54 protein-coding genes and 1 tRNA gene (2 of these 55 cut by a window edge) are annotated in these 57,671 nt (G+C 30.4%); 35 read left to right on the top strand and 20 right to left on the bottom strand.

Going from position 1 to position 57,671, the window contains the following annotated elements; translation table 11 throughout:
* A protein-coding gene (locus BM072_RS03935; RefSeq protein ID WP_092906761.1) for a Crp/Fnr family transcriptional regulator crosses the window boundary here: on the top strand, window positions 1–475 show its 3' portion. It extends 233 nt beyond the left edge of the window; the window shows 475 of its 708 coding nt (coding positions 234–708); its start codon lies off the left edge, out of view; its stop codon occupies window positions 473–475.
* Between the two features lie 48 nt (window positions 476–523).
* Here BM072_RS03935 and BM072_RS03930 read toward each other — a convergent pair whose 3' ends face one another.
* Both BM072_RS03930 and hflX read right to left on the bottom strand, forming a co-directional pair.
* Window positions 524–1,234, bottom strand: a complete 711-nt coding sequence (locus BM072_RS03930) for a DNA alkylation repair protein (RefSeq protein ID WP_092906759.1) — start codon at window positions 1,232–1,234, stop codon at window positions 524–526.
* Between the two features lie 66 nt (window positions 1,235–1,300).
* Window positions 1,301–2,539 carry a GTPase HflX gene (hflX, locus tag BM072_RS03925; protein WP_092906757.1) on the bottom strand — a complete coding sequence of 413 codons (1,239 nt, stop codon included), beginning with the start codon at window positions 2,537–2,539 and terminating at the stop codon, window positions 1,301–1,303.
* A gap of 153 nt (window positions 2,540–2,692) precedes the next feature.
* Here hflX and BM072_RS03920 point away from each other — a divergent pair, with 153 nt between their 5' ends.
* From BM072_RS03920 to hisIE, 11 genes are all read left to right on the top strand, one after another.
* The gene (locus tag BM072_RS03920) at window positions 2,693–3,568 is read left to right on the top strand and encodes a T9SS type A sorting domain-containing protein (RefSeq protein WP_092906755.1); all 876 of its coding nucleotides are present in this window, start codon (window positions 2,693–2,695) and stop codon (window positions 3,566–3,568) included.
* Between the two features lie 239 nt (window positions 3,569–3,807).
* Window positions 3,808–4,665, top strand: coding sequence for an ATP phosphoribosyltransferase (gene hisG, locus BM072_RS03915; protein ID WP_092906753.1), 858 nt, complete (start codon window positions 3,808–3,810; stop codon window positions 4,663–4,665).
* 2 nt (window positions 4,666–4,667) lie between these two features.
* Window positions 4,668–5,969: a histidinol dehydrogenase gene (gene hisD / locus BM072_RS03910; RefSeq protein ID WP_092906751.1), complete on the top strand. Its 1,302-nt coding sequence runs from the start codon at window positions 4,668–4,670 to the stop codon at window positions 5,967–5,969.
* Between the two features lie 55 nt (window positions 5,970–6,024).
* Window positions 6,025–7,083 carry a histidinol-phosphate transaminase gene (gene hisC / locus BM072_RS03905; RefSeq protein ID WP_092906749.1) on the top strand — a complete coding sequence of 353 codons (1,059 nt, stop codon included), beginning with the start codon at window positions 6,025–6,027 and terminating at the stop codon, window positions 7,081–7,083.
* A gap of 64 nt (window positions 7,084–7,147) precedes the next feature.
* Complete coding sequence (locus tag BM072_RS03900; RefSeq protein WP_092906747.1) at window positions 7,148–7,510, top strand: four helix bundle protein; 363 nt, start codon at window positions 7,148–7,150, stop codon at window positions 7,508–7,510.
* A gap of 34 nt (window positions 7,511–7,544) precedes the next feature.
* A complete protein-coding gene (hisB, locus tag BM072_RS03895; RefSeq protein ID WP_092906889.1) occupies window positions 7,545–8,678 on the top strand; it encodes a bifunctional histidinol-phosphatase/imidazoleglycerol-phosphate dehydratase HisB in 1,134 nt (377 codons plus the stop codon).
* Window positions 8,679–8,760: 82 nt separating this feature from the next.
* Entirely contained in the window at window positions 8,761–9,339 is a 579-nt protein-coding gene (gene hisH / locus BM072_RS03890; RefSeq protein WP_092906745.1) for an imidazole glycerol phosphate synthase subunit HisH, read from the top strand.
* Between the two features lie 16 nt (window positions 9,340–9,355).
* On the top strand, window positions 9,356–12,475 hold the full coding sequence (locus BM072_RS03885) for a S41 family peptidase (RefSeq protein ID WP_092906743.1): 3,120 nt from the start codon (window positions 9,356–9,358) through the stop codon (window positions 12,473–12,475).
* Between the two features lie 77 nt (window positions 12,476–12,552).
* Complete coding sequence (hisA, locus tag BM072_RS03880) at window positions 12,553–13,266, top strand: 1-(5-phosphoribosyl)-5-[(5-phosphoribosylamino)methylideneamino]imidazole-4-carboxamide isomerase (protein ID WP_092906741.1); 714 nt, start codon at window positions 12,553–12,555, stop codon at window positions 13,264–13,266.
* A 214-nt stretch (window positions 13,267–13,480) separates the two neighbouring features.
* On the top strand, window positions 13,481–14,248 hold the full coding sequence (gene hisF, locus BM072_RS03875; protein WP_092906739.1) for an imidazole glycerol phosphate synthase subunit HisF: 768 nt from the start codon (window positions 13,481–13,483) through the stop codon (window positions 14,246–14,248).
* Window positions 14,232–14,840: a bifunctional phosphoribosyl-AMP cyclohydrolase/phosphoribosyl-ATP diphosphatase HisIE gene (gene hisIE, locus BM072_RS03870; protein ID WP_092906737.1), complete on the top strand. Its 609-nt coding sequence runs from the start codon at window positions 14,232–14,234 to the stop codon at window positions 14,838–14,840. Before hisF ends, hisIE begins: the two co-directional genes overlap by 17 nt.
* A gap of 26 nt (window positions 14,841–14,866) precedes the next feature.
* Here the strand turns inward: hisIE and BM072_RS03865 are convergent, their stop codons facing one another.
* Entirely contained in the window at window positions 14,867–15,478 is a 612-nt protein-coding gene (locus tag BM072_RS03865) for a DUF417 family protein (RefSeq protein ID WP_092906735.1), read from the bottom strand.
* A gap of 78 nt (window positions 15,479–15,556) precedes the next feature.
* Entirely contained in the window at window positions 15,557–16,381 is an 825-nt protein-coding gene (locus BM072_RS03860) for a helix-turn-helix domain-containing protein (protein WP_092906733.1), read from the bottom strand.
* A gap of 352 nt (window positions 16,382–16,733) precedes the next feature.
* On the opposite strand from BM072_RS03860, the gene BM072_RS03855 reads away from it, so the two are divergent.
* From BM072_RS03855 to BM072_RS03830, 6 genes are all read left to right on the top strand, one after another.
* Window positions 16,734–18,209 (top strand): ankyrin repeat domain-containing protein, encoded by a 1,476-nt coding sequence (locus BM072_RS03855; protein ID WP_092906731.1) that lies wholly within the window; start codon window positions 16,734–16,736, stop codon window positions 18,207–18,209.
* Window positions 18,210–18,245: 36 nt separating this feature from the next.
* A complete protein-coding gene (locus BM072_RS03850; RefSeq protein ID WP_092906729.1) occupies window positions 18,246–18,731 on the top strand; it encodes a DUF2271 domain-containing protein in 486 nt (161 codons plus the stop codon).
* A 16-nt stretch (window positions 18,732–18,747) separates the two neighbouring features.
* On the top strand, window positions 18,748–20,946 hold the full coding sequence (locus tag BM072_RS03845) for a PepSY domain-containing protein (RefSeq protein WP_092906727.1): 2,199 nt from the start codon (window positions 18,748–18,750) through the stop codon (window positions 20,944–20,946).
* An 11-nt stretch (window positions 20,947–20,957) separates the two neighbouring features.
* The gene (locus tag BM072_RS03840; protein WP_245752049.1) at window positions 20,958–21,965 is read left to right on the top strand and encodes an FAD:protein FMN transferase; all 1,008 of its coding nucleotides are present in this window, start codon (window positions 20,958–20,960) and stop codon (window positions 21,963–21,965) included.
* Between the two features lie 65 nt (window positions 21,966–22,030).
* Complete coding sequence (locus BM072_RS03835; RefSeq protein WP_092906725.1) at window positions 22,031–22,369, top strand: hypothetical protein; 339 nt, start codon at window positions 22,031–22,033, stop codon at window positions 22,367–22,369.
* A gap of 94 nt (window positions 22,370–22,463) precedes the next feature.
* Window positions 22,464–23,090: a class I SAM-dependent methyltransferase gene (locus BM072_RS03830; protein ID WP_092906723.1), complete on the top strand. Its 627-nt coding sequence runs from the start codon at window positions 22,464–22,466 to the stop codon at window positions 23,088–23,090.
* Here BM072_RS03830 and BM072_RS03825 read toward each other — a convergent pair.
* Genes BM072_RS03825 through BM072_RS03810 form a run of 4 tightly spaced genes read right to left on the bottom strand, consistent with a single transcriptional unit; the run spans window position 23,074 to window position 28,349 of the window.
* Window positions 23,074–24,666, bottom strand: a complete 1,593-nt coding sequence (locus tag BM072_RS03825; protein WP_092906721.1) for a S41 family peptidase — start codon at window positions 24,664–24,666, stop codon at window positions 23,074–23,076. The genes BM072_RS03830 and BM072_RS03825 overlap by 17 nt on opposite strands.
* Window positions 24,666–26,291 carry a S41 family peptidase gene (locus tag BM072_RS03820; RefSeq protein WP_092906719.1) on the bottom strand — a complete coding sequence of 542 codons (1,626 nt, stop codon included), beginning with the start codon at window positions 26,289–26,291 and terminating at the stop codon, window positions 24,666–24,668. The genes BM072_RS03825 and BM072_RS03820 overlap by 1 nt, the downstream gene beginning before the upstream one ends.
* A 56-nt stretch (window positions 26,292–26,347) precedes the next feature.
* The gene (locus tag BM072_RS03815; protein WP_177190251.1) at window positions 26,348–26,947 is read right to left on the bottom strand and encodes an HD domain-containing protein; all 600 of its coding nucleotides are present in this window, start codon (window positions 26,945–26,947) and stop codon (window positions 26,348–26,350) included.
* On the bottom strand, window positions 26,940–28,349 hold the full coding sequence (locus tag BM072_RS03810; RefSeq protein WP_092906714.1) for a bifunctional metallophosphatase/5'-nucleotidase: 1,410 nt from the start codon (window positions 28,347–28,349) through the stop codon (window positions 26,940–26,942). Before BM072_RS03810 ends, BM072_RS03815 begins: the two co-directional genes overlap by 8 nt.
* Window positions 28,350–28,517: 168 nt before the next feature.
* Here BM072_RS03810 and BM072_RS03805 point away from each other — a divergent pair, with 168 nt between their 5' ends.
* From BM072_RS03805 to BM072_RS03765, 9 genes are all read left to right on the top strand, one after another.
* Window positions 28,518–29,045 carry a 30S ribosomal protein S16 gene (locus BM072_RS03805; protein WP_092906712.1) on the top strand — a complete coding sequence of 176 codons (528 nt, stop codon included), beginning with the start codon at window positions 28,518–28,520 and terminating at the stop codon, window positions 29,043–29,045.
* Window positions 29,046–29,068: 23 nt separating this feature from the next.
* A complete protein-coding gene (rimM, locus tag BM072_RS03800) occupies window positions 29,069–29,593 on the top strand; it encodes a ribosome maturation factor RimM (RefSeq protein WP_092906711.1) in 525 nt (174 codons plus the stop codon).
* A gap of 151 nt (window positions 29,594–29,744) precedes the next feature.
* Window positions 29,745–31,427, top strand: a complete 1,683-nt coding sequence (locus BM072_RS03795) for a glutamine--tRNA ligase/YqeY domain fusion protein (protein WP_092906709.1) — start codon at window positions 29,745–29,747, stop codon at window positions 31,425–31,427.
* A gap of 79 nt (window positions 31,428–31,506) precedes the next feature.
* Window positions 31,507–32,601 (top strand): acyltransferase family protein, encoded by a 1,095-nt coding sequence (locus BM072_RS03790; RefSeq protein WP_092906707.1) that lies wholly within the window; start codon window positions 31,507–31,509, stop codon window positions 32,599–32,601.
* Window positions 32,602–32,637: 36 nt separating this feature from the next.
* Window positions 32,638–33,531 carry a DUF4886 domain-containing protein gene (locus BM072_RS03785; protein WP_177190250.1) on the top strand — a complete coding sequence of 298 codons (894 nt, stop codon included), beginning with the start codon at window positions 32,638–32,640 and terminating at the stop codon, window positions 33,529–33,531.
* Window positions 33,532–33,611: 80 nt separating this feature from the next.
* A complete protein-coding gene (locus tag BM072_RS03780) occupies window positions 33,612–34,073 on the top strand; it encodes a hypothetical protein (protein WP_092906703.1) in 462 nt (153 codons plus the stop codon).
* On the top strand, window positions 34,051–34,752 hold the full coding sequence (gene radC / locus BM072_RS03775; RefSeq protein ID WP_092906701.1) for a RadC family protein: 702 nt from the start codon (window positions 34,051–34,053) through the stop codon (window positions 34,750–34,752). Before BM072_RS03780 ends, radC begins: the two co-directional genes overlap by 23 nt.
* Window positions 34,753–34,789: 37 nt before the next feature.
* The gene (locus BM072_RS03770) at window positions 34,790–36,022 is read left to right on the top strand and encodes a polysaccharide deacetylase family protein (protein WP_125113497.1); all 1,233 of its coding nucleotides are present in this window, start codon (window positions 34,790–34,792) and stop codon (window positions 36,020–36,022) included.
* Window positions 36,015–36,887, top strand: a complete 873-nt coding sequence (locus BM072_RS03765) for a hypothetical protein (protein WP_092906697.1) — start codon at window positions 36,015–36,017, stop codon at window positions 36,885–36,887. Before BM072_RS03770 ends, BM072_RS03765 begins: the two co-directional genes overlap by 8 nt.
* Window positions 36,888–37,216: 329 nt before the next feature.
* Here the strand turns inward: BM072_RS03765 and BM072_RS03760 are convergent, their stop codons facing one another.
* From BM072_RS03760 to BM072_RS03745, 4 genes are all read right to left on the bottom strand, one after another.
* The gene (locus BM072_RS03760) at window positions 37,217–38,347 is read right to left on the bottom strand and encodes an MATE family efflux transporter (RefSeq protein WP_143080472.1); all 1,131 of its coding nucleotides are present in this window, start codon (window positions 38,345–38,347) and stop codon (window positions 37,217–37,219) included.
* Window positions 38,348–38,460: 113 nt separating this feature from the next.
* Window positions 38,461–39,588: a glycosyltransferase gene (locus BM072_RS03755; RefSeq protein ID WP_092906693.1), complete on the bottom strand. Its 1,128-nt coding sequence runs from the start codon at window positions 39,586–39,588 to the stop codon at window positions 38,461–38,463.
* A complete protein-coding gene (gene asnB / locus BM072_RS03750) occupies window positions 39,572–41,446 on the bottom strand; it encodes an asparagine synthase (glutamine-hydrolyzing) (RefSeq protein ID WP_092906691.1) in 1,875 nt (624 codons plus the stop codon). Before asnB ends, BM072_RS03755 begins: the two co-directional genes overlap by 17 nt.
* A 7-nt stretch (window positions 41,447–41,453) precedes the next feature.
* Window positions 41,454–42,704, bottom strand: coding sequence for a lipopolysaccharide biosynthesis protein (locus tag BM072_RS03745; RefSeq protein WP_092906689.1), 1,251 nt, complete (start codon window positions 42,702–42,704; stop codon window positions 41,454–41,456).
* 51 nt (window positions 42,705–42,755) lie between these two features.
* Here BM072_RS03745 and BM072_RS15550 point away from each other — a divergent pair, with 51 nt between their 5' ends.
* From BM072_RS15550 to BM072_RS03725, 5 genes are all read left to right on the top strand, one after another.
* Window positions 42,756–43,154: an HAD family hydrolase gene (locus BM072_RS15550; RefSeq protein WP_245752047.1), complete on the top strand. Its 399-nt coding sequence runs from the start codon at window positions 42,756–42,758 to the stop codon at window positions 43,152–43,154.
* Window positions 43,127–43,450 carry an HAD family hydrolase gene (locus BM072_RS15545; protein ID WP_338061005.1) on the top strand — a complete coding sequence of 108 codons (324 nt, stop codon included), beginning with the start codon at window positions 43,127–43,129 and terminating at the stop codon, window positions 43,448–43,450. Before BM072_RS15550 ends, BM072_RS15545 begins: the two co-directional genes overlap by 28 nt.
* Before the next feature lie 73 nt (window positions 43,451–43,523).
* Window positions 43,524–43,970: a lipocalin-like domain-containing protein gene (locus tag BM072_RS03735; protein ID WP_092906687.1), complete on the top strand. Its 447-nt coding sequence runs from the start codon at window positions 43,524–43,526 to the stop codon at window positions 43,968–43,970.
* A gap of 272 nt (window positions 43,971–44,242) precedes the next feature.
* Complete coding sequence (locus BM072_RS03730) at window positions 44,243–44,839, top strand: LURP-one-related family protein (RefSeq protein ID WP_092906685.1); 597 nt, start codon at window positions 44,243–44,245, stop codon at window positions 44,837–44,839.
* A gap of 85 nt (window positions 44,840–44,924) precedes the next feature.
* Window positions 44,925–44,998: transfer RNA gene (locus BM072_RS03725), tRNA-Arg, on the top strand.
* 37 nt (window positions 44,999–45,035) lie between these two features.
* On the opposite strand, the gene BM072_RS03720 is transcribed toward BM072_RS03725, so the two are convergent.
* The 4 genes from BM072_RS03720 to hisS all read right to left on the bottom strand — a co-directional run bounded on the left by BM072_RS03720 (window position 45,036) and on the right by hisS (window position 48,139).
* On the bottom strand, window positions 45,036–45,488 hold the full coding sequence (locus BM072_RS03720; protein ID WP_092906683.1) for a hypothetical protein: 453 nt from the start codon (window positions 45,486–45,488) through the stop codon (window positions 45,036–45,038).
* Between the two features lie 6 nt (window positions 45,489–45,494).
* Window positions 45,495–45,716, bottom strand: coding sequence for a hypothetical protein (locus BM072_RS03715; RefSeq protein WP_092906681.1), 222 nt, complete (start codon window positions 45,714–45,716; stop codon window positions 45,495–45,497).
* Window positions 45,717–45,797: 81 nt separating this feature from the next.
* Window positions 45,798–46,718: a PfkB family carbohydrate kinase gene (locus BM072_RS03710; RefSeq protein WP_092906679.1), complete on the bottom strand. Its 921-nt coding sequence runs from the start codon at window positions 46,716–46,718 to the stop codon at window positions 45,798–45,800.
* A gap of 50 nt (window positions 46,719–46,768) precedes the next feature.
* Window positions 46,769–48,139: a histidine--tRNA ligase gene (hisS, locus tag BM072_RS03705; RefSeq protein WP_092906677.1), complete on the bottom strand. Its 1,371-nt coding sequence runs from the start codon at window positions 48,137–48,139 to the stop codon at window positions 46,769–46,771.
* 251 nt (window positions 48,140–48,390) lie between these two features.
* Between hisS and recF the strand changes: the two genes are divergently transcribed.
* The 3 genes from recF to BM072_RS03690 are packed head-to-tail and all read left to right on the top strand — an operon-like array spanning window position 48,391 to window position 50,738.
* On the top strand, window positions 48,391–49,470 hold the full coding sequence (recF, locus tag BM072_RS03700; protein WP_092906675.1) for a DNA replication/repair protein RecF: 1,080 nt from the start codon (window positions 48,391–48,393) through the stop codon (window positions 49,468–49,470).
* The gene (locus tag BM072_RS03695; protein ID WP_092906673.1) at window positions 49,467–49,769 is read left to right on the top strand and encodes a DciA family protein; all 303 of its coding nucleotides are present in this window, start codon (window positions 49,467–49,469) and stop codon (window positions 49,767–49,769) included. Before recF ends, BM072_RS03695 begins: the two co-directional genes overlap by 4 nt.
* Before the next feature lie 3 nt (window positions 49,770–49,772).
* Window positions 49,773–50,738: a YheT family hydrolase gene (locus tag BM072_RS03690; RefSeq protein ID WP_092906671.1), complete on the top strand. Its 966-nt coding sequence runs from the start codon at window positions 49,773–49,775 to the stop codon at window positions 50,736–50,738.
* 49 nt (window positions 50,739–50,787) lie between these two features.
* Here BM072_RS03690 and BM072_RS03685 read toward each other — a convergent pair whose 3' ends face one another.
* The 4 genes from BM072_RS03685 to BM072_RS03670 all read right to left on the bottom strand — a co-directional run.
* Window positions 50,788–52,242, bottom strand: coding sequence for a RagB/SusD family nutrient uptake outer membrane protein (locus BM072_RS03685; protein ID WP_092906669.1), 1,455 nt, complete (start codon window positions 52,240–52,242; stop codon window positions 50,788–50,790).
* A 4-nt stretch (window positions 52,243–52,246) separates the two neighbouring features.
* A complete protein-coding gene (locus BM072_RS03680) occupies window positions 52,247–55,339 on the bottom strand; it encodes a SusC/RagA family TonB-linked outer membrane protein (RefSeq protein ID WP_092906667.1) in 3,093 nt (1,030 codons plus the stop codon).
* A gap of 448 nt (window positions 55,340–55,787) precedes the next feature.
* Complete coding sequence (locus BM072_RS03675; RefSeq protein WP_092906665.1) at window positions 55,788–57,185, bottom strand: DUF5689 domain-containing protein; 1,398 nt, start codon at window positions 57,183–57,185, stop codon at window positions 55,788–55,790.
* Window positions 57,186–57,211: 26 nt separating this feature from the next.
* Window positions 57,212–57,671: the 3' end of a peptidase associated domain and porin domain-containing protein gene (locus BM072_RS03670; protein ID WP_092906663.1), read on the bottom strand. The gene runs 2,348 nt beyond the window's last position; the window shows 460 of its 2,808 coding nt (coding positions 2,349–2,808); the start codon falls outside the window, past its right edge — the gene reads right to left on this strand; the stop codon is at window positions 57,212–57,214.

Raw genomic sequence — 57,671 nt, 5'->3', positions numbered from 1 at the left:
TCTACGTTTCATAAACGAAGGAGATATCATTGGTTATCGATCTATTTTGAGTCAAGAAGTTTTTGGTGCATCTGCTACTGCAATGACGCCAATTGAAATTTACTATATTCCAGAAAAATTCTTTTTAAAATTATTAGAAGTTAATCCAAAATTAGCCTTTAATGTTTTACAACGAATTGCAAAAGATTTAGGTGAATACGCACGTACAATTACTTATTTAGCACAAAAAACAGTAAGAGAACGTTTGGCCGAAGTTTTACTTTTATTAGAAGGAAAATTAGGTACAGATAAAGATGGTTTTATCAACATCTCGCTAACACGAGAAGAAATGGCCAATTTAATAGGAACTGCGACAGAATCTGCAATCCGATTAATTTCTGAATTCAAAACCGATGAATTAATCGAAGTTGAAGGTCGTAAAATTAAAGTTTTAGATCATCAGAAATTAACTAAATTAGGTCACGTTATTTTATAAAAATTTACTTTTATATCGTTTAAAAAGTCGCTTATTAAGCGACTTTTTTTATTTTAATTTCATGTAATAATCTTTTAATGTAGGATCTATTTTTTCTACGGCATAACGCAAAGATGTTCGTGGTAATTTGGTTGCAAATTCATCCAAAAAATTAATCAACTTTTCTTCATCGCGCTTTCCCATTTCGCGCAACATCCAACCATTTGCTTTGTGCATTAAATCGTGCGGATGATTTATATTCATCACGACAATTTCTGGAACAATATCGAGTGTTTTATTTTTTATATAACAATAAGTCGAAACAATTGCGATTCGTTTTTCCCATAAATCATCCGATTTTGCCAAATCATACAATAAATTCTCTTGTTTGTGATGAAAACAATAATGTCCTAAAATTTTGTAACAACTTGTATCAACCAAATCCCAATTGTTAATTCGAGCAGTTTGACTTAAATAAAAATCAATAAATTGTTTTCTTTCTTTATCATTTTTAGATTTTTCGTATTTCAAAACTAACATTAATAAAGCTGTTAAGCGATATTCGTGAATATCGAAACTCAACAAATCTTTAATTTCTTCCAACGAAACTTTTTGATAAAATTCTTTCGCAACCAAACGCTGATTAGGAACCGTAATTCCTAGAAAAATATCGCCTTCGCCATATTCTCCTTTTCCAGTTTTGAAATAACGCGAAAGTATTTTAGATTTATCTTTATCCGATAAATCTGCAAGTGTCGATTTTATATCATTTAAAACCATAAATTCAAAAAAAATTATAATTTGAATGTACAAAAAAAGAGCTCAATAAATTGAACTCTTTTTACTTTATTCTTCGTCTTGAGAATCATCTTCTTCTTCAACTTCCTCTTCATAATATTGAAATAAGAAATTATTGTACGGAAAACGTTTCATGTGAATTTCTTTCACTTTTTCGTAAAGTGCTTTTCGTAATTCTTCTAAATTATCATTTTCTGTTGCTGAAATAAATAATGTTTCATATTCATTTTTCGACATCCAAGTACGTTTCCAATCTTCTAACGAATAATTTTCGAATTTCATTTCAGATAAATCGTCTTCAGCTTTCTCAATATATGAGAAATTATCAATTTTATTAAAAACCATAATTGTTGGTTTATCTTTTGAATCGATTTCAGCTAAAATTTCGTTTACAGAATTTACGTGATCTTCGAAACTTTCGTGAGAAATATCAACTACATGAATCAATAAATCTGCTTCGCGAACCTCGTCTAATGTAGACTTAAATGACTCAATCAATTGAGTTGGTAATTTGCGTATAAACCCTACTGTATCTGTTAATAAAAATGGTAAATTACCAATTACAACTTTGCGAACTGTTGTGTCTAATGTTGCAAATAATTTGTCTTCTGCAAAAACATCCGACTTCGACAAAACATTCATCAACGTAGATTTACCAACGTTTGTGTAACCAACTAAAGCCACACGAACCAATGCACCACGATTTTTACGTTGTGTTGCCATTTGTCTGTCAACCGTTTTCAGTTTATCTTTTAACAACGTAATACGATCACGAATGATACGTCTATCCGTTTCTATCTCTGTTTCTCCAGGACCACGCATACCAATACCACCACGCTGACGCTCTAAGTGAGTCCACATACGCGTTAATCGAGGTAATAAATATTGATATTGTGCCAATTCTACTTGCGTACGCGCATAAGAAGTTTGTGCACGTTGTGCAAAAATATCTAATATTAACTGTGTACGATCAATTACTTTACGCTCTACAACTTTTTCGATATTTTTTAATTGAGATGGTGATAATTCATCATCAAAAATTAATGTATCAATATTATTTGCTACAACATATTCTAAAATTTCGTTCAGTTTTCCACTCCCAACAAAAAATTTGGGATCTGGTTTGTCAACTTTCTGAGTGAAACGAGTCGCAACTTCAGCACCAGCTGTGTAAGTTAAGAACTCTAATTCATCCATATATTCAGTCAGTTTTTCTTCAGATTGCTTTTGTGTAACCAATCCAATTAAAACTACTTTTTCGTATTGTGTTTCTTTTTTTTCTAACATCTATTTAATAGATTTTTTACAAAATTACTCTAAATTAAAGATATATTTATTATCTGCAAGGATTATACCTAACTCAAATATAATATTGTTTTATTTTTTATCTCAAAAAAAAAATTCATTTTTGCTTCTTAAATATTTAAAAATTAAAACAATATGAAAAAACATTTACTAGTTGGCTTATTAAGCATTTTATCGATTAACACTATTGCACAAAGCAAAAAAATATCTTTCGAAACTTCCGAAGGTTTTACATTAGGAAGTATGAATGGGCAACAAAATTGGTACAATTGGGGATATGTTACTTCAAGTACTTCTAATGTCGTAAAAACATTAGCTTCTGAAGGTGTAAATTCTGTTTATGTACAAACAAATACCGCTGCTGAAGGTGATTGGGGAGGAATTTTATATGAATTACCGACACTTTCTAAATTCACACTTTCTGCAGATGTTTATTTAGAAGATACCGACAATTCGGATTATGACATGTTATCTTTATACAATTCGGATTTTGATTATCTAGGTGGATTTTATTTTGATTACACTGGCGCTATTTCAATTGGAGCAGATGCAGATTTTGAAGAAGTTGGCACTTGGACACCTAAAAAATGGTATAATATTAAATCTGAAATTGATTTAACAACAAAAACAATTAAGTACTATTTAGACAATAAATTGGTGCGCACAATGAATACTACAGCTACAGAAATTGTTGAATTTGATTTTGAACTTGATAATTATGGTTCTGGTTTTTATGTAGATAATGTATATGTTACAAATAATGAAAACATGGCTACTACAGATCTTTCAGACAATCAATTCACTGTTTACCCAAACCCTACTTCTGATATTTTAAATATTCGTACAACTAAAAAAGTAGATTCAATTGAGGTATATAATTTAGTTGGAAAATCTGTTTTAAAATCAGATAAACAACAATCAATCAATGTAGAACATTTAAATACAGGAACCTATATTATCAAAATAAAAACAGGAGATAAAATCCTTTCTAAGAAATTTATCAAAAAATAATTACTTATTTTTTAATTTGTTTCAAAAATCATTTATACATTTGACACAACAAATAAAGAAAATGTTTACAAATCAATTACATCATCATCACCATCATACTTGCACTCAAGCGAGCAGATAGTGATATGTAATTAATTTATCAAAATATCTAATCCCGTTTGAGTAAATCAATCGGGATTTTTTTATGCTTTCATAACGCACTTTCCGCATCGATTTACTCAAAATTAATAAAAACTAAAATGAGTAAATTAAAAATAGCCATTCAAAAAAGTGGAAGACTAAGTGAAAAATCACTTGATTTATTAAAAGATTGTGGGATTAAAATCTCTACAAGTAACCGAAAATTAAGAACCGAATCTTCTAATTTCCCTATCGAAGTTTTGTTTCTTCGCGACGACGATATTCCGCAATATGTAGAACAAGGTGTTGCTGACATAGGAATTTTAGGCGAAAACGAAGTTTGGGAAAAAAATAAAGACGTAACAAGTATTCGTCAATTAGGTTTTGCCGGATGCAAAATGTGTTTAGCCATTCCAAAAGACGAAATCTACACAGATTTAACTTATTTCGAAGGCAAAAAAATAGCCACTTCATATCCAACAATACTAAGAAATTTCTTCCAAGAAAATAACATCAATGTAAAGATTGAAGAAATCGGCGGAAGCGTAGAAATCGCACCAAGTATTGGTTTAGCAAACGCCATTTTCGATATCGTTTCTACTGGTTCAACTTTACTAACAAATGGTTTAAAACAAGTTGAAACAGTCGTAGAATCTCAAGCAGTTTTAATCGGAAATCAAAATTTAGACGCAGAAAAACAAGCGATTTTAGATCGTTTATTATTCCGAATCGAAGCTGTCAAACAATCTTCAGAAAACAAATACATTTTACTAAATGCGCCAAACGATAAATTAGACGAAATCATCACTTTATTACCAGGCATGAAATCGCCAACTGTGCTTCCATTGGCCGAAAAAGGCTGGTCATCAGTTCATACCGTAATCAAGGAAGATACTTTTTGGGATATTATCGAACAATTAAAAGCTTTTGGTGCTGAAGGAATTTTGGTCTTAGAAATTGAAAAAATGATTTTATAATTATGAAAACTTATATCAATCCACCACTTTCTGATTGGACGGAATTAACCAAGCGACCAACAAAAGAAGCGCAAGATTTACAAGCACTTGTTTTGGATGTTTTTAATGAAATTCAAACAAATAAAGATCAAGCTTTAATCGATTTTACGGAGAAATTCGATCAAGTTAAAATTGAAAAATTAGCCGTTTCTGTTGATGAAATTGAAGAGGCTAAATCGTTAATTTCGGAAGATTTAAAACAAGCGATTCAATTAGCAGCTTCTAATATTGAGAAGTTTCACACGGCTCAACGTGAAGAAATTAATGTTATTGAAACCACAAAAGGTGTTAATTGTTGGAGAGAATCCCGCGGAATCGAAAACGTAGGAATCTATATTCCTGGCGGAACGGCGCCATTATTTTCTACGACTTTAATGTTAGGAATTCCTGCGAATTTAGCGAGTTGCAAAAACATTATTTTGTGCACGCCGCCTAACAAAAAAGGTAAAATTCATCCTGCGATTTTATATACAGCGAATTTAATTGGAATTGAAAAAATATATAAAGTTGGCGGAATTCAAGCGATTGGCGCGTTAACTTTTGGTACAGAAACAATTCAGAAAGTTGATAAAATATTTGGCCCAGGAAATCAATATGTAACGGCAGCAAAGCAAGTGGCTCAAAATTTTGGCGTTGCGATTGATATGCCCGCTGGTCCAAGTGAAGTTTTGGTGATTGCCGATGAAACTTCTGTTCCTAAATATGTGGCTGCCGATTTATTGTCGCAAGCCGAGCACGGAAGCGATTCTCAAGTGATTTTGTTGACGAATAATGAGCAAACTTTGAACGAAACAATTATTGAATTAGAATCTCAATTAGCTGTTTTGCCACGCGCAGAATTTGCAGCAAAAGCTTTAGAAAATTCAAGAGGAATTGTATTAAATTCAATTGATGAATGTCTTTCTTTTTCTAATATTTACGCACCCGAACATTTAATTTTTGCTTGTGAAAGCGCAGAAAATTATATTCCGAAAATCATCAATGCAGGTTCTGTTTTCTTAGGAAATTATTCGTGCGAAAGCGCTGGAGATTACGCTTCAGGAACCAATCACACGTTGCCAACAAATGGGTATGCGAAAAATTATTCGGGAGTTTCTTTCGATAGTTTTATCAAGAAAATTACGTTCCAAAAATTATCAGCGGAAGGAATTCAAAATATTGGTCCAGCAATCGAATTAATGGCCGAAGCCGAGGAATTATTTGCGCACAAAAATGCAGTATCACTAAGATTGTTAGATTTAAGAAATAAGATTTCACAGTCATAAAATAACATTCAAAAAATCTTACATCTTAATATCCTATATCTTACAACTATTAAAAATGAAAAACTTTAATTTAAATAAAATTATTCGTCCCAATATTTTGGCCATGAAAGCCTATTCATCGGCTCGAGACGAATTTAAAGACGCTTCTAAAGATTTGATTTTTTTAGATGCCAACGAAAATCCTTACAACAATGGATTGAATCGTTATCCTGATCCACAACAACGTGATTTGAAACAAATTTTAAGTCAAATTAAAAATATTTCGACTGAAAACATGGTGTTAGGAAATGGAAGCGACGAAGTTTTAGATTTGATTTTTAGAGCATTTTGCGAACCCAATCAAGACAATGTTATTTCAATTTCGCCATCGTACGGAATGTATTCGGTTTTAGCGAATTTAAATGCTGTTGAATATCGAAAATCATTATTGAATATTACCGATTTTCAACCAAATTTAGATGATATTTTTTCTAAAGTTGATGCCAATACAAAGATGATTTTCTTGTGTTCGCCAAATAATCCGACAGGAGAAATTATCAAACGAAATACACTAACAGAAATTGTTGAAAATTTTGATGGCTTAGTAGTTATCGATGAAGCTTATATTGATTTTTGTGATGAAAAATCTTGGATTTATGAATTAGAAAATTACCCTAACATTATTGTTACTCAAACCTTGTCTAAAGCAGTTGGTTTGGCTGGAATTCGATTAGGAATTTTATACGCAAGGAAAGAAATTATTTCGGTTTTAAACAAAATTAAACCTCCTTATAATGTCAATCAATTAACACAAAATAAAGCGATTGAAATTCTTAAAGATTATGAGAAAATCAACGCAATAATGCAAGTTTTAATCGAGCAAAAAGCCGTTTTAAAACAAGCTTTAGAAAATTGTTCTTTTGTTGAAAAAATCTATCCAAGTGATGCTAATTTCATACTAATAAAAGTAGATAACGCCAATAAACGATACGACGAATTTCTAGAAAAAGGAATCATTATCAGAAACCGAACGAATGATGATTTATGCGAAAATTGCCTAAGAATAACAGTTGGAACGGAAGAAGAAAACAGTAAATTAATAGAAACTTTGACAGACTTAAGTCGTAAGATTTAAGACATAAGAACTGAAAAATAATTCATTAAATTTAAAATATCTTATCATCTTAAAATTATAAATTATGGCAACTTTTAAAGATCTTATTGTTTGGCAAAAATCACATTTTTTGGTTTTAAATATTTATAAAATAACGACTGATTTTCCTCGTGAAGAAATTTATGGTTTAACCAGTCAGATGCGAAGAGCAGCGGTTTCTATTTCTGCAAATATTGTGGAAGGAAAAAAGAAGAAAACTATTCCGCATCAACTCAGTTTTATCAATATTGCTGAAGGCTCTTTAGAAGAAGTAAAATATTTTTTAATATTAAGTAAAGATTTGAATTATATCACAGAAAATAATTATTATGAATTGATGAAAGACGCAGAAGAAATAGGCAAACTTTTGAATGGTTATGAAAAATTTATTCGAAGTCAAAAGCCTTAAATCTTTACATCTTATAACTTACATCTTAAACAACATGAAAAAAATACTATTTATAGATCGCGACGGAACCTTAATTTTAGAGCCTGCCGATTATCAAGTGGACAGTTTCGAGAAGTTAGAATTCTATCCGGAAGCTTTCACCTATATGGCGAAAATTGCCAAAGAGTTGGATTATGAATTGGTAATGGTAACCAATCAAGATGGTTTGGGAACGGACGCGCATCCAGAAGAATTATTCTGGCCAATTCAAAATTTTATTATAAAAGCTTTCGAAAATGAAGGTGTAAAATTCGAAGATATTTACATCGATAAAACTTTTGCGCGCGAAAATGCTCCAACACGTAAGCCAGAAACGGGTTTGTTAACAAAATACATCAATAATTCGGATTATGATTTAGCAAATTCTTATGTGATTGGCGATCGAATTACCGATATTAAATTGGCTCAAAACCTAGGCTCGAAAGGAATTTTTATTGCAAATGATGAAGCTTTGGGTGCAGAAGAAATTTCGGATAATAAAGATTTAAATGATGCAATTTCGCTGAAAACAACGTCTTGGAAAGCTATTTATGAATTCTTGAAATTAGAAAATCGTTCGGCTTCAATCGAAAGAAATACCAACGAAACTAAAATCAAGATTGACTTAAATTTGGACGGAACTGGAAAGTCTGATATTTCAACTGGAATTCACTTTTTCGATCACATGTTAGATCAAATTGCGCGTCACGGACAAATGGATTTGATAATCAAAGTTGATGGCGATTTAGAAGTTGATGAACACCACACAATTGAAGATACGGCGATCGCTTTGGGCGAAGTTTTTGCGCAAGCTTTGGGGAATAAATTAGGCATCGAGCGTTACGGATTTACCTTGCCAATGGACGATTGTTTGGCGCAAGCTGCGATTGATTTTGGTGGAAGAAATTGGCTGGTTTGGGACGCTGATTTTAAGCGTGAAATGATTGGTCAAATGCCAACCGAAATGTTTTATCACTTCTTCAAATCTTTTACAGACGGCGCAAAAGCCAACTTAAATATCAAGGCCGAAGGAACAAACGAGCACCACAAAATAGAATCGATTTTTAAAGCATTTGCGAAAGCTATAAAAGTGGCCGTAAAACGTGATCCAAACAAAATGATTTTACCAAGCACAAAAGGAATGTTGTAGACTTAAGTTCTTAGTTATAAGTTCTCAGGATTTTATTCTGCATGAGCCTAAAAACTAAGAACAATGAACTAAAAACTAAAAAATGATTGCAATAATAAAATACAACGCAGGAAACGTAAAATCGGTTTACAATGCGGTAACTCGTTTAGGTTTTGAAGCCGTTATTACAGACGATTTCGAAACCTTACAAAATGCAGATAAAGTTATTTTTCCAGGAGTTGGCGAAGCAAGTTCTGCGATGGCTTATTTGAAGGAAAAAGGTTTGGATAAAATCATTAAAAACTTAAAACAACCAACCTTAGGAATTTGTTTGGGTCAACAATTGATGTGCGCACATTCGGAGGAAGGAAATGTAGATTGTTTGGATATTTTTCCGATTCAAGTTAAATTATTTCCTTCGACAGAAATTGTTCCACACATGGGCTGGAACACTATTTTTGATTTGAAAACTGATTTATTTAATGACGTTAAAGAAAATTCAGACATCTATTATGTGCACAGTTTTTATTGCGAATTATCCGAATACACGATTGCAAAAACCGATTATATTTTAGAATATTCAGCCGCTTTAAACAAAAATAATTTTTACGCTACGCAATTTCACCCCGAGAAATCAGCTGGAATTGGAGAACAAATTCTTAAAAACTTCCTAAGTTTATAGAAATTAATACTCACACATGAAAAAAATAATTTTTACTTTACTTAGTGCGTTTACAATTAGTCAAATTTCTGCGCAAGAAAAAGTTTACTTTACCTCTACACCTTCTTTAAGTCCTGACGGAAAAACAGCTTATTTTAGCTATGATGGAGATATTTGGAAAGTGAACTCTACGGACGGAAATGCAGATCGTATTACGGCATTAGAAGGTGAAGAAATTAATCCTCGCATTTCTCCGGATGGAAAATGGTTAGCCTTCAGTTCAAATCAATATGGTAATTACGATATTTATCTTTTACCTGTTGATGGAGGACAAATTAAACAATTAACATTTCATCAAGCGAAAGACGAAATGGAAAATTGGAGTTGGGATAGCAAAACTATTTATTACACATCTAATCAAAACAATAATTTTGGAAGTTTTAAAATTGATATCAACGGTAAAACTCCACAACCATTATTTACAAATTATTTTAACACAACAAATGGTTTAGTAGAAACACCTAAGGGCGAATATATTTTCACAAATTCTACTGAAAGTGCCAACCAAACTGCACGTAAACGTTACAAAGGAGAAAATAATCCAGATTTATTAGCTTATAATCCATCAACTAAAACTTTTAAACAGTATACCGATTATAAAGGAAAAGATTTTAATCCAAGTGTCGATAAAAATGGAATTATTTATTTTATTTCAGATGAAAACAATGGAGAATATAATCTTTACAAGATTGAAAATGGTAAAAAAGAAGCATTAACTCAATTTGAAACTTCTATCAAAAAACCATTTGTTTCTGCAAACGGATCTAAAGTAATTTTCGAGAAAGATTATCAATTATTTATTTATGATATCGCCACGAAATCTACAAATCCCGTTTTAGTCAATGTAAATACCAACAAATCTTTATCGAAAGAGCAAAGTTTTGAAGTAGAAAATAACATTTCTTATTTTGATGTTTCGCTCGATGGTAAAAAAATGGCATTTATTAGCCGAGGAATAATTTTTGTTTCTGATAATGAAGGTAAATTTATCAATCAAATCACAAATGGGAACGAACGTGTTTTAGAAGTAAAATGGCTAAAAGACAATAAAAATTTAGTGTATAATCAAACCTATAACGGATATCAAAATTGGTTTAAAATTTCGGCAGATGGAAAAGGAAAAAGTGAACAATTAACTTCTGATGCAAAAAATAACCGTGATATTACGATCAATAATGATTTTACGCAAGCCGTTTATTTAAGTGGACGTGATGAAGTTCGCTTATTGGATTTAAAATCTCTAAAATCGTCGACAATTGTAAAAGATGAAATTTGGGCTTTTCAGAATTCGAAACCATCTTTTTCTCCAAATGGAGAATATGTTTTATTTTCGGCTAAACGAAATTTTGAGTTAGATATTTTTGTTCATCATATCAAAAAAAATCAAACCGTAAATCTTACCAATACAGGTATTACAGAGGAATCACCGCAATGGTCTGCTAATGGTAAATTTATTTATTTTGCAAGCGATCGTACAAATCCATCGTATCCGTTGGGTATGCAAAAATCAAATATTTATCGCGTTGCATTAGATTGGTTTGATCAACCTTATAAATCTGAGAAATTTGATAATCTTTTTGTAGAAGATAAAAAGGTAGAAAAACAAGAAAAGAAAGAAGATAAGAAAACGTTTAACGAATTAACTGTGAATCCAGAAGGTTTTTTAGAACGCATAGAATTAGTTACAGATCGTTTTGGATATCAAACAAATCCTTTTGTTTTTGAGGATGATAAAAAAGAATATTTATTCTATAACAGTAACCAAGATGCAGGTAAATTTCAATTATTTCGTAAAACATATACAGATTTTGAAAATGTAAAAACGGAAAAAATATTTGATAAAGAAGTTGATTATATTATCAAGAATGATAAAAACTTATATGCTTTAATCGATAATTCTGTTTATAAATTTGGGGTTAATTCTACCAATCCAGAAAAAGTAAATTTAAAATATTCATTCAATAAAAACTTAGCTTCAGAATTTAATCAAATGTACGATGAAGCTTGGGCTGGAGTTGAAGAAAATTTTTATGATGAAAATTTTCATGGCATTGATTGGAAAGCTAAAAAGCAACAATACGCAGCATATTTGCCTTATGTTAATAGCCGAAATGATTTGCGCGTTTTGTTAAATGATCTTTTAGGAGAATTAAATTCTTCACATTTAGGATTCACGTCAACTGGAAAAGAAGAAAATAAACAATTAAACTATTTCACGAACGAAACTGGCATTATTTTCAAAAATGATCAGCCATATGTTGTAGATAAAATTACCCGTAAATCTCCAGCTTTTCTAAAAAATGTAAACATAAAATCTGGCGATGAATTAATTGCAGTAAATGGTCAAAAAATAAATCAACAAAATAATCGTGAATCTTATTTTACAACTCCTAAAAAAGTAGAAGAATTAACGTTAGAGTTTAACCGAAACGGAAAAACAATTACTACAAAACTTCATCCAATTTCTAATAACGAACAAAAAAGCTTGTTGTATGACGAATGGATTTTCGAAAACAAACAGCGCGTTAATCAATTAAGCTCAAACCGAATTGCATATTCGTACATGAAAAACATGTCAACAAACGAGTTAGATGTTTTTCTATTAGACATGGTTGAGCAAGAAAACCGAAAAGATGGAGTTATTTTAGATTTACGTTTTAATACCGGCGGAAATGTTCATGATAAAGTTTTAAACTTTTTAGCGCAACGCCCTTATCTAAAATGGAAATACCGTGAAGGTCAATTAACTGTTCAACCCAATTTTGCACCAGCTGCAAAACCAATTGTTTTATTAATTAACGAATATTCTTTGAGTGATGCAGAAATGACTGCAGAAGGTTTCAAAGCATTAAAATTAGGAAAAATTATAGGACAAGAAACTTATCGTTGGATCATTTTTACATCAGGAAAAGGACTTGTCGATGGCTCATTTTATAGACTTCCATCTTGGGGAACATATAGTTTAGATGGTAAAAATTTAGAAAAAACAGGAGTTGCTCCAGATATTTACATTAAAAATACATTTATGGATCGATTAGAAAATAAAGATCCACAATTAGAAAGAGCTATTCAAGAAATAATGAAGGAATTAAAATAAAATTCTGATTGAGGATTTACGATTAATGAATAAAAATCTAAATCGTAAATCCAAAATCATAAATCCAAAATCTAACTATGAGAATCATCCCAGCAATAGATATTATCGACGGAAAATGCGTCAGATTATCACAAGGCGATTACAACACCAAAAAAATATACAACGAAAATCCGTTGGAAGTTGCCAAAGAATTTGAAGATTATGGTATCGAATATTTGCACTTGGTCGATTTAGATGGTGCAAAATCGAAGCAAATTATCAATTACAAAACCTTAGAATTAATCACGTCAAAAACCAATTTGAAAGTCGATTTTGGTGGTGGAATTAAATCTCAAGACGATATCAGAATTGCTTTTGAATGTGGCGCGAATCAAATTACGGGTGGAAGTATCGCGGTTCAAAATCCGACTTTATTTCAAGAGTGGATTAACCAATACGGAAGCGAAAAAATCATTTTAGGAGCCGATGCCAAAGACCGAAAAATTGCAACACACGGTTGGTTAGAAACTTCGGAATTGGACGTTATTGATTTTATTCAAGAATATAAAACCAAAGGAATTGACTATGTTATCTGTACCGATATCGCGAAAGATGGTATGCTACAAGGCACTTCAAACGAATTATATCAAGAAATTTTAGCTTCAGCCGATGTTAAATTAATTGCATCAGGCGGCGTTACTTCTATCGATGATTTAATTAAGGTGAAAGAACTAGGTTGCGAAGGTGCAATTCTTGGAAAAGCGATTTATGAAGGACGAATTGATCTAAAAGTTCTAAGTCATCTGTTTTAAGTTCTAAGGATTTATTCGTGAATTTTAAAAACATAGCTTATCTGCTATTGAAAAATATAGTAATTTTTTGTCATTCAGAATGCAGCAAAGCGGAATGAAGAATCTCTTTGATAATATACGTTTATGAGTGTTTTATTTTTAGATTTCTCCTTCGTCGAAATGACAATATATATTAATTATTATTGAAAATGGATATACATAAAAACATAATCACTTGTTAAAAAAACGAATCATTCCGTGTCTTGATATCAAAGATGGAAGAACGGTAAAAGGTGTTAATTTCGAAGGATTACGCGATGCGGGAGATCCGGTTGAATTAGCTAAAAAATATGTAGAAGAAGGCGCTGACGAGTTGGTGTTTTTAGATATTACAGCCACTTTAGAAAAGCGAAAAACCTTGGCTGAAATGGTGGAAAAAATTGCTTCGGCGATTAATATTCCGTTTACAGTTGGTGGCGGAATCAATTCTGTGGAAGATGCTTCTGCGGTGATAAAAGCTGGTGCTGATAAGGTTTCGGTGAATTCTTCAGCGGTTAAAAACCCTCAATTAATTGCAGATTTGGCGGCGCAGTTTGGGTCGCAATGTGTGGTTGTCGCTGTTGATACGCGAAATATTAACGGAACTCAAAAAGTATTTGTGAGCGGTGGAAAAATTGAAACCGAGTGGGAAACTTTAGCTTGGGTAAAGAAAGTAGAAGAATTGGGCGCGGGCGAAATTCTATTGACATCGATGGATGGAGACGGAACAAAAGCGGGTTTCAAAATTGATATTACAAAAGCAGTTTCAGATGCCATAAATATTCCGGTAATTGCTTCGGGTGGCGCAGGGAAAATGGAAGATTTTACCGAAGTTTTTACCCTAACAAAAGCAAGTGGCGGATTGGCTGCGAGTATTTTTCACTTTGGCGAAATACCAATTCCCACGCTTAAAAATTATTTAAAAGAACAAAATATTCCGATTAGATATGAAAATCGATTTTAATAAAAGTACTGACGGATTGGTTCCGGTTATTATCCAAAATTACCTGAATAATCAAGTGTTGATGCTGGGTTACATGAACCAAGAAGCCTTTGATAAAACACAAGAAATAGGAAAAGTAACCTTCTATTCACGTTCAAAAAACAGATTATGGACAAAAGGCGAAGAATCAGGCAATTTTTTAGAAGTAAAATCAATTGCTATTGATTGCGATAACGACACGATTTTGATTAAAGCAAAACCTTTCGGACCAACGTGTCATACGGGTTCTACAACTTGTTTTAAAGAAGAAAATAATCACGGTTTTGTGTATGAATTGGAGCAAACGATTTCGGATAGAATTGATAGTGACGATCCAGAATCTTACACCAATAAACTCTACAAACGAGGCATTAATAAAGTCGCGCAAAAAGTTGGTGAAGAAGCCGTAGAAATTGTGATTGAAGCCAAAGACAACAACGACGATTTATTTTTGGGTGAAGCTGCGGATTTGATGTATCACTATTTGATTCTGCTAAAAGCCAAAGGTTTTAAATTGGAAGATGTTGAAAACGTTTTGAAATCAAGAGAAAATGGTCCACGACGACCTGAATAATAGATAAAAAAGACGAATGATTTTAGTTATTCGTCTTTTGTTTTCAATACACGTTGTGCACTTTCAGAAGCGATAATTAAACCACCTGCCAACATAATAATATCTTTAATAACCAAGCGTCCAGCAGCCGAAAGATAAGGAAATCCGAAATGTGGCGTAGGGAAATCTCCTCCTAAATTCGGTACAAAAGTTTCAGGTGTTGTCATCAAAAACGAAAGCGTGACAAGCGACATTCCGAAGGTTAAAACTCCGCCAAAAAAGCCCATTTTTGGAAACCATATTCCCAATAAAACCAAGATTCCGATTCCGAAAATTACAATTCCTAAACCGTAAGAAAACACATAAGTTCCGTTACTTTTGTGCCATTCTATGTTCTTCAAAACTGTTTTTCCTTCCGGATTTTTGTATTGTGTATATTCTGCAACGGTTTTTCCTTCTTCATTTACAACTGTTTTAGAACTATTGTTATAGAAAAAACTCATCGCAGGGCTGTTACTTACAAACGCTACAATTCCGTCAGCTTCGTACGGAAAAGCTTTTAAACCACCAATCCAAGCCATCACAATAAAAATTGAAATGCGCAAAATGTTTATAAATTGTTTTTGTGAGTTTGCGAAAAGCTGAAATATTTTGTCCATTGTAAATTTTTTAAATGATTTACAAAATTAGCGATCGATTGTCGCCCGTGTAATGGACAAAAAAGGTTATTGCATAGATTATTTTGCCACGATAGAAATTCCGACTTTTTCTCGAAAGACTTTTGGCGAAACGGAAACATGATTTTTAAAATAACGACTAAAATAAAATTCGTCATCAAAACCTAATTCGTTGGCAATTTCTTTGATGCTTTTATGCGTTAAATGCAATCTTTTTTTAGCTTCTAAAATCATGCGTTCTTGAATCAATTTTGAAGGTGTTTTTCCAAATTGTTTCTTTATTTTTTTACTAAAAACATCAATTGATAAAGCATAATAATCGGCGTAAAATGCAACCGATTTGTTTTGAATAAAATTATCGTCGAGAACTTCTTTAAAATCAGAAATTTCAGAAGAAATAGGAAATGCTTGCTCAGTTTCAAGAGAATTAAGTTGTTTTTCTTTGCTACTTAAAGCTAAAATTAATTGCAAGTAGGTTTTTATAATCGATTGATTGTAATTTTCTGTTGTCGTTTCTAGTTTTTTGATGTTAGAAATTGCTTGAAGAACATCTTCAAAAACTGTATCAGAAACAGGAACAAAAGGTTTTGCATAAATATTATTGAACAAAATTCCGTTGCAAGCGACTTCCTTTTTATGATATTCTATGCAATAATAATCACCGTGAAATTGCAATAAATGCAGCAATTCAAATTCGGTATTTTGCCATTGTAAAACTTGGTAAGGCGTTAAAAAAATAATATTCTTTCCATCACATTCATACGAATTGGCGTCGATAGAAAACGATGCTTTTCCATCTAAAATTAAAACAGAATAATAGGGTTCGTTTATTGTTTTTAGTTCTGAAAAAGTGTTGAATTGTACCGTTTTTATAAGGAAGTCCAATGGATTTATTATTTTGTTGTTTTGCTAAAATAAGAAAAATGCTTGATTTGGATTGAATTATAAACTTGAAGATTTGCGTTAGGGATTGAAGTGGAAATCCTTTTGCTGAAACGAAGTGGAAGCAAAAGATTGCAATGAAAAGCCCGCCCGAAGGGAACGCCCAAAATAAAAAAACTAAAATCTAAAACGATGCGTCAACAGACTAATAACTACTTCATTATTCAGTTTTAAGATGAAATTTCTCAGTTTTAGTTAAAAAGTCTGTAGAAAGTGATTTTTTTGATAAAAAAATTCTACTTTTGAACACTAATTAAATTTAGTCTAAATAATAATTCTATATACTCAATTCGATATGAAAAGAATATTCTTTACAATGTTGTTGTTATCTTCTTTCTTAAAAGCGCAAGATAATTCGATGCTAAACGGAAATTTTTGGAAAAATAATCCAGATGTAGTTACAGTAAAAGCTGAAATTGCAAAAGGAAATAATCCTTCTCAAGCAAATGGCGGAAACCACGATGTTGTGAGTATGGCGATTAACAATGGTGCGCCGTTAGAAACGATTAAGTTTTTGATTGAACAACCTGGAAATAATATCGATAAAAATACGCATGATGGACGTTTATACATTCATTGGGCGGCGAATAAAGGGAATGTAGAATTGGTTAATTATTTGATAGAAAAAGGTTCTGACATTAATCGTACAGATGATAAAGGTGCAACTCCTTTAGCTTTTGCTGCAAGTAATGGACAAGCAAATCCTGCGATTTATGAAGCTTTTTTTAAGGCTGGAATCAATCCAAAACAAAAATATACAAACGGTGCTAACATTTTACTTTTAGCAATTCCGAATGATGTAGATTTTAAATTAACCGATTATTTAACAACAAAAGGTTTATCAATAAAAGATACAGACGAATTAGGAAGAACCGCTTTTGATTATGCTGCGCGTAATGGAAATGTAGAATTCTTGAAAAAAATAATAGAGAAAGGTGTTAAACCAACTGGCAGCGCATTAATCTTTGCTTCTCAGGGTACACGTTCTACTGCAAATGGTTTGGCAACGTATAAATATTTGGTTGAAGATGTAAAATTAAAAGCAAATTCGGTTGGTGAAAACGGCGAAAATGTTTTGCATAATCTTGTTAAGAAAAAAGATCAAGCAGAAAATATCAACTATTTTATTGCAAAAGGAGTTGATGTAAATGCAACTGATAAAGATGGAAACAATGCATTTATGAATGCTGCTGGTTCTAAAAATTTAGATGTTGTACAATTACTTCTTCCAAAAGCTAAAAATATAAATGCAGCAAACGCCAAAGGTGAAACTGCTTTGATGATGGCTGTACACAACGGTTCGCCAGAAATTGTTTCTTATTTAATAGAAAAAGGAGCAAAAACTGATTTAAAATCGAAAGACGGAAATTTAGGTTATTACTTGGTGCAATCTTACAAAGCGCCAAGACCAGGTGAAAAAAATGAAGAATTTAAACAAAAGTTAGACATTCTAACAAAAAGTGGATTCAATTTTGCAACACCGCAACCAGACGGAAGTACATTATATCATTTGGCAGTTGCTAAAAATGACATCAATCTTTTTAATGTTTTAGATGGCTTAAAAATTGATGTTAATGCAACAAACAAAGAAGGAATGACGGCTTTACACAAAGCGGCTTTAATGGCGAAAGATGATGTAATTCTAAAACATTTAGTTTCTAAAGGTGTTAAGAAAGACATCAAAACTGAGTTTGATGAAACGGCTTATGATTTAGCTTCGGAAAATGAATCGTTGAAAGAAAATAATGTCTCAATCGACTTTTTAAAATAATCAATTAAAATTGTTATCATACAAGAAAATAATACAATGAAATCTTTTTTAAAAATAACATTTACCGCACTTTTTATGTTCGGTTTAGCGCTTACTGCATCTGCACAAAGTGTAAAATACAAATGCATGTTACAAATGACAAACTACAAAGGTTTAGAAGCTTATGTAGTGGTTTCGTTAATCGATCCAAAAGGTAATTACGAAAAAACATTGTACATGATGGGACCAGATAAACAGTGGTACAACGGTTTTAAACAATGGGACAAATTCAATAAAAAGAAGAAAGAAAAATTGAACGGAATTACGGGCGCTTCTGTGGCTGCTGGTGACCGTAGCATCACAACTTTTGCTATTGATGCAACTAAAATGAACAAAGGCTACAAATTACGTTTCGAATCTGCTGTAGAAGATGGAAAATATCATGTAAACGATATCGAAATTCCTTTAACAACTGCGGGTATTACTCAAAAAGTTGAAGGTACTGGTTATATCCGTTACGTAAAATTAAATAAAGCACAATAAGAACTAAATTATAATCATGACCTTATCGGTTTGGCGCTATGCGCATTTAGCATTAGCAATAATTTCATTTCTTTTCCTTACAATGGCTTCTATTACAGGAGTCATTTTGGCTATTGATCCTGTTACAGAAAAAACTCAACCCTATAAAGTTGATAATTTTGATGCGATAACACTTGCTCAATCTCTGCCCGAACTAAAAAAAGTTTATCCAGAATTAATTGAATTAAGTGTAGATCACAATCAATTTGTAACCTTAGAAGGATTTGATGCAGATGGAAATGATTTTAAACAATTTGTAAATCCAACAACTGGAAAAGCAATAGGAACCCCAAAAGAAAAAAGTGAATTTATTCAGTGGATTACCTCGCTTCATAGGTCGTTATTTTTACACGAAACAGGTCGTTTTATAGTTGGTATAGTTTCATTTTTATTATTGTTGATTTCGGTTTCAGGAACCATTCTTATCATCAAACGTCAGCAAGGTATTCGACATTTCTTTGCCAAGATTAACAAAGATTTTTTCGCACAATATTTTCATGTTGTTGCCGGACGTATTTTGTTAATTCCTATTTTGATTATTTCTTTAACAGGAACATATTTATTTCTTTTACGATTTAATGTAATTCCAAATCCCGAAATAAAAACTGTAGAAATAACACCAAAAGTTGACGAAAACGCAAAACAAATTGATCTAAAAGATTTTCCAATTTTTAAACAAACGCATCTAGCTGATGTCGAAAAAATAGAATTTCCTTTTGCTGATGATCCCGAAGAATTTTATAAAATAAAATTAACTGATCGCGAATTAACGGTTAATCAAATTACGGGAAAAGTAGAAAATGAAACGCTTTATCCGAAAGCAAAAGTACTCGAAACATTAAGTTTAAATCTTCACACAGGTCGTACAAATGCTGTTTGGGCAATTATTTTAGGAATTGCTTCGCTTAATATTTTATTCTTTATTTATTCTGGTTTTGTAATTACGTTTAAACGAACTAGAACTAAAATCGGAAAGAATAAATTTACGGCTGATGAAGCTGAAATAATTCTTTTAGTTGGTTCAGAAAATGGTTCAACTTTAGGATTCGCTAACAAAATTCAAGCACAATTTTTAGCTGATGGTAAAAAAACATTTATGGCTCAAATGAACCAATATCAAGTTTATCCAAATGCTAAAAACATCATTATCTTCACCTCTACTTACGGAATTGGAGAAGCGCCTACAAATGCTAAAAACTTCGAAAATTTAGTCATAAAACATCCACAAACTCAAAATATAAAATTTTCTGTAGTTGGATTTGGATCTAAAGCTTACAAAGATTTTTGTGGTTATGCAGTTAAAATCGACGAATTATTAACTGCTCAAAAATGGGCAACGCGTTTATTAGATTTAAAAACTGTAAACGATAGATCGCCAGAAGAATTTACAAATTGGGTAAAAGAATGGAGTGAAATTAATTTAATTGCTTTGTCAACTGCTCCAGCTTTATACAGTGGAAAAACACCAAAATTAAAAGCATTAAACCTCGTTTCTAAAAATACAATATCTGAAAATGATAAAACATTTACGTTACATTTTCAAACAAAAGATAAGTTTAAATCGGGCGATTTATTGGCTATTTATCCCGCAAATGATCACCGAGAAAGATTTTATTCAATCGGAAAAATAAATAATAAACTTCAATTAGTTGTAAAACTCCATGAGTTTGGATTGGGTTCACAATATTTACATCAATTAAAAAATGATGAAATTATAAAAGCTCGAATCATTAAAAATTCTTCTTTTCATTTTCCTAAAAAAGCAAAAAAAGTAATTATGATTGCAAATGGAACTGGAATTGCTCCATTTTTAGGAATGATTGATGAAAATTCTAAATTGATTGAAACACATTTATATTGTGGTTTTCGTCATCAAAATGAAACAACAAAAAAATACCAAGAATTTGCAAATCAACAAATAGAAAAACAACATCTTAAACATTTTCAACTTGCTTTTTCTCGCGAAGAAAATTCAAATTATGTGATGGATTTAGTTAAAAAAGATGCAGATTTAATTACAGATTTTCTTCAAGATAATGGCGTAATTATGATTTGTGGTGCACTTGCTATGCAAAAAGATGTAGAACAAGTTTTAGAAGTTATTTGCCAAGAAAAACTAGGAAAATCATTTGATTATTTTAAAACGAAAGGACAATTATTAACCGATTGTTACTAAATTTTAAATCAATGCAAAAATTCACTAAATATATTTTTACAACTTTAGTTATTTTCCTTCTAATCCCTATTAATGCTCAAGTTGTAGGCATTAGAGATACGATTTTGATGGGAAGTAAATTTAAAATTACTTTGGTTGATAAAGATGCTATTTCAGTTGAAAAAAACATTGATAAAACGATTGGAGAAATTGTACGAATTGAAAATTTAATTTCTGATTGGAAACCCGATTCACAAGTTTCTCAAATCAATCAAAATGCAGGAATAAAGCCTATAAAAGTTGACCGAGAAGTTATTGAATTAACCAAAAGAGCGATTCAGTTTTCGGAAATAACAGATGGTGCTTTCGACATTAGTTTTGCTGCAATGTACAAAATTTGGAAGTTTGATGGCTCGATGGAACAACTTCCTTCACAAAGTGAAATTCAAAAAGCAATTGCTAAAATTGGTTATCAGAATATTCTTATAGACGAAGAAAATTCGACTATCTTCTTAAAACTTCCAGGAATGAAAATTGGTTTTGGTTCAATCGGAAAAGGTTATGGTGCGCAAAAAGCAAAAGATTTTATTCAAGATTTAGGAATTAATGCAGGAATAATTGATGCTTCGGGCGACATGACAATTTGGGGAAATCAACCCGATAATTCGCCTTGGAAAATTGGTGTAGTTAATCCATTTAAACGATATAAAACTGCAGATATTTTAGCTATAAAAAATGGAGCCGTGACAACTTCTGGCGATTACGAAAAGTTTATTTTGATTGATGGAAAAAGATACTCGCACATCATAAATCCCAAAACAGGAATGCCTTCTACAGGTTTAACAAGTGTTACTGTTATTGGCCCAAACGCCGAAACTGCAAATGGCTTTAGTACTTCTATAATGGTTTTAGGTCAGAAAAAAGGGCTTGAAATAATGAATAAATATCCTGATTATGCATGCTTATTAATTACAGATTCTGGTAAAATAATTCGTTCTAAGAATTATAAAAAAGTGCGTAAAACCATTCAATTCAACTAAATCATCTTTAATTTTTATTTCGCATTTATCAAAAATAATGCTATTTTTAAGCTAAATCATATCTTATGAAAAATCTAAAAATAGTGTTGATTTTAAGTTTTATAAATTTTTCTTACATCACTTATGCACAAAGTTTATACAATCCGAGAGCAAATAAAAAAGTAAGTTATTTAGATACAGAAGATTTTTCAATCACCTTTAAAAAGTCAATGTATGGTTTAACTTTTAATCAGAACAATAGAATGTTAACCAAAGATTTACAAAAAAAAATTGAACGATTTATGAAAAATACAAATCGACCAGTTTTTAAAGGTCTTGGCACATTTACGCTTCATATCATTAAACGAAATGATCAATATTTTGTCGTTGAAAGTCAAAAACCAGAAAAATTATTAGCACTTTAAAATAATTTTTTAATTTAAAATACTGCCTAAATTGTAACTTAAGTTACTTTAAAATTCAATCTAAAAGCTGAAATTGCATTAAAATTGTACTAAAATGAATGATGCAAAAAAAAGTCATTGGGAAAATATATACGAAACAAAAACGCCGAATGAAGTAAGTTGGACGGAAGAAAAACCAGAAACATCTTTGGATTTTATTCAGTCTTTTTCTATGGACAAAACCGCTAAAATTATTGATATTGGAGGTGGTGAAAGCAAATTGGTTGATTTTCTTTTGGAAGAAGGTTACGAAAATATAACGGTTTTGGATATTTCTCAAAATGCATTAAATCGAGCAAAGAAAAGATTAGGAAAAAATGCAGAAAAAGTAACTTGGATTGTTTCGGATATTACCGATTTTAATCCTGAAGAAAGTTACGATGTTTGGCATGATAGAGCTGTTTTTCATTTTTTAACTGAAGAAAAAGACATCAAAATCTATCAGAAATTGGTTGATAAAGCTGTGAATAATTTTATGGTTATTGGAACTTTTTCTACAAATGGACCTTTAAAATGCAGTGGTTTAGAAATCAAACAAAATGATGAAACATCTTTAATTTCTACTTTTGAAAAGAACTTTGAGAAAATAAATTGTTTAACAACAAATCATAAAACTCCGTTTGAAACGATTCAAAATTTCATCTTTTGTAGTTTCAAAAAAAATATTAATGTTGATAAATAATTCCATTCGGAATTATTTTTTTATACGCAGAATTATCATTTTTAATATCTTTTAAAACCCAAATCAATTCAGAATCTTCTCTTTTAATTTTAGATTTTAAGGTTTGTTTTATTTCTTGATTTGGATAAATTCCATGCCCTATTTCGGCACGCTTTTCAATCGGCGATAAATAAACTGTACCAACCGTCATTTTAAGTTTAGAATTTGGCAATTTAAAGTCTGGCATCAATCCTGCAACCGTTCCATTAAAATCTCCACCCGTTTCTTCTCCAACAAAAAAAGCACGATTTTTTAGTTGAAGATTTGCAGCAATTAAACTTGAAGCAGAATATGATCCACCATTAATTAAAACATACAAGTTTCCTTTGTAAATCAAGTCTTCATCAATAGTTGTAAACGAAAATGGCATATGCAATTCATATTCATTATCAGTATTTTTTGTCGTCGAAAAAAACGTATAACCAGAACCTAACCACAAAATTGGATAACTTGGTATTGGAAACAAATTGTACAACGTTTTTCCAAAAGAAGTTTTAGATTTGACAATCTTTTTTCCTAAGAATTTATCCGAATCTTCGACCAAATAAGCGTATAAATAATGTGCATCTTTTATATATCCGCCACCATTATTCCGGATATCTAAAATAAGATTTTTGACTTTATGATTCTTAATATATGTAAACGCATCTTTATATAGCTCTTTTATCTTTCCTTTTCTAAAATTTGTAATTTTTAGCACCGCAATCGTACTATCATTTGTCGGGAATGATAAATCTTTAGAATATGTTTTTGAGGTTTTATCGTATCCGTAGCGCTTTTGTTTAATTTTAAGTTGACGCTGAATATCTTTAGCTGCCTTTGTTGTAACAACTTCCGCTTTTGCAATTTCCTTTTTTGGTTTAGGAAAACTTCTGAATGTTTTTTTACTAATTACATTGCTTCCCATCAAAAAAGTTAGTTCAACAGAATCTTTAATTCCTTGTTCTAAAGTAATGTAATTTAGAAATGTACGGTTAAACAAATTGTCTGAAAATGTTTTGTTATAACCATCTCCATATAAGCTTGTTTTGTATTTTTTAACTAAATCTTGAATCAAAATATCATCAATTGCAAGTAAAGCCGAACCAGAATTAATTGGATTTGTTTTCGAAAAATCTTGAATTAAATAAATTGAATCGCTTTGCAAGAAAAATGAATAATTTTCGAACGCAGATTTAGAATTTTTATATTTCTTTTTTTCTTTTTTATTTAATCGTTTAAAAACTGGATATAAATCTGTATGACCATGACCTAAACTTTCAAAAATCGGAAAAAATTTAATAAAAAAATCATTTCTTTTTAATGGAGAATTGATTGTCTTTTTAAAACTATCAAACTTATAATCAATTTGATCTTCAGAAATATATAAATCTAATTTTGGATGATATCTTTTTAGTTTTTTATAAGCGAAATCAACATCTTTCTTCAGTTTTGAGGCAGGAATTTCTTCTTCGATATGTGCATTGTATCTTTTTACAGAAGTACAACTACAAATCAATCCCAAAAACAGAAAATAAAATATTGATTTTACATGCACTATTTTTTTGTTTTAATATCGTTCAAAATCCAGTCCAATTGCGGATCTTTTTCATTTACAATATCGTTAAAATTAGTTTCTATTGCAACATCCGGAATTATTCCTCGTCCTTTTAGTTCGCGAGAAGTATTTGGTTTAAAATCTAACAAACCATAAAACACGCCAATTTTAGCATTTTTTAATTTAAAATCAGCAAAACTACCTGCTACCGTTCCATTATAATCACCACCAGTTTCTTCACCAACAAAAACTGCTTTTCCTTCGTTTTGCAAAGCTGCACCTAAAATACAAGTTGCAGAATAAGACATTCCATTTGTCAAAACGTAGATATTTCCTTGGTATTTTTTAGGTTGATTAAGCAAATCTTTTTTGTTTGTTGCTTTATAATAATAGTTTCCGTCCTTCTCTTTTTTCGTATTAAAAAGCGTTTTAGAATAATGATAAAGCGCAAACGGAAGACCTATTGTATTTCCTATATATCCAAGTTTATTAAATAAATTTTCAGTAACAGAAAACTTCGAATTTACTTTCATTTTATCAGCCATTACAGCCTTTGGTTGATTAGTTGTAGTAAGAAATGAATACAAATAGTTCGCATCACTTACATAACCGCCACCGTTATTACGCAAATCAAGAATTAAATTTTTGACCTTTAATTTATTTATTGAATCAAAAATAAACGGATATGCTTTTTTACTATGTCTTAACGAAAAAGTCTTAATTTGTAAAATAGCCGTTGTAGAATCTTCTTTATTTGGAAAGATAATTTCGCGCTGATAATCGTTTCTTATTTTGTTATAAACAAAATATTTTTTGACATCAGATTTGTACTTTTCAAGGTCTTTTTTACGATTTTTTTCTTCTTTTGTTAACTTTTTAACCTCTTTTACAATTTTTGGTTGATCTGCAACTGAATCTTTTTTAGTTAAATTATCATCCTTTTTAACTTTCTTCTTTTTAAATTCTCTCTTTACTATTTGTGTAAAAATCGAATCATTTTTTTGCATCTTTAATTCAACCGAATCCACTATACCAATTTCATTGTTTACATAACGCAAAAATGCACCACTCAACATATATTTATTCAGCGTTTTGATGTAACCATCTCCTTTTCTGTAATCGTGATAAAGTTGATAAAAATCGCTATAATTAACGCCATTTATCGCTAAAATCTCTGCTTTTTCTACCAAAGTTGAGTCTTTAGAATAATTAGTATTTAAGTACAAATGATTGTCAAATGACTTAATTTCTAATTGAGAAAATGGTCCTTTAGAATCTTTATACTTTTTACGTTCTTCTTTTGTAGCACGCTTATTTAAAGACATTACAACCGTATGACCATGTCCAAAAGTAGAAACAACTTTTGATAATTCTCTCGAAAAATCGTTAGGTTTCATCGGTTGTTGAATACTATTTTTAAAACTATCTAAACGATTAGACAAAACATTTTTCGAATAATACAAATCGATGTCAACTTGCTTTTTTAGCAACTTATTTTTGACAATATCTACATCATTTCGAAGTTTATCTACATCTATTTTTTCATCAATATGTGCATTGTATTTTTCTACCGATACACAAGATGTTAGCGATAAAAAAGATAGAAAATAAAGTAGTTTTGTCATGGTTGGTTTTATACAACTAGACGCAACTTATTTTAAATCGTTACAAAAAATTGGAATTATTTTACTTCTTGATAAAATTCTTCGATAAAATTCTCCATAAATTGATGACGTTTATTTGCGATTTTTTTAGCAGTTTCTGTATTCATTAAATCTTTCAATTTAAACAATTTTTCGTAAAAATGTTGCACACTCGATCCGTCTTTTGAGTTATCATACGGATTATACAACACATTATGTACACTTCCGCCATACGCAAAACAACGCGCTATACCAACGGCTCCAATCGCATCCAAACGATCTGCATCTTGCACAATTTTCGCTTCGATAGTTGTCGGAGTATTTCCTTTACTAAACGAAACTTGCGAAACAATTTCTAGCACTTTATCGATCGTTTCTTGCTCAACCTGCAACGTTTGTAAAAATTCGGATATCAATTCGTTTGATTTATCAACACCATCATGCAATTTGTAATCACCTACATCATGCGTCCAAGCGGCTAATTCGACTAAAAATGGATCAGCATTTTCTGTTTCCAATATTTTTTTGGCATTGGTTACAACACGTTCAATATGAAAATAATCGTGGCCAGTTCCTTCGTCTAAAAATGTTTTCTTTATATACGCTTGCGTTTCTGCAAGAATTTCTGCTTTATTCATAATCAATAATTGTAATTCTATTCTCTATTTTCGGGTTTATTATTTGCTGTTTTTCTGCATAAATTTTCAACACTTCATAATCTTCGATTGATTTTTCATCCTCTGCACCAATCAAAATTCTAGTGTAATTTTTAAGCTTTCCAAAATTGTAATCATTCAACACTAATGTATACTTTTTTTCATTTTCTAAATGAGGAAATTCAATAGAATTTGACTTTTTATTGATGATAAATTTAGTTCCAGCAACTTGAATTAATTTTGGTTTTTCAGACAAAATATTTTGTTCTAAAAATGCTTTAAAATCTTTTCCATTTAATTCGACCACCACCATTTTATTTCCGAAAGGCAATAATGTTCGGGCAGATTTGTAGGTAAAATCACCTTTTTCTACATTTTTTCTAATTCCGCTTCCATCAATCAAAGCCAAATCAGTTTTATAATAATCTCGCATCGCATCCGTTACAAAATTTCCTGCTAAAGATTCCGTTTTTAAACTCTGAAAAGCATCTAAATCTACTTCTAAAACAGCTAATTTCTGATTCAATTCTTTCTCTACATTATTCTTTTCTTGTGCTTCTAATTTAGCTAAAACTTTATCTTTTATGGTGTTTTTATCGAGCGGAATTATTTCTATTTGTGGTAAATTATGACTTGAAAGATTTATTTTAGCGACAGAACTCATGTTACCTGCAGTTGCAATAATCGGAGTTTTACCAACATAATTTATCTGCGAATTATATTCGTCAACTTCTTCGGTTAAAACTAAATTGATTGCGGGAAAACGTTTCAGTAATTCTCTGTTTTTCGCTAAATCCATTTGAGATATAACCACAATTTGATTAAATAATTGATTTTTTACTTGTTTAAAAACTTTCTCTACCGACAAAAATAAATCTGATTGTTGTACGCGCGAATCTTTTTTTGTGGTTTGCATTTGATCCGTTAATCCAATAAAAAGAATGGTTTGATTATTTATTTTCTTAATCAAATAAGTTGGTAACTGATGAAACGAGTTTCCTTTATCATCGACTAAATTTGAGGTAAAAAATGTTCCCTTTATTTGATTTATTAAAGTTATCAGATGATCTACACCATAATCAAACTCATGTTGTCCAAAATTAAAAATATCAACAGGTATTTGATTAAACGCAATTGGCATGTGATTACCTTTGTATATACCGCCATATAAAACGCCTCCAACAAAATCTCCTCCATGAATTGTCAACGTTTCGTTGTTCTCTTTTTTCGCAATATCAACCACAGTTTTTAATCGAGCAACTCCGCCTCTACCGTCTTCTATATCATCTAATTCATACAATTGATGCGCGTCTGTAAAATAAATAATTTGAGCATTTTGAGCAAATAGAATGAAAGGTGAAAGTAGAAAAAACAACTTGAACATGATAGATAAATTTGTGGATAAAATTACGCAAGATTATTCTGTCATAAAACTTGACAAACATCATTTGTTTGAATAATTAATTTAAAACTAAATTTTTACTAAAAATAATGTATCTTTGCACCTCAAATTGTAAAACGGGACGAGTTCCCATAATTAATTAGTTATACTATGGCTACAAAAATTAGATTACAAAGACATGGTCGTAAAGGAAAACCATTCTTTCACATCGTAGTTGCTGACTCTAGAGCAAGACGTGATGGTCGTTTCATCGAAAAATTAGGTACTTACAACCCAATTACTAATCCTGCAACAATCGAATTAAATGTTGATTCTTCTGTTGAATGGTTATTAAAAGGAGCGCAACCTACAGATACGGCTAAAGCTTTATTATCTTACAAAGGTGCTTTCATGAAAAAACACTTATTAGGAGGTGTTGCTAAAGGAGCATTTACTCAAGAAGAAGCTGACAAACGTTACGCTGCTTGGTTAGAAGCTAAAGATGCTAAAATTCAAGCTAAAAAAGACGGTTTAACTTCAAACGCTGCTGCTACTAAAGCTGCTGCATTAGAAGCTGACAAAGCTGTTAACGCTGCACGTGTAAAAGCTGCTCAAGAAGCTGAAGCTGCTGCATTAGCTGAAGAAACTCCTGCTGCAGAAGTAGAGGGTGCAACTGAAGAAGTTGCTACAGAAGAATAATTTTTAAGTTCAGAAAGAATCCAATGACAAAAAATGATTGCTACTATTTAGGTAAAGTTACTAAGAGACACGGTTTCAAAGGTAATTTAATCATTCACTTGGATACTGACGAACCAGAATTATACAATACTTTGGAAGCAGTGTTCATCGAGCAAGATGGTACACTGGTTCCATTTTTTTTTGAAACTGCACAGCCATATCAAGGCACAAAATTATTGGTAAAATTTGAAGATGTTGAGAACGAAGACGTAGATCGTTTAGTGAATCGCGAAATTTATTTACCATTAAAAACATTACCAGAACTTACTGGAACAGCATTTTATTATCACGAAGTTATTGGATTTACAATTTACGATCAATCTAATACCGAAGTTGGTGTAATTAATTCTGTTAATGATTCTGCTGCACAAGCTTATTTTGAAGTAAATGCAAACGGAAAACAAATTCTTATTCCGATGATTGACGAATGGATTTTAGAAGTTAACCGCGAAGAAAAAGCGATGTTAGTTCAAATTCCGGACGGATTATTAGAAATTTATTTGGGATAAATTACTTATTAAATACCTATTTTTTCTTTTAATACCTTTTTCACTTTTATTTTTTTTAGATAAGAGCACAATTGTTATGGTAAAATCCGAAACTTGGTCTATATTTTTTAGTGTCAATTTCGTACCTTTGCAAACTCAATCGTAATTAAAAATGGAAGAAGAAAAAAAATCATTGAATTTTATCGAGCAAATCATTGAAGATGATTTAGCCAATGGGATGCCTAAAGAAAATTTACGTTTTCGTTTCCCACCAGAACCAAATGGTTATTTACACATCGGGCATGCAAAAGCAATCTGCTTAAACTTTGGTTTAGGACAGAAATATAATGCGCCTGTAAACTTACGTTTTGACGACACAAACCCTGACAAAGAAGAGCAAGAATTCGTAGATTCTATTCGCGAAGATGTAAAATGGTTAGGATTTGAATGGACGGAAGAACGTTATGCTTCTGATTATTTCCAGCAGCTATACGATTGGGCTGTACAATTAATCAAAGAAGGAAAAGCATATATTGACGATCAATCTTCTGAAGTAATTAATGAACAACGTAAAACTCCTTTTGAACCAGGAATTGATTCGCCTTTCAGAAATCGTGCAATCGAAGAAAGTTTAGATATTTTCGAACGCATGAAAGCAGGAGAATTTGACGAAGGAACACATGTTTTACGTGCAAAAATTGATATGACTTCTCCAAACATGAACATGCGTGACCCTGTTATGTACCGTATTTTAAAGCGTCCACATCACAGAACTGGTGACACATGGAAAATGTATCCGATGTACGATTGGACTCACGGAGAATCTGATTATATAGAAGGTATTTCGCACTCTTTATGTTCGTTAGAATTTAAAAATCACCGCGATTTATACGAATGGTACGTAAATAATGTATCCTTAGAAGGACAAAATCAAAAACCAAAACAACGTGAGTTTGCGCGTGGTAATGTATCTTACATGATTACAAGTAAACGTAAATTAATGAAATTGGTACAAGAAGGTGTTGTAAACGGATGGGATGATCCGCGTATGCCTACAATTTCTGGTTTGCGTCGTCGCGGTTATACAGCAGAATCTATCAAGAATTTTTGGAATGTTGCCGGTATTGCGAAACGTGATAATGTGTTAGATATTTCTTTATTAGAATTTTCTGTTCGTGATCATTTAAACAAAATTGCACCACGTGTTTTTGCGGTTATTGATCCTGTAAAAGTGATTATTGAAAATTATCCTGATAATCAAGTTGAAGAATTAGAAATCGAAAATAATCCAGAAGACGAAACTGCTGGTACGCGTATTGTTCCTTTTACAAAAGAAATTTATATTGAACGTGAAGATTTTATGGAAGAAGCGCCTAAAAAATTCTTTCGTTTATCAATAGGAAATGAAGTTCGTTTGAAAGGTGCATACTTTATCAAAGCAGAACGTGTAGAAAAAGATGCGGAAGGAAATATTACGACAATTTATGCAACGTATGATCCTGAAACAAAATCTGGAAGCGGAACTGAAGCTTCTAAACGTAAAGTAAAAGGTACGTTACATTGGGTTTCTGCAACAGAAAATATTCCTGTAGAAGTACGCGAATATGATCGTTTATTTACAGTAGAATCGCCAGATGCAGAAAAAGATGTAGACTTTTTACAATTCGTAAATCAAGATTCTTTAACGGTTAAAAATGGTTTTGCAGAACCAGCTTTAAAAGAAGCGAAAGTAGAAGATAAATTCCAATTTCAACGCATTGGTTATTTTGCTTTGGACAAAGATTCAACTTCAGAAAAATTAGTTTTTAATAGAACTGTTACCCTAAAAGATGCGTGGGTAAAAGCAAATAAATAAAAAAAATAAACATATATCATTGAATACCAGGCTCGAACATTTTGTTCGAGCTTTTTAATACATAATAATAATAATAATAATGAAAATATCACAAAGATTAGTAGGATTAGATTTATTAAGAGCAATCTTAATGCTTATTGGACCTATTTATCACATTTCTTACTTATTTGAAACTAATAGTAATTTAATAAATACTAACAATAATTTTATTTATGATTTATTCTCTATAACTCATCCTTTTAGAATGGAAGTATTCTTTCTTCTATCTGGATTCTTTGCTTCTTTTCTAATTGAACAAAAAGGTATTACATTTTTTAAAAAGAATAGAGTTCAGAAGATATATATTCCATTATTATTTTCAATACTAATTATTCTTCCAATAACAATTAAACTATACTACATCAATCAAAATTCATATCAAATCAATAGCCAACATATATGGTTTTTAATTAGTTTAGCATTAGTTTTTATCCCCTACTCTTTTTTTTATAAATTAATTAAAAAAGTAGTACTATATACAACTTCTTTCAGTCTTCTTAAAATACTAATAATCTCACTTTTTTATGCATCATTAACTTATGCTCTTTCTAAAGTATCATATGAATTAAGTAAAATATCTTCTCCAGAAATTCATGAAATAGTTTATACTTTTTTAATAAATCCCATAAATAGTTTTTTACCAACATTTTTAGGATCAGTATTATATTATAAATCTTATAACATAAATAAAAAATTCAATTTACCTATTATTATTGCATTTCTTATTATTCATTCTATTTTTAGCTCGCCTGTATTAGAAACTTTAAAAAATATCTATAAAATACCATTAAGAGGAATATATTTTATAACTACATTCTACTTAATCTTAATCATTTACAATTATTTTAAAAATCTTAAAATTAATAATTCAGAGAGATTAAAATTTTTTGTTAATGCTTCTTTTACAATTTATTTAATCCATCAACCATTAGTTTATTTTAATGGATTATTTATGAATAAACTAATTTCGAATGATTATACTGAATTTATGTTTATAAATATTCTTACATACAGTCAATGTTTTATACTATATTATATTATTAGTAATTTAAAAATAGGAAGGTATTTATTTGGCATTAAAACTGCTGAAAATATTTCATTTTTAAAATCATCAAAATATTTCACTTTTAAATAAAATATGATTTTTATTAGTATATTTAATAAAAAATATATGAATAAAATTCTATTAATTATTTTTCTATCACTATTTTTTTCATGTAACAATGATGACAATGATGACAATTTTGAGATAAAATCACGTGCTACGTCGAATAATTTTACTATTCAAAAAGATACAATAAAAGTATTAGCAATTGGAAATAGCTTTTCAGAAGATGCAGTAGAAAATCATTTAAGTAAATTAGCTGAGAGTGCTGGAAAAAAAATTGTTATTGGTAATTTATATTACGGAGGAGCATCATTAGATTTTCATTTGCAATCAACTCAAAGTGATGCACATATATATAGATACTATAAGTATAATTTAAAAAATGAAATAAACATTATTAATTCTTATAATATAAAAAGAGCTTTAAATGATGAAAAATGGGATTACGTATCAATGCAACAAGTAAGTCAAAATTCTGGTATGTATGCAACGTTTGTTACTCCATTGCCACTACTTATTAAGTATATAAATACAAACACCATTGGATATGATCCTAAAATAATACTACATCAAACATGGGCATATAGTCCAACTTCTACTCATCTAGGGTTTGCAAATTACAATAATAATCAACTTTATATGTACAGAAGCATTGTAGAAGCTTATGAATTATCAAAGAAAGATTTTAATATCGATTTTATTGTACCCACAGGTACTGGTATTCAAAATGCAAGAACAACTTCTTTAGGAAATGATTTAACAAGAGATGGATACCATTTAAATTTGAGAGTAGGTCGATATATTGCTGCATGTGTTTGGTTTGAAAAATTATTTAAAGTGAATGTAATAGGAAATAAATATAAACCGGAAGGAGTAAGCGATCTTGAAATTAAGCTTATACAACAAGCTGCACATTACGCAGTATTAAAGCCTAGTAAAATTACCGATATTAAATAATAAATCTATCTTTTTAGATATCAAGCTCGAACGTTTTGTTCGAGCTTTTTTTATTATCTTTAAACTAAAATCTAAACCGAATGAAAAAAAATATCTGCTACATCTTATTCACAAGTGTTGTGCTATTTGCAAGTTGCAAAATCACAAAACGAACAACAGATAAACAGACCACAACAGAAAATAAAAAACAAGAAGAAACATTGATTGGACGATGGAAATTGGTTAAATTATCTGGAGGAATTGTAGGAAAAGAACAAGATCCGCCAATGGGACAAGTTCAGGTAATAGAATTTACGCCAACAGAAATGATTTTGATTATTAATGGTAAAGAAGTTTCGAGAAACAGCTATACGACTGGAAAAGGTAAAAGCATACAAAGTATAAATGAACGTGATATGATTTTTATAAACGCCAATACATCTGCTGGAATGAGTTATAATTTGTTGGGCGATAAACTAACAATTAGCGAAGAATTTCATGATGGTTTTACCAAACATTTTGAACGAATAGGGAAAAATGATGACGGATTACTTAGAGAATAAAAGCTCCATAAAAAATTGGAATGAAGATGATCGTCCACGTGAAAAATTAGCACTAAAAGGACGTTCATCACTTTCTGATGCCGAATTGTTAGCCATCATAATGGGAAGCGGAAACCGAGACGAATCGGCAGTAGAATTAGCAAAACGAATCTTAAAATCTGCTAATAATAACTGGAACGAATTAGCCAAATTTACAATTCAAGATTTATCAAAATTTAAAGGAGTTGGCGAAGCAAAAGCAATTTCAATCATCACAGCACTAGAAATAGGACGAAGAAGAAATTCGCAAGAAGCATTAGAGCGCGAAAAAATTACATCAAGTCATGAAGCTGCAATTATTATGCAACAACAAATTGGCGATTTACCAAACGAAGAATTTTGGGTAATGTTTCTCAATCAAGGAAATAAAATCATCAAAACCGAACAAATTTCTCGTGGTGGAATAACACAAACTTCTGTTGATGTTCGCGTTATTTTTAAACGAAGTTTGGAGTTAATGGCGACTGCAATTATCTTATCGCACAATCATCCTTCTGGTAACCTCACGCCTAGTGAAGCAGATAAAAGTATTACTCGAAAAATAAAAGAAGGTGCTACTTTGTTGGATATTCAAGTAATCGATCATATTATTGTGACGCAGAAAGAATATTATTCCTTTGCAGATAAAGGATTAATCTAAAAAAATATTACTTTTAAGCTTTATAGAAAATTAAATTTTGAGCCAAACCATTCTATTATTCACCGAAAAAATAACCAATCGAATACATTATATATTCGATTTTATTTTGTGTTATTTTTCTGGAATTGACTACAAAACGACTACAGATTTTAACGAATTTAACCAATCAGATTTACCAAAAATCAATTTTTCTAATCAATTTTTAGATGAAGAAATTAATCTTGAGGTTGATGATATTTTAATAGAAAATGAAATTCGATCTTCTATAAATTATAACTCTTTACACGAAGTAGGAAAATGTTTTTATTGGCTTTCTCGTTACGAAGAATACAATTCACCAAAAGAAAATTTTGATAAACACAATCGCTTTTTAGGTTCGGATTTAGATTACTCGCAACCAATTGTTGATATTATTTGTTATGAAATTCAAGCAAAAATAAAAGCTAAATATCCTGAATTAAATTTCAAGCAACGTGTTTTTAAGCAAATCAATACGCATGATGTAGATTATGCATGGAAATATTTGCATCATTCACAAAAAATAAAATTTGGCTCTATAGGTAAAAAATTAATCAAAGGAAATTTAGCTGAATTTAAACAACAATTCAATGTTTTAAATCGTAAACAGAAAGATCCTTACGACACATTTGATTATTTAAAAAATCTTGCCCAAAAACATCAAATAGAAACTATTTTCTTTTGGTTATTGGGCGATTATTCTACGTTTGATAAAAACCATAATTGGGAAAATAAAGAACAGCAAAAATTAATCAAAGAAATTTCGACTTGGGCAAAAATCGGAATTCATCCTTCTTATCAATCTAATAACGATAATACGTTATTAACAACAGAAATAAATCGTTTACAGATAATTACAAATTCTGATGTTAAATTATCTCGTCAACATTTTATAAAATTACAATTACCTATCACTTATCAACAATTGTTAATAAACCAAATTTCAGAAGATTACACAATGGGATTTGCGCATAAAATTGGCTTTAGAGCAGGAACTTCTACTCCTTATAAATGGTTTGATTTAACTACAAATCAACAAACATTGTTAACAATATATCCGTTTGTAGCAATGGATGTTACGTTGAAAAACTATCTAAAATTAACACCCAAAGAAGCCATACAAGAATTAAAAAGCTTGAAACAAACAATTAAAAACGTAAACGGAACGTTTATAACATTATTCCATCAATCAAACTTAAACGAAGAATGGTTAGAATGGCGAAAAGTTTACGAAAGCATTTTTAATGATTAAGCGAATAACACGAAAAAAACTTGATGTAGAAAAATATACAAACTGCCTAAATAATGCTGTGAATTACAGAATTTATGCAGAATATTGGTATTTAGATACGTTGGTTGATGACAATTGGGATTGTTATGTTTTAAATGATTATGAAGCAATAATGCCTTTGCCTTACACCAAAAAAATTGGTGTAAAATTTATAACTCAACCTATTTATTGTCAACAATTAGGTGTTTTTCATAATCAAAATTTTTCGAAAGAAATCTTTGAACAATTTGAAAAAAAACTACACAAAAATCTAGTAAGAGCATATTCTTTTAATGAAGAAAATACTGAATTATTTAGACCAAAAGGAACACAGAAAGTAAATTTTATCTTAAATTTAAATAGACCTTATATCCAAATTTCTGAGAATTATACATCGAAAAGAAATAAAGAATTAAGACGAACTTCTAAAATGAGTTTGGAAATAAATGAAGTTAATAACTTACAAAATTTTCAGTTATTGAAAGATAAATATGAATACATACACACTCATAAATTAGAAAAAAAGTACAAACCAATCTTTGAAACTCTATTAAAAAACGGAACTTTAAGAATATTCGATATATTTTCTAAAGAACAAATATTAATTGGCTCGCAAGCTATGTTATTTTCTAAAAACAGAATTATCTGTCTTTCTTTTGCGAGAAATAGAGAACAAGAAAAACATAACACATCTGCTTATATTCTTGATTATATTATAAAAAATAATGCTGAGAAAGACCTTATTTTTGACTTTGAAGGTTCAACATTACCTGCTGTTGCTAAATTTATGGAAGGCTATTCTCCTCAAAAAAAATACTACTCAATCTATTCTAATATAAATTTTTGATAAAAAAAAACAGAATTAAATCATTAGTAATAATTTTAAAATTACAAATGATTTGAAAATACAGAAGAAAAATAGTTTAGAACTATATATGAATCAGATAAACGATATTTGGATAAAAAATTTGCAAATGATCCAAAAAAATCAAAAGAATTAATCTTTATTTGACTATGGATGGTATTGAAGCTTCAGGCTGTTCAAGTTCGGATTTAAGCCTTCGACAAGTATAAATGTCCGCAATCAATACAATACAACTATTAAAGAAACGACTAGTTAGGATACAGGCGATGCAAATGGTAAAGATTTTACTAATTATATTGGAGAAAAACCGATTAAGTCAGTTTCTTTAAATAATTAAAGAAAACTAGCATTGCAAAAAAACCTGAGAAAAGATACGTAAAAGCTAAGCTTATCGCAGCTCCTTCTAACTGGTATTTTGGAATTAATACCATATCTGAAATAACTAAAACAACAATAGATAAAACAGAAATAATACTATTCCATTTTGCATAACCAATCACCGAAAATAAATTGAGATACAAAACCCGAAACCATAAAGCTAAAACGACTGCACAAGAAGATATAAAGAAAATAAAATCGCCTTTTATATATGCTTTTGAGAAAAATAATTGAAGTATAAAATCTTTGAGAAAAAAACTACCAAACAAAATAATAATACCGATTGGTATAAAAATTCGATAATAATTTTTAATATAAAACTTTAAATAATTTTTGTCTTTTGCATGTTGAACCAATTTTGGAAAATCAGTTTGTATTAAAATCGTTGGTAAAAAAATAAGATTTAAAGGCAATAAAATGGCAACTTTATACAACGCAATATCATTTTCTGTCATAAAATAAGCAATCATCGCAATATCAATCGCAAATAAAAGTTCCGAAGCAAAATATGCAAAAGATTCTAATCGTCCATAATTCCACATTGCTTTAAAATCATATTTTTTCTCTAAAATTGATTGTTGAAAATGATACGATTTCAAGTAAATAAAACTTATAAAAGGACCAATCGCTAGCGAAATAACATAACCCAAAGCACCATAAAAATAAGTCAAAGCAAACGTAATAATTAAGCCAACGATATTTGTGATATTATTAATTTCTGCAAACTTTTTATTATTTCCTTTGATTCGAAAATCTATGATAATATGAGATAAAAAATAATAACCAAAAAGCCTAATTGTAAAGAAAAATATAATCCAGAATAAATGGTCAAATTTGATTGTATAAATCAAGCAAACGCAGACAAATAAAACCGAAACAATAAGTTGATTAACTAAACCTTTCCAAAATAAATGTTGCCCTAATTGATTTTTATCTACTTCATTTTCTAACTCAGAACCATATTTCATAAACATTTGCAATGATCCTATTCCGTTCCAAGGCGTAAAAAAAGAAAGTACAGAAGCTATCAATGTAATTCTTCCAAACTCTGCTTGATTAATCATTTTTACGATAAAAATGGTGTTAATAAGCATGGTGAATTTTGATAAAAAAATGGATATAAAAACGTTCAATCCATTATTTTGTAGAAACTGTTTTATGAATTTATAAAAATCTTTCATTTCAAAACTTGGTTATAAATTTCATCAAAAGCATTTGCAATTTTTTGCATTGAAAAGTTTTCTTTTGCAAAAAGATGAATCTCTTTTTTTGATTTAAAATGTGTCTTATTTTCTAAGATATTTTTTAATGATTGGTACAATTCTTCTTCGTTTTCTGAAGGTGTAATTTGTCCAAAACCTGTAGGGAAAACTTCACTAATTCCACCAACATCGGTTGCTATAACCGGTAAACCACACGCAAACGATTCTATTTGTACACATGGCTGATTCTCGAATCTACTAAACAAAATAAATACATTTGCTTCATTCATTTTTACAGCAACTTCTTGTTGTGATAAAGCTCCAAAAAGAACTAATTTATCAGCAAAATCAGACGTATTTTTATATCTATAAAAAGGTTCTAAATCTCCATTTCCGCCGATATGCAACTCAAAAACATAATTATCTTTCCATAATCGTTCAGTAACTTTTAAAATTCCATCGCAATTTTTTTGAAACGTTAAATTTGAAATATGCAGAAATTTTGGAATTTCATTTTCGATATGATTCGTTGAATTAAAAATATCAAAATCAATTACATTTCTAATTGTTTTGGTTTGTTGTTTTAATCCTAAATTACTCATTGCTTTTCCTAAATTATCAGAAACTGGTAATAAATAACTCGAATTTTTCACAATTTTTTTCATCAAAAACAATTTCACAAAAGGTATGTGCGCAGGATCTTGTGGCAAAAAACCCGTCCAATGTTCTGTAATAACGTACGGAATTTTCTTCGTTAACTTTAAATATAAAGCAACCAAACCTACTGGATAAGTCACATTTACATGAATCAAATCAAACCTTGGATAAGAATTAATTTCTTTGATATATAATTTAAATTTTGTCCATTGATTCTGAATTTTACTTTTACTTGGAAAATAAATTCGAACAATTTTTAAATTATCAATTTGCTCTTCTTCCTTTTTAATTTCAGAAATTCCATTTAAACTAACAACATAAATTACCGTGACATGATGAATTAACGCAACAGCTTTCGCATGACGCTCGACAAAATCGCCATCAAAAAAACTTTTTTTAGAGGGAAACCAACTTGCTAAAAATAATATGTTACGTTTTGTCTTCATTTCTTAAAAAATATACGGTTGAAATCATCAACCATTTTTTTGCTGGATTATTCATCCAATTTTTATATTCGCTCCCAAAATAAGTTTCTAAATCAGAAAAATCTCTTTCTAAATTTACATCTTTTAACCAATTTTTTGTTGGCATAGAAAAACCTTTTTTGGGCATGTACAAAACATCTGATGATAAAATTTTATTTACATTTTTTCTTAAATAAGGTTTATTGTTTTTCTTTGTTAAACCTTTATCTAAATTGGTGCAATTAAAATATTTTTGAACAAACTGATGATCCAAATATGGAAAACGCATTTCGGTTTCAAATTGCATTGATGGTTGATCCGAATGAAAAGTATGATGCGAACTTATGTAATAATAAAAGTCTAAATATGATATTTTTTTTAGCAAAGGAAACGATTCAAACTTAGGATTTGTCTGTTTTACTTGCTTCATTAAAACTGAAATTGGATGTTCCCAATTGTCACTATTGTAATCTTTAAAAAGTTGTTTAATTTCTTCCCAGCTTGCAATACTTCTCATCACAAATGGAGAAGTTTCTAAACTAAATGTTGTTATTTCTTCGTACTTATTTCGTTTACTTCCTTTCAATAAATATTTAAAAGGCTTTAATAAAAATGGTTGTATTTTTTGCAATTGTTTTGCTTGATAATAATAACCATAACCGTAAAATAATTCGTCTAAACCTAATGCATTTTGTAAAACAACATACTTATTTTTATGAGCTTTTTTAGCTAAAAAATAAGCTGGTTCTGGCGAAGAATTTGGTTCTTCTTCCGCTAAACAATATTCTTTAATCGTTTGTAAATTAACTTTATTCTCAATTTCAAAAGCCAATAAATTTAGATTTGCATTCTTCGCATTACTTTCTGCAAATTCTAACTCATTTTGTTCCTCAACTTGATTATTATAAATTGTTATCGCATCAATTTCTACTTTAAGTTGATTAAATTGATACGCCAACAAACCCGAATCTAGTCCGCCACTCAACATTACAGCTTGTTTTACATCAGAAATAGCGGCTAATTCTACAACTTGTTTTACATCATTAAGAAATTCATCTTGCCTAATTTTTCGTTGATCTGGATTGTAATTTAATGTCCAATATGTTTCTTTTTTACAACTAAAATTAGTCAAATTAACAGTTAATTTAGTTGCAGCTTCTAAAGATTTCACTTGCTCATAAACCGTATTGGGCGCAAAACTTGTATTGAGATAATATGAATACGCTAAATGCTTAAAATCAATTTCTTTTTTGACTAAATCTGTTGCAAAAATTCCTTTCATTTCTGATGAAAAAATTATTTTTTCTTTATCTAAAAAATAATAAAAAGGCTTAATTCCAAATCGATCGCGCCAAACTTTAAGTTCATTTTTTGAATAATCAACAAGTGTTATCACAAACATACCGCGAAGATGATGAATAAAATCATCACCCAATTTTAAATATAATTGAAAGACAACTTCCGAATCAGAATCAGATGTAAAGGTTATTTCTTTTAAAAAATTCTCTCTTAATTCTTTGTAATTATAAACTTCGCCATTAAATAAAAATGTAGTTTTTGAATAATTATCATAAAATGGTTGCATGCCATTATTTGATAAATCAATAATAGAAAGTCGATTAAATCCTATCCAATTATTAGATGATATTTTAGTTGAATTTTGAAATTCTTGTTGTGTTTTTTGGTCTGAAAGTTCGCTCGAAAATAAATGAAATTTTTCATCCATAAAACTTGCATGAACTGTATTATTTGGTCCACGATGTTTTATAGATTTTAAAGAGTTGATGATTGCTGAATCATAAAATTTATTCTTCGAAAATATTCCAGAAATTCCGCACATTTATTTTTTATCTTTTATAACGTTTCAGTTCTCTCATCACAAAATAAAGCTGAATGATATAACCAATTCCTGCGAAGAAAGAATATAGGGATAACGTTAAAAGTATGTTTTTATTTAAACCACCAATTACGCATGTTATAAATGTGATAAAAACAAGATAGATGTTGAAGTAAAATGCATAGTGATTTTTCTTAATTACTACGACTATTTGCTGAATAGGATTCATTGCAGAGCGACATAAAATCCAAAAAGAAAGTATCCATGTCATCACGTGCAAACCTTTCCAATCTGGGCCAAGAATCCATTCTAAAATAAATATTCCGATGAAATTCATCAACAATAAAAAGACTGAAATTGCACCAACATTGTACAAAACCACTTTTTTAGCCAAATCGTATAATTGATGCGCTTTTTGATCGACCATGCCTACAGATTTCTGAAAGAAAACTTTTGACATTGAATTTGATAATAACGTTAATGGTGTTACCAAAACTTTTGCGGCATTTCCAAAAAATCCAACATCGTCTTTGGTAAAATAAAATACCAACATAATTGTCATCAAATTATTTGCAATCACATTTAATGAATCCGAAGGCAAAGTATATTTTATGATTTCTTTATTTTTAGAAATCGTTCGTTTTGCTAATCCAAAATCAATGGATGTAAATCGTCCTTTTGTAATCGAAAAATAATAAATACACGAGATAACTGTTCCGAAAATTGTTCCATAAATCAATCCCGTTTCTTTGTAACCCATTGTATAAAATACAAATTGAAATATTACAGAAAAAACAGCATTAATTACAAATCCTGTGGAAATACTTTTGAATAATTTATATTTTGTAAACAAGGAATTCTGAACGTTATTCCACGCTGTAAATAACCCCGCAATACAACTTAATAAAACAACAAATAATGAGGTTTTTAACGAAAATATTTCTTCTACAACTGCATAGCCCAAAAAGAATAAAATAGTTGCAATAGAACTGACTAATAATAATGTTGTAAATAAATTTCGGATGGCTTTGGTTGATTTCGAAAGCACAAAAATATTTTCTAACCGAAAAGTCGTCAAAATAGAAAGAATCGCCACAAAACTTAAAAAGACATTGTAAGTTCCCGACGCTTCAGGACCATACAATCTCGCTAAAAACAAGCCGCCTGCAACCATAATAACTTGCGCAATTGTGTTACCAGCCAACAAAGACAAAACGCCTTTCGCATTCTTCGTTTTAAATTTCTCTAATCTCGTTTTCAATTGATGAATTCTTAATCAACAAATTTACATAAAATCCTTAGCTTTGCGCTTATGAACACAATAAAACACGTTTTTTTCGACCTAGATAATACACTTTGGGATTTCCGCAAAAATGCAAAATTTGCATTAGAAAAGTTGTATATAAAATATGATGTAGAGAGCAGATATGGATTTACTTTTGACGAATTTCATCCACATTACCATGAAAGCAATGAAGGTCTTTGGGCATTAATTCGTGACAAAAAAATTACAAAAGAAGAATTACGCGCACGTCGTTTTAAAGAAGCTTTTGACAATCTTGGAATCAATAATGATGAATTAGCAAAGATTTTTGAAGACGAATACATGGAAACCATTACCAATTATAACGAAGTGGTAGATGGCGCAATGGAGTTATTGGATTATTTGAAACCAAACTATAAATTACACATTATACAAATGGTTTTATAGAAGTTTCGAAACGTAAAATTGAATCTTCGGATTTAAACGGTTATTTTGAAACGGTAACTTATGCAGATGAAATCGCGATTCTGAAACCAGATCCACGTATTTATAATTTGGCAATGGAAAAATCTGGAGCTAAAAAAGATGAATCTATTTACATTGGCGATGATTGGATTGCAGATGCAGTTGGTGCAAATGCGTTTGGAATGTCTGCTATTTTCTTTGATCGTTTAGATGATAATTTTGGGATGGAAAATGTGCCTACAATTAAACATTTGGATGAAGTTAGAAATTATTTATAAATAAGTATTTAATATTCTTTTAATAAGTATTGTTTTTGTTATTTTCGCCGCAATAACCTTTAAAAATATACTTATGAAAAAATTTATTTTACCAAGCCTTTGTGCTTTTACTTTATTATTTAGCTGTAATAATGATGATGATTCATCAAGCAATGCAAGTATTGTTGGAACTTGGAATTATGTTAAATATCAAACTCAATTTTCAAAAGACAATCATATTGAAGATGAGGATATAGCAAATGAATGCACAAAACAAGATGGGTACACATTTAGTAGTGACAATAAATATTCTGCTATTGGTCACGACGATTTTGGAGGCTCTTGCACAATTGACTGGAGAGAAAATGGAACATATCAAATTTCAGGAAAAACAATCCGAATAGAATATGCTCCTAATGATTTTGACGAAGCTGAAATAATTAGTTTAACAGACCACGAATTAATCTTAAAATCTGATTATGGTGAGGATTTAGATGGGGATGGTAAAAATGAAATTGATCTTTTAATCTTAAAAAGATAATTATACAAATAGGTTCAAATTAATTTGAACCTATTTTCTTTTTATAGAAGATTAATATTCCTAAAAAGAAAGACAGATTCTAAAACTTAAATTCAAATCCACTATTTGTCATTCAGAATATAGCGAAGCGGCATGAAGAATCTCTTAGATAATAGAATTTTTCAAGTCTTTAAACTTTATATTTCTCCTTTGTCAAAATGACAACACATTAATTATGATGGAAAACGGATATGTATTAAAATTATATTCTATTTTTGGCAAAACAATATGATATGAATTTTAACAACCTAAAATTTCCGTTTGATATTAAGTTTCATGTTGCAACTTTATCCAATGATTTTTCTGTTTCGGATGCCAACAATCAACCTATATTTTATGTACGAGAAAAAATGTTTTCTTGGCGCGATGTAATTAAAGTGTATCATGATTCTTCGAAAAAAGAAGAATTGTACCAATTACGTTCAAATAAAATAATAGATTTTCAGCAAACTTTTACAATTGCAGATGCCAACGGAAATACAATTGGTAAAGCGCGTAGAAAAACGTTTAAATCTTTCTGGACGGCTACATTTCATATTTACGATGCAAACGACAATCATCTTTATACGATAAAAGAACGAAGCGGTTTTACGCGTATGATGGACGGCATGGTTGGCGAAATTCCTGTACTTGGGTTTTTCTCTGGTTATATTTTTAATCCAAAGTATGTTTTGACCGATTTAAACGGAAAAGAATACATGGAAGCATCAAAAGAACCGTCGTTTTTTGGACGAAAATTTAAGCTAAATCAGTTCAATTCTTCCGAAGATGATTCGCTTTTTGTATTAAGTTTTATGATGATGTTAATTAGTGACAGAAATAGAGGTTAAAATTTTTACTAAAAATAGTTGCAGATTTATAAATAGTTATTATCTTTGCAGTCCAAAATAAGAACAACAGTTTATTATTAGGAATGGCCGAGTGGCGCAACTGAATAGCGCACCTGATTACGGCTCAGGAGGTTACAGGTTTGAATCCTGTCTCGGTCACAAAAAAGCTCATCTAAACAGATGAGCTTTTTTTATTTTATACAATTTCATTTATTTCAGAATTGCTTTCGGTTAGTTCAACTTGTTTTGGCTTTGTCGAAAAGAAAAAGAAACAATTGATAAACCAAGTAATCCAAAATAGATAAAATCCGAAGTGAAAAGACTTTTTCATTAATCGATGCGAAGTTTCGGTAAAATCATAATATGTATAATAGAAACCTGCAACACCAATTAAAATAAACACGATTGGTAAGATTGAACGTTTAACCTTTGATTGCTTTTTGTACTGAGAAAAGCTTAGAATTCCGAAAACAATTAATTGAATTACAAACATAACCAAAGCGGTTTGCCACCACGATTTTAGAATGGTGTATTCGTTGTAAATAATTGTGATTCCGACTTTTCCGATAAACGACATTTTAGAAATTAAAATTCCTGATAACAAGGATAAAATTGCTAAAACGAGTACTGTGATAATTCTGTTTTTCATTTTAATTTAAAAAATTATAAATACTACTCCAATAATTAAACCAATAAAAATTGGTATTCCAACAAGGTAATTATAGAAATTATCTGTTCTAGATGCCGAAGTTGAAAATTCATCAAAAGTTAAAGATGAATTAAACATTTTTAGAATCCAAAACCTTACTGCTGCCCCTAAAAACACACCAATAAACTCAAAAATAATCCAAGCTAATATTTCTAAAATAATATTCATGTATTATATTTTCTAACACTAATATAAAACAAAAAAGCCTCACAAATTGCGAGGCTTTAAAATTATCTAAACAATCAAATCTTATAAATTGATCGAGAAATCCATTAAGTTTTTAAATCTTCTTAAACGATCCGCTAATCCGTCACGTGTTAAAGCATCTAAAGATTCTGTTCCAAATTTTTCGCATGTTACAGATGCTAATGCAGAACCGTAAACAATTGCGCGTTTCATGTTATCGAAAGAGTAATCGTTAGTTTTTGCTAAGTATCCAGAGAAACCTCCAGCAAATGTATCTCCTGCTCCTGTTGGATCAAATACATCTTCTAATGGTAAAGCTGGTGCAAAGAAAACTTGCTCGCCTTGAAATAATAAAGCGCCGTGTTCTCCTTTTTTGATGATAACTGTTTTTGGTCCTAAAGTCATGATTTTTTTAGCCGCTTTTACTAAGCTATATTCACCAGACATTTGGCGCGCTTCTTCGTCATTAATAGAAATAACATCAACATCTTTGATGACATTCATTAAATCATCCCAAGCACAATCCATCCAAAAATTCATTGTGTCTAAAACCACTAAACCTGGACGTTTGTCCAATTGTGTTAAAACACCTTTTTGTACTAAAGGATGTAAATTTCCTAACATTAAAACTTCAGGAGATTTATAGTTTTGAGGAACAACTGGATTGAAAGTTTCTAAAACATTCAATTCTGTTGCCAATGTATCACGCGTATTTAAATCGTTGTGATATTTACCTTCCCAAAAAAATGTTTTTCCTTCTTTTACGATTTCTAAACCATCTAAATTAATTCCTTTCGAAGTTAATAAATCGATGTATTCTTGTGGAAAATCTCCACCTACAACTGAAACGATAGCCGTGTCAACGCCTAATAAAGAAGACGCCATTCCGATATATGTAGCAGCACCACCTAAGATTTTATCTGTTTTTCCGAACGGAGATTCTAATTTATCAAAGGCTACAGTACCTACTGTTAATAAACTCATTTTGTATAATCTAAATTAAATAGTTTGCAAATATATTGAACTTCTTTGAATTATAATGCATTAGCTAAATCTGTAAATGCAATTTCTGTTTGTTCACCAGAAATCATGTCTTTTACAGTTGCTTTTTGCTCTTCAATTTCTTTTTCACCTAACAGAATTACTTTCTTAATTCCTTTTTTATCAGCATATCCCATTTGCTTTTTCATTTTAGCTTCATCAGGATAAACTTCGGTATTAATACCTTGTTGACGCAATTGCTTTACCAATTTCATGGCTTGCGTAGCTTCTTTTGTTCCGAAATTAATGAATAAAGCTTGAATATTAGTCGAATCTTCTATCGCTGGAAATAAATCATTATCTTCTAAAACCAAATAAATTCGGTCTAAACCAAATGAAATTCCAACACCAGAAATATCTTTTAAACCAAAAATACCCGTCAAATCGTCGTAACGACCACCACCACCAATAGATGATTTAAATTCGCCGATTTTAGATTTTACCTCAAAAATTGCTCCTGTATAATAATCTAAACCACGTGCTAACGTTAAATTTAAAATTAAATCCGCAGATTGTAAACCAATAGTTGATGTATTTTCAAAAACAAATTCTAATTCTTCGATTCCTTTTAATCCAGTTTCCGAAGATTTTAAAATTTCTTTTAATTGAGCAAATTGTGTTTTATAATCACCATTCATAGAAAATAAAGGCGATAAAATTTCGATTGCAGCTTCCGAAATTCCTTTTCCGCGCATTTCCTCTTTTACAGCTTCTTCTCCAATTTTATCCAACTTATCTAAAGCCACAGTAAAATCAATCAATTGTGCCGAAATATCTGCAACTTCTGCTAAACCAGATAAAATTTTGCGGTTGTTGATATGGATTTCTACTGGCGCATTTAATTGCGTAAAAACCGAATCGTATAACTGAACAAAATCAACTTCTTGTAACAACGAATCCGAACCTACAACATCTGCATCACACTGAAAAAACTCGCGAAAACGACCTTTTTGTGGACGATCTGCACGCCAAACGGGTTGAATTTGATAACGTTTAAAAGGAAAAGTAATGTCATTTTGATGTTGCACAACATAACGTGCAAAAGGCACAGTTAAATCGTAACGCAACGCTTTTTCCGAAATTTTAGAAATTACCTTTTGACTATCTTTATTTTGCAACAATGTTTCATCAACTTTTGCTAAATAATCACCAGAATTTAAAATTTTGAAGATTAAACGATCTCCTTCTTCTCCATATTTACCTGTTAAAGTTGATAAATTTTCGAATGAAGGTGTTTCGATGGGAGAAAATCCGAATAAAACGAATTGTTTCTTAATCGTATTGATAATATATTGACGACGATTCACTTCTAAAGGCGAGAAATCTCTCGTTCCTTTTGGAATCGATGGTTTTTGAATTGCCATTTTACTTGATCTTTCAATTAAGCAACAAAAATACATCATTTAGATTTTATCGCAACATTTTAGGAATAAATCATTGATTTGACGAAAAACTAAATGATTAATAATAGAATGCGATTCTGAAACGAGTTCAAAATGACAACACACAATTTATAAAGTTTAATCGTTTTTCGTAAAATAAACACAATCGTTAAGCTGAATTTATTTCAGCTTCTCAACTTATTTATCAATTAATAAAATCGTAATTTTGCAGTATGTATTTAAAAGAACTTAAAGCACGACAATTCAAAAATTTTGATGAAAATAATTTCGAATTTTCACCAAAAATTAATGCATTTGTAGGTCAAAACGGCAAAGGTAAAACCAATGTTTTGGACGCAATTCATTATTTGGCTTTAAGTAAATCCTATCTTAATCATTCGGATGTGATGAATATTCAGTTTGAAACTGATTTTTTTACATTAGAAGGAACTTTTGATCGAAATGAATCTGATGATGTTATTTTTTGCTTGGTAAGAGCTGGTCAACCCAAACAATTAAAGCGAAATTCTAAAACTTACGACCGTATTTCTGATCATATTGGACAATATCCTTTGGTGATGATTTCGCCTTATGATAGCGATTTGATCAAGGAAGGAAGTGAAGTTCGACGTAAGTTTTTGGACAATATAATTTCGCAATCAAACAAAAATTATTTGGCAGATTTGATGCGATACAATAAAGTACTGATGCAACGAAATGCTTTGCTTAAATATTTTGTTGCAAATAATACTTTTGAGCCAAGTTCTTTAGAAATTTATGATGAAGAATTAATTTATTTAGGAAAGAGAATACATGAAATTAGAAAAGAATTTATTGAAACTTTTTTAGAAGCTTTCTTAAAATATTACAATGAAATTTCGGAAGGACGAGAAAAAGTAAATATCGAGTATGTTTCGCAATTGAATAATGCTACTTTTGAAACTGTTTTGAAAGATGCTTTGTACAAAGATCGTTCGGCGCAATATTCGACTGCCGGAATTCATAAAGACGATTTATTATTTACGATTTCTAATTATCCTATCAAAAAATTTGGTTCGCAAGGTCAGCAAAAATCATATTTGATTGCCCTAAAATTAGCTCAATTAGATGTTATTAAAAATTCTCTAAATATTACACCTTTGTTATTATTGGATGATATTTTTGATAAATTAGACGAACATCGTGTAACGCAATTGATAAAATTGGTAAACGAAGAACGTTTTGGTCAAATTTTTATTACCGATACACATCCCGACAGAACAGAGCAAATCATCAAACAAATAAATTCTGAAAGTAAAGTTTTCCGTTTATGAAAAAATATGAAAAACGAAGCAATCAACAAACACTTGGTCAAGCTTTAGAACATTTTATCAAGCAAAATGGAAAGGAAGAATTGATTTGGGAAGTGAAAGCAGAAGAGGCTTGGCACAAAGTTATGGGTAAGTTTTTTGAAAAATATACCGATAGAATTGAAGTGAGACAACGTGTTTTGTATGTCAAAATAAATTCGCCTGCAATGCGTCAAGAATTAATGATGGGAAAATCTAAAATTATTGCAAATATCAACGAAGAGCTTAAAAAAGAGTTTTTGGTTGAAGTAAAAATTTATTAAGAAATGCCTTATATCGAGAAATCAACTTATCCGAAACCTAATTTCATCAACCGAAATGCGCATTTATCAACAATAATTCCGGCAAAGTTTAAGAAATATCCCGCACCAAATTATACGCGAGAAAAAATAACTACGGATGATGGTGATTTTTTAAATTTAGATTGGCGAAAACATCAAAATAAAGAACGTTTAGTCATTTTATTTCATGGATTAGAAGGTGATTCGAAACGTACCTACTTAAATAGTTGTTCTGATTATTTTTTTGAGAAAGATTTCAATATTCTAGCTTGGAATCATCGTTCGTGTGGTGGTGAAATGAATACAACTTGTCGTTTATATCATCATGGTGCAACAGACGATATACAGCGTGTTGTAGACAAAGCAATTGATGAAGGTTATCAACGTATTTATTTAGTTGGTTATTCTATGGGTGGCGCTTTGATTTTAAATTATCTTGGTAATCATCAAATCAATCCTAAAATAAAAGGTGCAGTTTCTTTTTCTGCTCCGATATCGCTAAAATCTAGCGCAGATACATTAAAACAATTTCCTAATACGGTTTACTTCAAAAATTTTAAGCGAACATTGGTTCCTAAATTTCAAGAAAAAGCGAAACAGTTTCCAGGTTTATTAAATGAAGAAATGATTGATAAAATTAAAACATTTGATGAAATTGATGAATATTTTACTGCAGCTATGCATGGTTATTCTTCTAAAGAAGATTATTATGATAAAGCTTCTCCTGCAACTGTTTTGGATAATATAACAATACCTTGTTTGATTGTAAATGCTGCAAATGATCCTTTTTTAGGTTTGGATTGCTATCCAATTGAACGTTTTAAAAATCATAAATTCTGCTATTTTGAAATGCCAAAATATGGTGGACATTGTGGTTTTCCTTTAGAAAATAATTCACATTCTTGGGCAGAAATTAGGGCTTTTGAATTTATAGAAAGTTTAAGTTTATAGTATAAAAAAATCCCCTCAATTGAGGGGATTTTTTATACTATAAATTTTATTATCTACCGTTATTAACAGTTTCATCAATATATTGATTGTTATCAATCTCTATTTGAGGAATTTTCAAGATAAATCTATTGTCATTTGGTGTTAAAGTAATCAATTTAGGATGGTTACCTGTTCTTACGATACCACGTTGTAAACGTTTTGCATCAAACCATTCAACTCCATTTTCTCCATAAAGCTCTTTTCTACGCTCTAAAAGAATTTCATCAAATAAAACTGTTCCAGATAAATTTTGATTAACATAACCAGTATATCTTGTTGATTTAAAATCATTCAAAATTTGATTTGCTTCAGTTACATTACCTTGGTGGTAAGCTGCTTCTGCTGCTACTAAAACAAATTCTGGTAATCTAAAAATTGCAGCATCCGAAGTGAACGAAAATTTGAATTTCTTCGTTGTGTAATATCTTGCATCTGTTGTAGGTAAAGTTGTACTTTTTAAAGCAAAAGCTTCTTTACGTCTATCATTCGCTGCAAATTTATTTACAAAATCAACATTAATATATCCATTATTATATGCTGATGTTACATTATCCATAAATGCATGAGGAGCTAAATAATAATAGTTTGACTGATCTGAACTTTGTGGTAATACCCAAGCCCATTCTTTATCAGTTCTATCATTAAATCCTATTGGTTTATATGTTGTAACTGTATTTAATGAAGCTTTCACATCACCTTTATATGCTATTTTAGCCATAGATTCAGCTTTAGCCCACTCTTCCATAGATAGATAAACATTAGAAAGCATACCAGCTGCAACTTGTTTGTTTACCCATGAATTATCAATACGATTATCAGAACCGTTTTGAACAGCATATTCTAAATCTTCTGTAATAAATTTATATAAGTCTTCTAATTTAGACATTGGTTTTCCTTCTGGAGTTACCTCAGTATAAATTGGAGGTGCTACAGCTGCAGGATCTTTTTTCAATGCATGATTAAACTCTAATGCTAATTGAAAATAATAGAATCCTCTTAATGCTTTAGCTTGACTTAAATAATATGTTTTATCAACTTCTGCTACTGTTTTAGTATTTTCTACTCCTTTTACAAATTGATTTAATTTTGCAATCATTGCATAAGGATATCTCCAATTAAAAATAGTTCTTCTGTAAGTAGGTTCTCTATTTTCGTTTTGGTAATCAAAGTTATACCAGCTATTATAAATAATAACGTCATTTCCTTTTACCGCTCTAGCAAATTCTAAAGCATACAATCCTCCCGCATCTGTAGATGCTGCGAATGTGTCATCACTCCATTGACCTCTTTGAAATCTTAACAGACCAGCCATTGTTGCATTAATTCCTTCTACCGATTTATATGCATCCGTCTCAGATAAATTTCCTGTGTCAGAGTTACTTGGCTCATCTAAGTAACTATCCATACAACCAGTACCTAATAAAGTAGTACCAACAGTTGCTAATAATATTATAAATTTTTTCATTTTATTAAAGTTTAACGTTAAATCCTACAGTATAAGTTCTTTGCTGATAAGATCTACTGAATGTTGTTCCTCCTACTGATTGCTCTGGATCAAGACCTTTGTGTGATTGAAAAGTCAATAAATTATCTCCTTGGAAATAAATTCTTAATCCTTTTAATCCCATTTGACCTACTGCTTTATCAGAGAAATTATACCCTAAATTAAGCGCTTTCAATCTCAAGTAATCATTTTTAAACAAAAATCTTGTTGATGTTGAGTTATAGTCATTATTTGAGGCTAATAATTTTGGAACATCTGTAATGTCTCCAGGATTTTGCCATCTATCTTTAATGTCTTCTGATAATTGGTATCCAGCTGTTTTAATAGAGTTCATTAATCCTCCGTAAGAAGAATCATAAATGTAACCACCTACACTAAAGTTAAATAAAACGTTTAAATCAATGTTTTTGTAACGGAAATAATTTGAGAAACCTCCTTCAAAATCTGGTAAAGCTGATTTGTCTTGAATATAACGAGTTGCCTCTGCGTAAACTTTAGTTGTTACTTTGTTACCATTTGCATCGTTTTTATACCACATTGCCGCACCATCTGCAGCATCTACACCCGCATATTCTTGAAGATAGAAATCGTATCTAGAACCACCTACTTTTAATACATTAAGTCCCATAATTAATTGATCTGAACCATTTAATTTTAAAACTTCATTATATGTTCTACCAACGTTAATGTTTGTACTCCATTCAAAATTATCGTTGCGTACGTTAATTGTATTTAAGTTTACCTCAAAACCATAGTTTTTAAGCGATCCAATATTCGTGATAATTGACGCTTGTCCACCACCACTAGGAGATATAGCTTTCCCCATAATTAAGTCAATTGATTTTCTATCAAAATAATTTACATAACCTGTAATTCTATTTTTAAAGAAACCGAAATCTAAACCTACGTTTAATGAACCTGTTCTTTCCCATTTGATATTAGGATCTACTAAACTTCCAATCAAAATACCTGCTTCGTCTAATTGCGACGATCCTGATTCGTAGCCTTGTAAATAAGGAAAATAATTTTGTACTCCTGCATTTAATACTTGATTATTTCCTACTTCTCCGTAAGATCCTCTAAGTTTTAAGTCAGAAACCACACTATTTCCTTTTAAAAATTCTTCTTTAGAAATAATCCATGATGCACCTACTGAATAAAAATCTCCCCATCTAGTATCTCTAGAGAAACGAGATGAAGCTTCTTTTCTGTATGATCCTTCTACGAAATATTTTCCCATATAGTCGTACGTTAAACGAGACATATATGCTAAATTTCTTTCACTAGATATTGATCCTGAAACACTTTCTGGCATTGTAGTACCTCCAATAACAGAAATACCTGGTAAGAAACCTGTCCCTTTTGCTCCTGTTGTTTCGTAAGTGTAATCATATAAATCCATGATAGCATCTACACTAAATGTATGATCTCCAAAAGATTTATTATAATTTAAAATATTTGTAATATTTTTTGTTATCTGTGTATCTCTATTTTTTTCGATACGCCCACCAACTCCTGCAGCATTACCGTATAAATTACTAGACCACTGAGAATTGTCGTACAAATAACTTTGGTACCCAATACTAGATCTTAAAGATAAATCTTCATTGAATTTAATTTTAGCAAATCCGCTAACGTTAATGTTCGTTCTTTTATTTTTTACTTTATATCCTTCTACTAATGCTGCGTAAGCATTTTCGTTTGATAATAATGGTCTTGTTCCATTTACTAATTGTGATGGATCTTGTCCATAGTCGTAAATTAACTCCCCTAAGTCATTGTAAGCTAAACCTCCATTTACATTTCTTTTATAAACTGGATAAATATTAGACATACTGTTGATCCATTGAATTGGAGATTGGTATGAACTACCAGATTGTGTTGGTCCATTTTCATTAGAAAAACCTGCAATCATATTTGCACCTAATTCTAACCAATTATTTGCTTTTGTATTTACACTAGCTTTAACCGTTGTTCTCTCAAAGCGAGAAGTAATTACAGAACCTTCTTGGTTTAAATAACTTGCACCTACATTATAAGTTGTAAAATCATTACCACCATCAACATTTAAGCTATACTCTCTTCTTGCTGCAGTTTTGTTTTGAATTAAATCTTCCCAATCAGTATCCCATAGCAATGCAGCTCCTGGTACTAAATTACCATTTGCATCAATTGGTTTTGCAATAGAACCATAAGGATTATATCCTAAAAAACCGATTAATTTATCAGAAGCATCTTGACCAGCTAAAGCACCTTTTGTACTAGAGTTTTTAAGTGCTTCCCAAGCATATTTCATATAATCTTCTGCACCAACTTTCTTATACATTTTTACTGCATTGTCTGCAACTCCAAATTGAGAAGTAAAAGAGATTCTTGGTTCTGCTGATTTTCTTCCTTTTTTAGTTTCAATTAAGATTACACCATTTGCTCCACGAGCACCATAAAGTGCTGTAGAACCAGCGTCTTTAAGAACATTGATAGATTCTATCATGTCCTGGCTAATCATACTTAAACTTCCATTAAAAGGAATACCATCTAATACGATTAATGGCTCTGAAGATGCATTAATCGAAGAAATTCCACGAATTCGAATAGATGGTGTAGTTCCTGGTTGTCCACCATCGCTAATAATATTTACACCAGCAACAGATCCTTGGATTGCTGAAATAACGTTAGTAGCTTGTTGTTTTTCAAGTATTTTTTCATCTACAACAGATACAGCACCTACAATAGCTTCTTTTCTTTGTTTTCCGAACGCTACAGTTACTAAAGCTTCTTTTAATTCTGTCTCGTTACTATATTTTAAAGCGCCTAGATTATTAGACGTAACTTTAAATTCTTTACCATTAATAACTAATGTATCTCCTACTTTAGCGTCAACGTTAAAACTTCCGTTTTCATCAGTATAAGCAACTTTATCAGTTCCTTTAACTACAACTTCAGCATCAGCTTCAGGAAATCCGTTTCCATCCTTAACTACACCTGTTACTTGAGCAAAAGCCATTGTTCCTAATCCTAGGAAAGCTAATAAGCCCAAAGATGTTAATCTTCTCCTCATAGTTTTATTTTTATAACATTTTAAACAAAACTCTAACTTTTTTTTAAGATTTCCAAAAAAGTGGAAGTATTTTTTTATTTTTAAACATCTTAAGAAGAATTATATATTATTTTTATAACAGAGCAACCACTCCTTAATATAATTAGGTATTGATTATAACTTTACGCCTTTTTCATCTTAATTTTGAGTATCAAAATATTATTAAATCTTGTTTTTACTTGATATATGTCTTTTTTTTATTAACATTTATTAACATTATCCACTTACATATACGTTAATATTTCTAAAAATTAAAAAATATCTAATTATTCATCAGTATCTAAAATATTATTTATTAATATTTTGAGGTTAGTTTATCATATAGGATTATTCCAAAACTTTATATAAACAAAAAAGGCGAACAATATGTTCGCCTTTTTTGTTTATGTAGATTTTTAGATCTAAATGATTAATCTATTTTTATATTATCTACTACTAAATCATAAGCAACATCTTTACCTACTTTTAGTGCAAAAACATTTTGTCCTGCTGTTTTCTGAATATCAACACTAGTTATATCTAATGTTACCAAAACCCATTCTCCTTTTGTATCAATAATACCGTTGTATTGGTTTGTTTCTGTAGAAGCAAGTGTTACAGCAGAATTACTTAGATCGCCAAGGTTATAAACCACATATTTAGTATCTGTTTTATAAACATTTAATGATAAAGATTTACCCGCCGTTCCTTTTACATAAAATGTAATTTTCTTTGGCGTTGCTGGTATTGCATTATTAACGACCGTTGTAAATACATAATCATTTGCAATAGGCGTTCCTTTTAATTGCAATGCATTGGTATTATCTCTTCCTAATCCTACGCCACTCATAGCATATCCAGTTTTATTTAAATCAAAACTATTGATAGACGCTAAAAATTCGCTCCAATTATTAAAATCTGATCCTTTAAATAATAAGTTTGCTGCTTCGGTTGTGTTACCACCACCAGGGTTTGTTCCGCCACCTACATCAAATCGTGGTTGATCAAATTTAACATCTTTTGTATCGCGAATATAAACTTGCCATGTTGAACCATATTTAGAGACTACAACTGTTATAGATCCACTACCTGTAGGTAATAATTCATCTTTCCAATCTGCAAAGTTTGAGTTTCTTACAACAACATTTTTCAATGACCCTTTTTTATCTACCAATTCTCTGTTTTCTATTTGGCTTGCTGTTCCATATGTTTTATCAATATCTGGTTGTAAAAATTGTACATTATTTATTTTTACTAATGTATTGACGTTCTCATTTTTCATGGCTTCTGCCAAACTATTAAATTCTTTCGGTTTTATTTCTTGTATTGGATCACATGTTTTTACAATATACTTTTCATATTCTGTAAGCGCTATACGACCTAAATCATAAGTAGGATCTACAGAACCTATTTTTATGATACCTGCTCTTGTGTCTTTTTGAGCTCTTAAACCTTTAAGATTAATTTGAATTTTAGACCCTAATGGATATTGTGTATATAAATTCCCTGCATTAATTTCTATTTGTGTTCCTACAGTAGGATTAGTAGGATCGTCTTGAATAGAAATTGTTTTGTAAATATTACCTGTTTCGTCACTAGAAATTACATAAGCCTCTAAGATTAGATCATCTGTTATTGCTTTATTTGCATCAAGATTTAATTGATTTGCATTAATCTTTTGCATCAATTCTGGCAATTTTATATTTGCCTCTGGTAAATTACACTCGATTGGTGGTGTCGCATAATCATCATCATGTACACACGATTGTGCTACAAAAAGTCCTAAACTTAATGTAACTGCAACTGAAATTTTAGATATTGTATTCATTTTAATTGTTGTTCTTAGTTAATAATTTAGAATCTGAAGTAAACATTTGCAAAGTAAGTTGTTCCCATGCCATAAAACATTTTAGGACCAAACATGCGTTGATAATTTTTATCAATTGCATTACTGTAATTACCTATTCGCATTTGTTCGAATCCTCCCGTAACGTAATTTTTATTGTTTAATACATTGTTAACTGTACCTGAAATTCCTGCAGAATATTTACCAATACGGAATGTTTTTCCTAGGTTAACATTTAACATAAACTCGTCACTAAATTTTTCTTGTTTCAAAACTTCTCTCAAACCTTCTTCTGTTACATTATCTACAACAGAACCATTACTATTTGTAAGAAATCCTAATGTTCTACGATATGGTGCCGGATCCACATAATTATTCATCAAATAATTACCAGAAACACCTACCCACCAAAATTTAGGATCACGGTATTCTGCACTTAAAGAAAAGCCTGATTGCGGCCCAGATGCT

It is taken from the genome of Algoriella xinjiangensis (assembly GCF_900115015.1).
Classification (GTDB): Bacteria; Bacteroidota; Bacteroidia; order Flavobacteriales; family Weeksellaceae; genus Empedobacter; species Empedobacter xinjiangensis.
This window is presented reverse-complemented; position numbering and strand designations above follow the sequence as displayed.

Bases quoted from the DNA above. Each gene is read 5' to 3' on its own strand.
- BM072_RS03795 (WP_092906709.1), top strand. From the start codon at position 29,745: ATGGAAGAAGAAAAAAAATCATTGAATTTTATCGAGCAAATCATTGAA.
- BM072_RS03785 (WP_177190250.1), top strand. From the start codon at position 32,638: ATGAATAAAATTCTATTAATTATTTTTCTATCACTATTTTTTTCATGT.
- BM072_RS03790 (WP_092906707.1), top strand. From the start codon at position 31,507: ATGAAAATATCACAAAGATTAGTAGGATTAGATTTATTAAGAGCAATC.
- asnB (WP_092906691.1), bottom strand. From the start codon at position 41,446: ATGTGCGGAATTTCTGGAATATTTTCGAAGAATAAATTTTATGATTCA.
- BM072_RS03680 (WP_092906667.1), bottom strand. From the start codon at position 55,339: ATGAGGAGAAGATTAACATCTTTGGGCTTATTAGCTTTCCTAGGATTA.
- BM072_RS03865 (WP_092906735.1), bottom strand. From the start codon at position 15,478: ATGGACAAAATATTTCAGCTTTTCGCAAACTCACAAAAACAATTTATA.
- BM072_RS03780 (WP_092906703.1), top strand. From the start codon at position 33,612: ATGAAAAAAAATATCTGCTACATCTTATTCACAAGTGTTGTGCTATTT.
- hisD (WP_092906751.1), top strand. From the start codon at position 4,668: ATGAAAACTTATATCAATCCACCACTTTCTGATTGGACGGAATTAACC.
- BM072_RS03900 (WP_092906747.1), top strand. From the start codon at position 7,148: ATGGCAACTTTTAAAGATCTTATTGTTTGGCAAAAATCACATTTTTTG.
- hisS (WP_092906677.1), bottom strand. From the start codon at position 48,139: ATGGCAATTCAAAAACCATCGATTCCAAAAGGAACGAGAGATTTCTCG.
- BM072_RS03765 (WP_092906697.1), top strand. From the start codon at position 36,015: ATGATTAAGCGAATAACACGAAAAAAACTTGATGTAGAAAAATATACA.
- BM072_RS03735 (WP_092906687.1), top strand. From the start codon at position 43,524: ATGAAAAAATTTATTTTACCAAGCCTTTGTGCTTTTACTTTATTATTT.
- BM072_RS03805 (WP_092906712.1), top strand. From the start codon at position 28,518: ATGGCTACAAAAATTAGATTACAAAGACATGGTCGTAAAGGAAAACCA.
- BM072_RS03720 (WP_092906683.1), bottom strand. From the start codon at position 45,488: ATGAAAAACAGAATTATCACAGTACTCGTTTTAGCAATTTTATCCTTG.
- hisC (WP_092906749.1), top strand. From the start codon at position 6,025: ATGAAAAACTTTAATTTAAATAAAATTATTCGTCCCAATATTTTGGCC.
- BM072_RS03930 (WP_092906759.1), bottom strand. From the start codon at position 1,234: ATGGTTTTAAATGATATAAAATCGACACTTGCAGATTTATCGGATAAA.
- BM072_RS03820 (WP_092906719.1), bottom strand. From the start codon at position 26,291: ATGACAAAACTACTTTATTTTCTATCTTTTTTATCGCTAACATCTTGT.
- BM072_RS03730 (WP_092906685.1), top strand. From the start codon at position 44,243: ATGAATTTTAACAACCTAAAATTTCCGTTTGATATTAAGTTTCATGTT.
- BM072_RS03710 (WP_092906679.1), bottom strand. From the start codon at position 46,718: ATGAGTTTATTAACAGTAGGTACTGTAGCCTTTGATAAATTAGAATCT.
- BM072_RS03685 (WP_092906669.1), bottom strand. From the start codon at position 52,242: ATGAAAAAATTTATAATATTATTAGCAACTGTTGGTACTACTTTATTA.
- BM072_RS03840 (WP_245752049.1), top strand. From the start codon at position 20,958: ATGCAAAAATTCACTAAATATATTTTTACAACTTTAGTTATTTTCCTT.
- hisG (WP_092906753.1), top strand. From the start codon at position 3,808: ATGAGTAAATTAAAAATAGCCATTCAAAAAAGTGGAAGACTAAGTGAA.
- BM072_RS15550 (WP_245752047.1), top strand. From the start codon at position 42,756: ATGAACACAATAAAACACGTTTTTTTCGACCTAGATAATACACTTTGG.
- BM072_RS03810 (WP_092906714.1), bottom strand. From the start codon at position 28,349: ATGTTCAAGTTGTTTTTTCTACTTTCACCTTTCATTCTATTTGCTCAA.
- BM072_RS03760 (WP_143080472.1), bottom strand. From the start codon at position 38,347: ATGATTAATCAAGCAGAGTTTGGAAGAATTACATTGATAGCTTCTGTA.
- BM072_RS03835 (WP_092906725.1), top strand. From the start codon at position 22,031: ATGAAAAATCTAAAAATAGTGTTGATTTTAAGTTTTATAAATTTTTCT.
- BM072_RS03690 (WP_092906671.1), top strand. From the start codon at position 49,773: ATGCCTTATATCGAGAAATCAACTTATCCGAAACCTAATTTCATCAAC.
- hisA (WP_092906741.1), top strand. From the start codon at position 12,553: ATGAGAATCATCCCAGCAATAGATATTATCGACGGAAAATGCGTCAGA.
- BM072_RS03855 (WP_092906731.1), top strand. From the start codon at position 16,734: ATGAAAAGAATATTCTTTACAATGTTGTTGTTATCTTCTTTCTTAAAA.
- BM072_RS03920 (WP_092906755.1), top strand. From the start codon at position 2,693: ATGAAAAAACATTTACTAGTTGGCTTATTAAGCATTTTATCGATTAAC.
- BM072_RS03885 (WP_092906743.1), top strand. From the start codon at position 9,356: ATGAAAAAAATAATTTTTACTTTACTTAGTGCGTTTACAATTAGTCAA.
- recF (WP_092906675.1), top strand. From the start codon at position 48,391: ATGTATTTAAAAGAACTTAAAGCACGACAATTCAAAAATTTTGATGAA.
- BM072_RS03675 (WP_092906665.1), bottom strand. From the start codon at position 57,185: ATGAATACAATATCTAAAATTTCAGTTGCAGTTACATTAAGTTTAGGA.
- BM072_RS03695 (WP_092906673.1), top strand. From the start codon at position 49,467: ATGAAAAAATATGAAAAACGAAGCAATCAACAAACACTTGGTCAAGCT.
- BM072_RS03830 (WP_092906723.1), top strand. From the start codon at position 22,464: ATGAATGATGCAAAAAAAAGTCATTGGGAAAATATATACGAAACAAAA.
- BM072_RS03715 (WP_092906681.1), bottom strand. From the start codon at position 45,716: ATGAATATTATTTTAGAAATATTAGCTTGGATTATTTTTGAGTTTATT.
- hisIE (WP_092906737.1), top strand. From the start codon at position 14,232: ATGAAAATCGATTTTAATAAAAGTACTGACGGATTGGTTCCGGTTATT.
- hisB (WP_092906889.1), top strand. From the start codon at position 7,545: ATGAAAAAAATACTATTTATAGATCGCGACGGAACCTTAATTTTAGAG.
- BM072_RS03815 (WP_177190251.1), bottom strand. From the start codon at position 26,947: ATGAATAAAGCAGAAATTCTTGCAGAAACGCAAGCGTATATAAAGAAA.
- BM072_RS03845 (WP_092906727.1), top strand. From the start codon at position 18,748: ATGACCTTATCGGTTTGGCGCTATGCGCATTTAGCATTAGCAATAATT.
- BM072_RS03850 (WP_092906729.1), top strand. From the start codon at position 18,246: ATGAAATCTTTTTTAAAAATAACATTTACCGCACTTTTTATGTTCGGT.
- BM072_RS03755 (WP_092906693.1), bottom strand. From the start codon at position 39,588: ATGAAGACAAAACGTAACATATTATTTTTAGCAAGTTGGTTTCCCTCT.
- hflX (WP_092906757.1), bottom strand. From the start codon at position 2,539: ATGTTAGAAAAAAAAGAAACACAATACGAAAAAGTAGTTTTAATTGGA.
- radC (WP_092906701.1), top strand. From the start codon at position 34,051: ATGACGGATTACTTAGAGAATAAAAGCTCCATAAAAAATTGGAATGAA.
- hisH (WP_092906745.1), top strand. From the start codon at position 8,761: ATGATTGCAATAATAAAATACAACGCAGGAAACGTAAAATCGGTTTAC.
- rimM (WP_092906711.1), top strand. From the start codon at position 29,069: ATGACAAAAAATGATTGCTACTATTTAGGTAAAGTTACTAAGAGACAC.